The organism is Alteromonas sp. KUL17 (assembly GCF_006538305.1).
Lineage (GTDB): Bacteria > Pseudomonadota > Gammaproteobacteria > Enterobacterales > Alteromonadaceae > Alteromonas > Alteromonas macleodii.
Genome location: NZ_BJKJ01000007.1, coordinates 115,343 through 173,013, shown reverse-complemented (window position 1 = coordinate 173,013; position 57,671 = coordinate 115,343). Strand labels below are relative to the sequence as shown.

The 57,671-nt window shown below is 44.2% G+C and carries 42 protein-coding genes, 2 tRNA genes and 1 pseudogene (2 of these 45 running past the window's edge); 12 read left to right on the top strand and 33 right to left on the bottom strand.

The features are described from left to right. The 7 genes from KUL49_RS08800 to KUL49_RS08770 form a co-directional block, all read right to left on the bottom strand. Positions 1-843, bottom strand: the 5' portion of a protein-coding gene (locus KUL49_RS08800; RefSeq protein WP_131137046.1) for an RnfABCDGE type electron transport complex subunit G. 42 nt of this gene lie to the left of the window's left edge; the window shows 843 of its 885 coding nt (coding positions 1-843); it begins with the start codon at positions 841-843; its stop codon lies beyond the left edge, outside the window. Further along, on the bottom strand, positions 843-1,925 hold the full coding sequence (gene rsxD, locus KUL49_RS08795) for an electron transport complex subunit RsxD (RefSeq protein WP_131137045.1): 1,083 nt from the start codon (positions 1,923-1,925) through the stop codon (positions 843-845). Before rsxD ends, KUL49_RS08800 begins: the two co-directional genes overlap by 1 nt. Continuing rightward, complete coding sequence (gene rsxC, locus KUL49_RS08790) at positions 1,925-4,816, bottom strand: electron transport complex subunit RsxC (RefSeq protein ID WP_131137058.1); 2,892 nt, start codon at positions 4,814-4,816, stop codon at positions 1,925-1,927. The genes rsxD and rsxC overlap by 1 nt, the downstream gene beginning before the upstream one ends. A 5-nt stretch (positions 4,817-4,821) precedes the next feature. Further along, positions 4,822-5,403 carry an electron transport complex subunit RsxB gene (gene rsxB / locus KUL49_RS08785; protein ID WP_014975992.1) on the bottom strand — a complete coding sequence of 194 codons (582 nt, stop codon included), beginning with the start codon at positions 5,401-5,403 and terminating at the stop codon, positions 4,822-4,824. Continuing rightward, positions 5,403-5,984: an electron transport complex subunit RsxA gene (gene rsxA, locus KUL49_RS08780; RefSeq protein WP_014975993.1), complete on the bottom strand. Its 582-nt coding sequence runs from the start codon at positions 5,982-5,984 to the stop codon at positions 5,403-5,405. Before rsxA ends, rsxB begins: the two co-directional genes overlap by 1 nt. Before the next feature lie 193 nt (positions 5,985-6,177). Further along, a tRNA-Asn gene (locus KUL49_RS08775) sits at positions 6,178-6,254 on the bottom strand. Between the two features lie 27 nt (positions 6,255-6,281). Then, positions 6,282-6,358: transfer RNA gene (locus tag KUL49_RS08770), tRNA-Asn, on the bottom strand. A 998-nt stretch (positions 6,359-7,356) separates the two neighbouring features. Between KUL49_RS08770 and KUL49_RS08765 the strand changes: the two genes are divergently transcribed. The 3 genes from KUL49_RS08765 (at position 7,357) to KUL49_RS08755 (ending at position 12,050) form a co-directional block, all read left to right on the top strand. Next, positions 7,357-8,739 carry an MATE family efflux transporter gene (locus tag KUL49_RS08765; RefSeq protein WP_165477893.1) on the top strand — a complete coding sequence of 461 codons (1,383 nt, stop codon included), beginning with the start codon at positions 7,357-7,359 and terminating at the stop codon, positions 8,737-8,739. A 96-nt stretch (positions 8,740-8,835) separates the two neighbouring features. After that, positions 8,836-10,851: an excinuclease ABC subunit UvrB gene (gene uvrB, locus KUL49_RS08760; protein ID WP_131137044.1), complete on the top strand. Its 2,016-nt coding sequence runs from the start codon at positions 8,836-8,838 to the stop codon at positions 10,849-10,851. 272 nt (positions 10,852-11,123) lie between these two features. Further along, a complete protein-coding gene (locus tag KUL49_RS08755; RefSeq protein ID WP_014948786.1) occupies positions 11,124-12,050 on the top strand; it encodes a LysR family transcriptional regulator in 927 nt (308 codons plus the stop codon). 96 nt (positions 12,051-12,146) lie between these two features. Here KUL49_RS08755 and queC read toward each other — a convergent pair whose 3' ends face one another. Then, positions 12,147-12,803 carry a 7-cyano-7-deazaguanine synthase QueC gene (queC, locus tag KUL49_RS08750; protein WP_014975995.1) on the bottom strand — a complete coding sequence of 219 codons (657 nt, stop codon included), beginning with the start codon at positions 12,801-12,803 and terminating at the stop codon, positions 12,147-12,149. A gap of 95 nt (positions 12,804-12,898) precedes the next feature. Here queC and queE point away from each other — a divergent pair, with 95 nt between their 5' ends. Together queE and KUL49_RS08740 are read left to right on the top strand one after the other, a co-directional pair. After that, entirely contained in the window at positions 12,899-13,573 is a 675-nt protein-coding gene (queE, locus tag KUL49_RS08745; protein ID WP_131137056.1) for a 7-carboxy-7-deazaguanine synthase QueE, read from the top strand. A 76-nt stretch (positions 13,574-13,649) separates the two neighbouring features. Continuing rightward, positions 13,650-14,546 carry an amino acid ABC transporter substrate-binding protein gene (locus KUL49_RS08740; RefSeq protein WP_014975996.1) on the top strand — a complete coding sequence of 299 codons (897 nt, stop codon included), beginning with the start codon at positions 13,650-13,652 and terminating at the stop codon, positions 14,544-14,546. Positions 14,547-14,614: 68 nt separating this feature from the next. On the opposite strand, the gene asnB is transcribed toward KUL49_RS08740, so the two are convergent. After that, positions 14,615-16,285, bottom strand: a complete 1,671-nt coding sequence (gene asnB, locus KUL49_RS08735) for an asparagine synthase B (RefSeq protein WP_131137043.1) — start codon at positions 16,283-16,285, stop codon at positions 14,615-14,617. Positions 16,286-16,677: 392 nt separating this feature from the next. Continuing rightward, complete coding sequence (locus tag KUL49_RS08730) at positions 16,678-18,345, bottom strand: M28 family metallopeptidase (protein WP_131137042.1); 1,668 nt, start codon at positions 18,343-18,345, stop codon at positions 16,678-16,680. Positions 18,346-18,415: 70 nt separating this feature from the next. Here KUL49_RS08730 and KUL49_RS08725 point away from each other — a divergent pair. After that, positions 18,416-19,284: pseudogene (locus KUL49_RS08725) on the top strand (DUF3025 domain-containing protein). 477 nt (positions 19,285-19,761) lie between these two features. Here KUL49_RS08725 and KUL49_RS08720 read toward each other — a convergent pair. The 18 genes from KUL49_RS08720 to KUL49_RS08640 form a co-directional block, all read right to left on the bottom strand. After that, a complete protein-coding gene (locus KUL49_RS08720) occupies positions 19,762-20,466 on the bottom strand; it encodes a YIP1 family protein (protein WP_069943952.1) in 705 nt (234 codons plus the stop codon). A 276-nt stretch (positions 20,467-20,742) separates the two neighbouring features. Further along, complete coding sequence (locus KUL49_RS08715) at positions 20,743-22,467, bottom strand: SLC13 family permease (protein WP_131137040.1); 1,725 nt, start codon at positions 22,465-22,467, stop codon at positions 20,743-20,745. Between the two features lie 16 nt (positions 22,468-22,483). Next, positions 22,484-23,899, bottom strand: a complete 1,416-nt coding sequence (gene cysN, locus KUL49_RS08710) for a sulfate adenylyltransferase subunit CysN (protein ID WP_131137039.1) — start codon at positions 23,897-23,899, stop codon at positions 22,484-22,486. A gap of 1 nt (position 23,900) precedes the next feature. After that, positions 23,901-24,692 carry a 3'(2'),5'-bisphosphate nucleotidase CysQ gene (cysQ, locus tag KUL49_RS08705; RefSeq protein ID WP_014975999.1) on the bottom strand — a complete coding sequence of 264 codons (792 nt, stop codon included), beginning with the start codon at positions 24,690-24,692 and terminating at the stop codon, positions 23,901-23,903. Next, entirely contained in the window at positions 24,692-25,288 is a 597-nt protein-coding gene (gene cysC, locus KUL49_RS08700; RefSeq protein WP_131137038.1) for an adenylyl-sulfate kinase, read from the bottom strand. Before cysC ends, cysQ begins: the two co-directional genes overlap by 1 nt. Beyond that, complete coding sequence (gene cysD, locus KUL49_RS08695; RefSeq protein WP_014976001.1) at positions 25,288-26,202, bottom strand: sulfate adenylyltransferase subunit CysD; 915 nt, start codon at positions 26,200-26,202, stop codon at positions 25,288-25,290. Before cysD ends, cysC begins: the two co-directional genes overlap by 1 nt. Positions 26,203-26,467: 265 nt before the next feature. After that, positions 26,468-27,973, bottom strand: a complete 1,506-nt coding sequence (gene putP / locus KUL49_RS08690) for a sodium/proline symporter PutP (protein ID WP_039233331.1) — start codon at positions 27,971-27,973, stop codon at positions 26,468-26,470. 116 nt (positions 27,974-28,089) lie between these two features. Next, the gene (locus tag KUL49_RS21125; RefSeq protein WP_242633783.1) at positions 28,090-28,449 is read right to left on the bottom strand and encodes a GGDEF domain-containing protein; all 360 of its coding nucleotides are present in this window, start codon (positions 28,447-28,449) and stop codon (positions 28,090-28,092) included. A 43-nt stretch (positions 28,450-28,492) separates the two neighbouring features. After that, positions 28,493-29,851 carry a hypothetical protein gene (locus tag KUL49_RS08685; RefSeq protein WP_242633780.1) on the bottom strand — a complete coding sequence of 453 codons (1,359 nt, stop codon included), beginning with the start codon at positions 29,849-29,851 and terminating at the stop codon, positions 28,493-28,495. 411 nt (positions 29,852-30,262) lie between these two features. After that, complete coding sequence (locus KUL49_RS08680) at positions 30,263-30,967, bottom strand: DUF3379 family protein (protein WP_131137037.1); 705 nt, start codon at positions 30,965-30,967, stop codon at positions 30,263-30,265. Then, positions 30,960-31,517, bottom strand: a complete 558-nt coding sequence (locus tag KUL49_RS08675; protein ID WP_131137036.1) for a sigma-70 family RNA polymerase sigma factor — start codon at positions 31,515-31,517, stop codon at positions 30,960-30,962. The genes KUL49_RS08680 and KUL49_RS08675 overlap by 8 nt, the downstream gene beginning before the upstream one ends. 116 nt (positions 31,518-31,633) lie before the next feature. Then, positions 31,634-33,487, bottom strand: coding sequence for a DUF885 family protein (locus KUL49_RS08670; protein ID WP_131137035.1), 1,854 nt, complete (start codon positions 33,485-33,487; stop codon positions 31,634-31,636). Between the two features lie 205 nt (positions 33,488-33,692). After that, positions 33,693-35,519: a BatD family protein gene (locus KUL49_RS08665; protein WP_242633779.1), complete on the bottom strand. Its 1,827-nt coding sequence runs from the start codon at positions 35,517-35,519 to the stop codon at positions 33,693-33,695. Further along, positions 35,513-37,558 carry a VWA domain-containing protein gene (locus KUL49_RS08660; RefSeq protein WP_131137034.1) on the bottom strand — a complete coding sequence of 682 codons (2,046 nt, stop codon included), beginning with the start codon at positions 37,556-37,558 and terminating at the stop codon, positions 35,513-35,515. The genes KUL49_RS08665 and KUL49_RS08660 overlap by 7 nt, the downstream gene beginning before the upstream one ends. Next, positions 37,558-38,634: a VWA domain-containing protein gene (locus tag KUL49_RS08655; RefSeq protein ID WP_131137033.1), complete on the bottom strand. Its 1,077-nt coding sequence runs from the start codon at positions 38,632-38,634 to the stop codon at positions 37,558-37,560. Before KUL49_RS08655 ends, KUL49_RS08660 begins: the two co-directional genes overlap by 1 nt. Further along, complete coding sequence (locus tag KUL49_RS08650) at positions 38,627-39,289, bottom strand: DUF4381 domain-containing protein (RefSeq protein WP_131137032.1); 663 nt, start codon at positions 39,287-39,289, stop codon at positions 38,627-38,629. Before KUL49_RS08650 ends, KUL49_RS08655 begins: the two co-directional genes overlap by 8 nt. Further along, positions 39,289-40,263 (bottom strand): DUF58 domain-containing protein, encoded by a 975-nt coding sequence (locus KUL49_RS08645; protein ID WP_131137031.1) that lies wholly within the window; start codon positions 40,261-40,263, stop codon positions 39,289-39,291. The genes KUL49_RS08650 and KUL49_RS08645 overlap by 1 nt, the downstream gene beginning before the upstream one ends. A gap of 3 nt (positions 40,264-40,266) precedes the next feature. Continuing rightward, positions 40,267-41,223 carry a MoxR family ATPase gene (locus KUL49_RS08640; protein WP_014948808.1) on the bottom strand — a complete coding sequence of 319 codons (957 nt, stop codon included), beginning with the start codon at positions 41,221-41,223 and terminating at the stop codon, positions 40,267-40,269. A gap of 429 nt (positions 41,224-41,652) precedes the next feature. Between KUL49_RS08640 and fadI the strand changes: the two genes are divergently transcribed. The 3 genes from fadI (at position 41,653) to KUL49_RS08625 (ending at position 45,529) form a co-directional block, all read left to right on the top strand. Then, positions 41,653-42,963, top strand: a complete 1,311-nt coding sequence (gene fadI / locus KUL49_RS08635; RefSeq protein ID WP_131137030.1) for an acetyl-CoA C-acyltransferase FadI — start codon at positions 41,653-41,655, stop codon at positions 42,961-42,963. 19 nt (positions 42,964-42,982) lie between these two features. Beyond that, positions 42,983-45,124 (top strand): fatty acid oxidation complex subunit alpha FadJ, encoded by a 2,142-nt coding sequence (fadJ, locus tag KUL49_RS08630; RefSeq protein WP_131137029.1) that lies wholly within the window; start codon positions 42,983-42,985, stop codon positions 45,122-45,124. Between the two features lie 207 nt (positions 45,125-45,331). Beyond that, complete coding sequence (locus KUL49_RS08625; protein ID WP_014948811.1) at positions 45,332-45,529, top strand: hypothetical protein; 198 nt, start codon at positions 45,332-45,334, stop codon at positions 45,527-45,529. 98 nt (positions 45,530-45,627) lie between these two features. Here the strand turns inward: KUL49_RS08625 and KUL49_RS20785 are convergent, their stop codons facing one another. The 3 genes from KUL49_RS20785 to KUL49_RS08615 all read right to left on the bottom strand — a co-directional run bounded on the left by KUL49_RS20785 (position 45,628) and on the right by KUL49_RS08615 (position 53,621). Next, positions 45,628-45,792 (bottom strand): hypothetical protein, encoded by a 165-nt coding sequence (locus KUL49_RS20785; RefSeq protein WP_014948812.1) that lies wholly within the window; start codon positions 45,790-45,792, stop codon positions 45,628-45,630. 302 nt (positions 45,793-46,094) lie between these two features. Next, the gene (locus tag KUL49_RS08620) at positions 46,095-50,648 is read right to left on the bottom strand and encodes an EAL domain-containing protein (protein ID WP_131137028.1); all 4,554 of its coding nucleotides are present in this window, start codon (positions 50,646-50,648) and stop codon (positions 46,095-46,097) included. A gap of 225 nt (positions 50,649-50,873) precedes the next feature. Continuing rightward, positions 50,874-53,621 (bottom strand): insulinase family protein, encoded by a 2,748-nt coding sequence (locus KUL49_RS08615; protein ID WP_131137027.1) that lies wholly within the window; start codon positions 53,619-53,621, stop codon positions 50,874-50,876. Between the two features lie 171 nt (positions 53,622-53,792). On the opposite strand from KUL49_RS08615, the gene sixA reads away from it, so the two are divergent. Then, on the top strand, positions 53,793-54,308 hold the full coding sequence (gene sixA, locus KUL49_RS08610; RefSeq protein ID WP_014976012.1) for a phosphohistidine phosphatase SixA: 516 nt from the start codon (positions 53,793-53,795) through the stop codon (positions 54,306-54,308). A 121-nt stretch (positions 54,309-54,429) separates the two neighbouring features. Next, the gene (locus tag KUL49_RS08605) at positions 54,430-54,624 is read left to right on the top strand and encodes a hypothetical protein (protein WP_014978722.1); all 195 of its coding nucleotides are present in this window, start codon (positions 54,430-54,432) and stop codon (positions 54,622-54,624) included. Positions 54,625-54,661: 37 nt separating this feature from the next. On the opposite strand, the gene KUL49_RS08600 is transcribed toward KUL49_RS08605, so the two are convergent. Both KUL49_RS08600 and KUL49_RS08595 read right to left on the bottom strand, forming a co-directional pair. Next, positions 54,662-55,957 (bottom strand): HlyC/CorC family transporter, encoded by a 1,296-nt coding sequence (locus KUL49_RS08600; RefSeq protein WP_014948817.1) that lies wholly within the window; start codon positions 55,955-55,957, stop codon positions 54,662-54,664. Positions 55,958-56,132: 175 nt separating this feature from the next. After that, positions 56,133-56,924, bottom strand: coding sequence for an inner membrane protein YpjD (locus KUL49_RS08595; protein WP_131137026.1), 792 nt, complete (start codon positions 56,922-56,924; stop codon positions 56,133-56,135). Positions 56,925-57,222: 298 nt separating this feature from the next. Here KUL49_RS08595 and ffh point away from each other — a divergent pair, with 298 nt between their 5' ends. Further along, positions 57,223-57,671, top strand: the beginning of a protein-coding gene (gene ffh / locus KUL49_RS08590; RefSeq protein ID WP_131137025.1) for a signal recognition particle protein. Its footprint extends 991 nt past the window's final position; only the first 449 of its 1,440 coding nucleotides appear in the window; the start codon lies at positions 57,223-57,225; its stop codon lies off the right edge, out of view.

The window sequence follows — 57,671 nt, the reverse complement described above, 5'->3', positions numbered from 1 at the left end:
AATCGCATCAATTGTTTCAACGGAATCTGTAATTGCGCAGGTGTTAGGAGCGTTGAAAAGTGCAGATTGGTTGGCCTGTGCATAAAGCAAGGCTTCGCGTACTGCTCTTACTACTGCTCTCGGCGTGATGGTAGCGCCAGTGAACTGATCGAACTCACCACCGTCCTTTTTGACCTGCCAAGGCGCCAAATTGTCGGGTGAAAAAGGCTTGTCACTGAACGTCGTTATCCAATTGCTAACGGCAAGCTCTATTTTATCGCCAAGCCCAGGGGTTTCTTTGTGTTCGATAACGCGCACGCCAAGCACCCTCATACTGATTCTATTAGTGTTGGGCGCAGAAATATCGGACGAATTCTCGTCTTGCTCTGATGGGCTCTGAGGTGTTGAGTCAAGCTCGGCCAACTCCGAGAGCGCTAACGCGGTGATATTGAGATTTTCGCTCTCACCGTCGAGCGAGTCAGTACTCGAGCCGCCTTGTGTGTTTCCACCAACGTGTGCATCCACTTTTACACCAACAACGATATCGATATCTCCACTGTATCCGTCTGGAGCAGTGGCTTCTAATACTAATGCGCTAGGTTGGCCATTTAACGTCGCACGATATATTTTGTGGGCTTTTTTGTTGCCAAGTTCAGGTGCATTGACCTCTGTGCAGTTGGCGTAAAGGGCATTGTCGTGGAATTCGCTAGGCACGACTTCATTAAGTACGCTTAGCAGTTTTTGCTGCTTTTGTTGCTCAATTTTATCTTGGGTGCCAAAAAATGTGAGTGCTATTAATGCTGTGGTAACAACGGCAAACGCACCTAACATAAGGCCGTTTTTGGCCAGGCTTTCTTTCATCATTAGTGTTTACCTCGACCTTTAACGTTTTTGCCGTACACGCGAGGACGGGTATAGTAATCAATCAAAGGCACCGCCATATTCATAATAATAACCGCAAACGCTACAGCATCAGGGTAACCACCAAAAGTACGGATTATTACCACCCAAAAGCCAATCGCTGCACCAAATATAATGCGGCCTCTTGGTGTTGTTGACGCTGAAACCGGGTCGGTGGCGATAAAGAAGGCGCCTACCATAACTGCACCGTTAAACAGGTGAAATAGCGGTGAAGCGTAGTAATCGGCGTTTGCTAAATGAAGCAGTGATGCACAAACAAACACGCTTAGCAGCATACCTCCCGGGATATGCCAGCTGATAACGCGGGTCTTCCAAAGGTAGAGGCCACCAAGTAAATACGCAAGACTCACCATTCCCCACCCTGCTCCAGCAGCTTCGAATACCCCGCCATCGAAGATTGGCTTCGCCAATGACTCTGAGTATGTTACGCCTTGCGTTAGGTCGGTTTTCAATGTGTCTAACGGTGTAGCCATGGTTACACCATCGGCAATGGTTTTGAGTTGAGTGACATCGTATCCGCTTGTAGTAAAACCAGTAAATATGAGTGATACCGAATCAAAGAAACTTGGCGTAATGCCAGCGTGAGTCGCAGGAGGCAGCCATAGGCTCATAGCCGCAGGGAATGAAATAAGCAGCACCACATACGCTATCATGGCAGGGTTGAAAATATTAAAGCCAAGCCCGCCGTAAACCTGTTTAGCCACCGCAATAGCGAAGAAAACACCCGTTACCGTCATCCACCAAGGTAAGGTAGGAGGAATACTAATTGCGATGAGTAAGCCGGTTAATACTGCGCTGTAATCTGTTAATGTGCGCTCGATGGGGCGATTTCTTAAAAATAAAATCACGCCTTCAATGACCAGTGCACTCACTACTGCAATGATGGCTTGAATGAGCATTCCCCAGCCAAAAAAGAAGGATTGTGCAATCATGCCAGGGAGCATGGCATAAATAACCATGCGCATGACTTGGGCAGTATCGCGTTTAACCCGTTGGTGTGGTGAACTCGATAAACTTAACTTCATTATGATTCTTTCTCTTGTTCAGCTGCTGCTTTTTTTGCTTTAGCCTTTGCTACTGCAGCTGCAATGCGCGCTTTCTTTTCATGTTGTGCCGTCGGTTGAGAAGGAGCTTGCGTGCTTGTTGCTTGACCTACACGGCTAGACGATTCGCTCTGCTCATGTGCTTTACTACTTTCCTGTTCAGCAGTATTTGATGAGGTCGCTAAACTGCCATTACTGTCTTGAGCAAGTTTCTTTGCTTTAGCCTTTGCCACTGCTGCAGCAATGCGCGCCTTTTTCTCGTCAGCTTCATTTGTCGAGGCAGCGTCGTTAGCATCAGTTTGCTCGCTTCCTTGATGTTCTTCCTGCTTAGCCGCTTTTTTGGCTTTCGCTTTCGCCACCGCAGCAGCAATGCGCGCTTTTTTTTCATCCGCTTCGCTCAAGTTGTTAGCAGGATCTGATGCGCTATCACTCTGAGCACTACTGTTTTGTTCGCTGACGCTTTGAAAACTGGCTTCTTCTGGCGAGTTACCGTCTTGATTCTCAATACCAGCCTCGCCATCAGGGCCAGATGCTTGCGCTTTTTGCGAAGCGGCCTTTTTAGCTTTCGCTTTCGCTACTGCCGCTGCGATCCTAGCCTGCTTTTCATCTAGCTGTTCTTTGGAGTGACTGTCTGGTTGCTCATCTAATTGAGTTGGCGCACCTTGCTCTGAAACTGACTTATCAGGATGCCCGTCTTCGCTATTTTTAGCAGCTTTTTGCGCTTTAGCTTTAGCGATTGCCGCGGCAATACGCGCTTTTTTCTGCGCTTCAGCGTTTAGCTCTGAATTAGCTTCAGTATCGGAAAGTTCGGTATGCTTTTCGCCTTGAGAGCCCGCAGGTTTTTCTGCTGAAGATGCTTCAGACTGGCTGGCTTGCGCGGCCTTTTTGGCTTTTGCTCTAGCGATAGCGGCAGCAACTTTAGCTTTTTTCTCATCTTCTGGTGATGATGACTGGTTACTTGGCTGTTCTGTGGTTGATGGTTCGACAGCGCTTTCATCTTGCGTTTCGTTTTGAGCTTGCGCGGCTTTTTTCGCTTTTGCTCTGGCGATTGCTGCAGCAACCTTTGCCTTTTTATCATCTTCTGGCGATGACGCCTGTTCAACTTGCTTATCCGCGCTTTCAAGTTGAGCTTCATTCTGGGTTTGTGCGGCTTTTTTCGCCTTAGCTCTGGCAATAGCTGCTGCTACCTGTGCTTTTTTATCGTCTGCCGCAGTGCTTGATTCGTTGGTATTTGTTGTATTACTTTCATCCTTTGCGTTGGCCTGCATAGCCGCTTTCTTTGCTTTCGCACGCGCAAGCGCCGCCGCTACTTTGTCCTTGGCCTCAGTTGCGCCAGCATCAACAGCGCTATTCGCATTATCGGCTACTGCATTTTCTTCTTTGGCTTTGTTGGCGGCTAATCGTGCTTCTTTTGCTTTTCTATGTTTTTCTTCGCGCTCAAGTTTTTCGCGCTCTAAACGTTCTTTACGTGCTTCAAAACGCTGTTTAGCTTTTTCGGCCTTGTTCTTTTCATCACGCTGAATGCGTATTTCGGATTTAGCCTGGCGGTAGTAATGCACCAGTGGGATTTCACTGGGGCAAACGTAAGCACATGCGCCGCACTCTATACAGTCGAAAAGGTCGTATTCTTCGGCTTTATCGTATTCTTTTGCTTTAGCGTGCCAAAACATTTGTTGGGGAAGCAATGACGCAGGGCATGCGTCGGCGCATGCGCTACAGCGAATACAGGGGCGCTCTGCATTGTCGTCTACCAGCTCTTTTTTTGCAGGAACCAGCAAACAGTTTGTGGTTTTAACCACGGGGATCGTAGCGTCTGATAAGGTAAAGCCCATCATAGGCCCGCCCATAATCACTTTAGGTACTTTCTGTTTTTTCGGGTTGTAGTTTGCTTCATCCAATAGATGAGAGACGGGCGTACCCAACAACGCTCTAAAATTGCTTGGTGATTCAACGGCTTCACCAGTTACGGTAACAACCCGTTCAATCAGCGGCTTGCCGTGTAAAATAGCATCTGCAATGGCATAGCAGGTACCAACGTTGAACATCATCACGCCTACGTCGGCAGGCAATCCATTTCTTGGAACTTCTCGGCCAGTCAGTACCTGAATCAGCTGTTTTTCGCCGCCGGCAGGGTATTTAGTCTCAACGCTAACAACGCGATAGTCTTTCTTATCCTGACAGGCAATATTAAGTGCTTCGAAAGCCTCTGGCTTGTTGTCTTCAACCGCAACTACAATGGCCTTCGGCCCAATAAGGTGAGTAAGAATGTCTAGACCCTGGCGTATTTGCCAGGCGTGCTCACGCATCAATCGATCATCGGAAGTAATGTAAGGCTCGCACTCAATCCCATTTAAAATAAGAAACTCAACAGGTTTAGACGTTGAGGTTTTTATATGGGTAGGGAAGCCGGCACCACCCATTCCTGAAATTCCTGCTTGGCAAATAGCTTCTATAAGCTTGTTCTTATCTATGTCGCTATAATTTGCTATTGGAGATAGGTCGCACCATGTGTCTTTACCGTCAGGACGTATCGAAATGCACATTTCTGTTAGGCCGCTAGGGTGCGCTACAACATGCGGAGCAATCGCAACAACCTCGCCCGAGGTTGGCGCATGAACTGGCACAGAAAAAGGCGATGAGCTTTGCGAAAGAATTTGGCCTTTCAATACGGTATCGCCAACTTCTACGCAGCAGATACCGTCTGAGCCAATGTGCTGCCTTAAAGGAACAATCAATAATTCGGGTAGCGACGGTTTCTTTATTACTGATGTATTAGATAGAGATTTCTTATCGTCGGGATGTACGCCACCTGGAAATGAGTACATCTTTCCCGCTTCAAGGGTTTCTATAATTGAATCAAAACTTGGATACATCACAATTACGACACCATTTTGATGGGGATATCACCTTTAGGCGATGATTCAAAATCCCACTTCCATGTAGAAGTTGTTTGAGCAATTGGCACCATGTCGATACAGTCGACAGGGCAGGGATCTACACATAGGTCACACCCTGTACATTCATCAGTAATAACCGTGTGCATGTGTTTGGCGGCACCTAAAATGGCGTCGACAGGGCAGGCCTGAATACATTTGGTACAGCCGATACATTCGTCTTCGCGTATAAACGCGACTTTTTTAACGTCTTCTTCGCCATGAGCTGCATCAAGGGGTTTAGGTTCAACTCCCATCAAGTCTGCGAGTTTTTTAATCGTTGCCTCGCCACCAGGTGGGCACTTATTAATATCATCACCTTCAGCAATTGCCTCAGCATAAGGCTTGCAGCCCGGATATCCGCATTGGCCACACTGAGTTTGTGGTAGTACGGCATCTATTTGCTCAACAAGCGGGTCGCCCTCAACTTTAAAGCGAATGCTCGCGTAGCCCAGAACTAAGCCAAAAATAAGCGCAAGTACGCCAATGGCAACAACGGCGAATATAATAGCGGTAGATATCGTCATTACACTTTCACCAGTCCACTAAAGCCCATAAATGCTAGGGACATGAGACCAGCGGTTATCATAGCGATTGAGGCACCTTTAAAAGATACAGGTACATCAGCTGCAGCTAAACGCTCACGCATGGCCGCAAATAACACCAGTACAAGAGAGAACCCCACAGCAGCGCCGAAACCATAAATAAGACTCTGCATGAAATTATGCTGTTCGGTAAGGTTTAATAGCGCTACACCAAGCACTGCACAGTTGGTTGTGATAAGAGGAAGGAATATACCTAACAATCTATATAAGGTAGGGCTGGTTTTGTGCACGACCATTTCTGTGAACTGAACCACCACCGCGATAACAAGAATAAAAGCAAGCGTTCTAAGGTAACCGATGCCCAGTGGAGCAAGTAAATAGGTTTCCACTAGGTAGCTCGATGCAGAGGCAAGGGTGAGAACAAATGTGGTGGCCATAGACATGCCCATGGCAGTTTCAAGTTTGCCAGACACACCCATAAACGGGCATAAGCCGAGAAACTTAACCAACACAAAATTGTTAACCAGTACTGTACCAATCAATAGCAGTAAAAATTCAGTCATGAATAACGCAATTCCTTCGAGGAATTTTGACGGACAATGCCCGCGAATTAAAAAGAAAAACAGATTAGGTCTATTATCCCTTTTTAGAACGGGTTTAACAACTTGATTGAATTAGGGTTATTTAATGTCTAAACGCGTTGTTTTAGGAATTAAAATAGAATGAAGTGGGTGAGGCGATTAAGAGCCAACTAAGTGGCTCCCCCTCCCCGACTCGAACGGGGGACCTGCGGATTAACAGTCCGTCGCTCTAACCAACTGAGCTAAGGGGGAATCGACACCTAAGTTGTTTGCTGAAGTTGGCTCCCCCTCCCCGACTCGAACGGGGGACCTGCGGATTAACAGTCCGTCGCTCTAACCAACTGAGCTAAGGGGGACCTGTGCTTCAACGGAGGCGAATATTAAAGACGTACTTAGGAACTGTCAACAACATAAATGAAATATTTGTGCTGACTGCGCAAAAAATAGCTTTTTACGGCTTTTATGTTCATTTTGTCGTCAATGCTGAGAAAATGATGGTTAATAACTGCACATTATTCCCTCATTGCTTATGAACAAGAGGTTGTTTTAGTAATTGACAGTTTTACCCATCTCGTTTTCTTATATATCTCACTAAAGTTAAAGGGTATAACTAAATAGAATAAAAAAGCGCTTCCATACTGGTATTATGTACAGGTTTTCATAAATCTGTAACCTGTACCTGAGGATTAAAAGGTTAGTCACCACTTACGTGCTGAGAAATTAATCGAGCACGAAATCCCGCCGAATATGGTCTGGCGTTAGTTATCCACTAAATCTGTGGATAACTATGTTGATAGCTTAGAATCGCTGTTGTTATTTACGAGATCGCGTACGTATTGATCTAATCAGGTTATGGCGTTATTGAGTGGATAAGCTTTTTAATACAGAGGGTTAGGGTGTTTTTTTTGATCTTGTTTCTCGATCGAAATAGATCGGTTGAACAAAAAGTAGCTTGTGTGTTAATTCAACGAATGCCTAAATGCTATTCAATGAAATCCATCTTAATTCTCAATGCCTTACATTTTGTTAACATTTTTGTGTGTCTTTTAAACGCTCTATTTGGATAGCTAGACGCGCCCGAGACGTTTTTCCTGCATAGTAAAAGTGAAACAGGATAGAAATTAAACTGTAATGAACACATACGCACGTGTTTTGATTTATTTTTACAAAAAACTCGTAGTTTTGTGGCGTAGCCAGCGAAATGGTTCATCGCACGTACTTTTGTCAAAAACATCGCTTTTCATACAACCCTCTTATGCTTTGTTTTGTTTGTCGAATACGCATAGCTAAATAGTGTTCACTCTTTTACACTAACGCGCAATTGATGAGGGGATTTTAGTTTGCCGGAGCTCAAGTGATAAAAAGTAACGCTAAACAACGTACTTCCGACTTATTGGAAGGAGATATAGGTACTACGTTAAAGCGTATGACTATTCCTATGATATTGGGAATGGTAATGATGATGAGCTTTGGGCTTATCGATACTTTTTTTGTAAGCTTGTTGGGTACCGATCCTTTAGCTGCTATTAGTTTTACCTTTCCCGTTACCTTTACTGTAATAAGCTTGAATATTGGTCTAGGCATAGGTACGTCTGCAATTATAGGTAAGCTGCAAGGCAGCAAAGAAATAACTAAGTCTCAACACTACGCAACAGGCTCTTTAATGCTGTCTGTTTTGCTTGTGGGAGGATTAGCAATTATCGGCTTTTTCACCATAGAGCCTGTGTTTAAATTGCTTAACGCAACAGACAACCTAATGCCATACATCTCTGATTATATGGGCCTGTGGTATTTATCGAGCATTTTTCTCGCCATGCCAATGGTAGGCAATAGCGTACTGCGTGCATGTGGCGACACGCGCACACCCAGTATTGTTATGGCGGCAGGGGGCGGATTAAACGCGTTGCTTGACCCTATATTTATTTTCGGCCTTGGGCCCATTCCGGCAATGGGAATAAAAGGCGCGGCACTCGCTACCTTTATAGCGTGGATTGTTGGCGCGGTATGGATACTTTATATTCTAGCCGTTCGTAGAAAGTTGATGTTGCCTCGATTACTGACGCTTGCCGAGCTGCGTGATAGCAGCCGTGACATTCTCAAAATAGGGCTGCCTGCGGCGGGGGCGAATATGCTGACACCTGTTGCCGGTGGGGTGATGACTGCCGTAGTTGCTGGTTACGGCGCTGAAGCGGTTGCTGCGTGGGGAGTGGGTAACAGAATGGAGTCTATTGCAAGTATTGTTGTGCTAGCACTTTCTATGACGCTACCTCCATTTATTAGCCAAAACGTGGGAGCAGGCCAAGTAGAACGGGTAAAAACGGCATATTCGCTTACATTGAAATTTGTTCTGGTTTGGCAGTTCGCCATTTTTCTTGTCATGTGGGGACTATCTAGCTGGATAGCCGTCGCCTTTGCTAATGAAGCAGAGGTAAGCGTACTAATACAGCTGTTTCTTATGATTGTACCGCTGGGTTATGGCATGCAAGGCATTATCATTCTGACTAACTCATCGCTGAATGCCATGCATCGTCCAATGACGGCATTAACGTTAAGTGTCATCCGCTTATTTGTTTTCTTCGTACCTATCAGCGTCGCGGGTAGTTTTCTATTTGAACTGAAAGGGTTATTTGCTGGAACGGTCATTGCCAATATTGCAATGGCGTGTGTTTCATTTGTTGTTTTCAAACGTGCGATTACTCAGTTTGAATTAGATAAAGAAACGTCTGAGCACAGCTAATACCAGAGCGGCTATTTAAGGCTGTGCGTTTTTAATGTTGAGTAGTGTGACCGCAAGCAAGATGTTAAGCAGTAAGCTAAAGAAAAGGTTAAGTAAATGAGTAGAGGGTTTGAGCTTCATTCTAAATACAAGCCAGCAGGCGACCAGCCAAAAGCAATAGAAGCTTTGGTGGATGGCCTCGAAAGTGGCTTGGCCGGCCAAACACTGCTTGGTGTTACGGGGTCGGGTAAAACCTTTACCATGGCTAATGTCATTAAAGAAGTGCAGAGACCAACGCTTATTCTTGCACACAACAAAACATTAGCGGCTCAGCTTTACGGTGAGATGAAAGAATTCTTCCCCAATAACGCCGTAGAGTACTTCGTTTCATATTACGATTATTATCAGCCAGAAGCCTACGTTCCAAGTACCGATACCTTTATTGAGAAAGACGCGTCAATCAATGATCATATTGAACAAATGCGACTGTCCGCCACTAAAGCGTTGATGGAGCGCAGAGACGTAGTCATTGTAGCGAGTGTGTCGGCTATTTATGGTTTGGGTGACCCTGAATCCTACATGAAGATGCTATTGCACCTTCGCCAGGGCGACACCATGGACCAACGTGACATTTTACGTCGCCTTGCAGAACTGCAGTACAAGCGTAACGATTTAGCGTTTGAAAGGGGGACGTTCCGCGTGCGTGGCGATGTTATAGATATTTTCCCTGCGGACTCTGAAAAGCAAGCCGTAAGGGTCGAGCTTTTTGACGATGAGATAGATAAAATTAGTCTGTTCGACCCGCTAACCGGGGCTGTCGATAAGTCAGTTATTCGAGCAACGGTTTTTCCTAAAACGCACTATGTAACCCCTCGAGAAAAAATCCTCAATGCCATTGAGCATATTAAGGCAGAGCTAGGCGATCGCAAAAAGCAGCTTCAAGAGGCGAATAAGCTGATTGAAGAGCAGCGTATTTCACAGCGCACCCAGTTCGATATCGAAATGATGATGGAGCTTGGCTATTGTTCTGGGATCGAAAATTACTCTCGCTATCTTTCGGGAAGAGCGCCGGGCGAACCACCTCCAACACTCTTAGATTATTTCCCTGCAGATGGGTTGATGTTTATTGATGAGTCTCACGTTACCGTCTCTCAGGTAGGAGCTATGTATCGCGGTGATCGCTCTAGAAAAGAAACCTTGGTGGAATTTGGTTTTAGGCTGCCATCGGCTTTAGATAATCGACCGCTTAAATTCGAAGAGTTCGAACAAATTTGTCCGCAAACCATCTATGTTTCTGCAACACCCGGTGACTATGAGTTAAAGAAAACTGACGGTGAGATAGTTGAGCAGGTTGTGCGTCCAACAGGTTTGCTAGACCCTGTCATCGAAGTGCGCCCGGTTGCAACTCAGGTTGATGATGTCCTGTCTGAAATACAAAAGCGGGTAGAACTAGACGAACGCGTGCTTATTACTACCTTAACTAAGCGTATGGCCGAAGACTTAAGCGAGTATTTAAATGAGCACGGGGTTAAGGTGCGTTATCTGCATTCGGATATCGATACCGTAGAGCGAATTGAAATTATCCGTGATTTACGATTAGGTAAGTTCGACGTGTTAGTTGGTATTAACCTGTTGCGTGAAGGTTTAGATATGCCCGAAGTGTCGCTGGTAGCGATTTTAGATGCCGACAAAGAAGGCTTCTTGCGAGCCGAGCGTTCATTAATTCAGACTATTGGTAGAGCCGCGCGTCACGTGAATGGTAAAGCTATTTTGTACGCTGATAGTATTACCAAGTCGATGAAAAAAGCGATGGACGAGACTGAGCGCCGTCGTGAGAAGCAAATGGCGCATAATGAGGCAAATGGTATAACGCCGATGCGACTTAATAAGCCTATTACCGATATTATGGACTTAGGCGACAGCGCGCACCCTGCGTCTGGAAAAGTCAGATTGCGCAAAGTTGAAGAGAAGAAAAAACAGCAGAAAACAGCAAGTGCTACTGAATTAATGGACCAAATCACGGAGCTTGAAAAGCAGATGTTTGAATATGCGCGTGAGCTTGAGTTTGAAAAAGCAGCATCATTACGTGACGATATTGAAGCACTTCGAAAGCAAGTTGTTACACTCTCTTAAAAATGGCGATGCGTCTCGCTAGCAGAGGCTGTATGTGGGTTCGTTCCGTATGAAACCGGATAACTCACTACAGCACTTTTCCTTTTGTTGTTAGAAAATCCCCTTTTTTTTCCTGGACAATACGACATGACGCCAGTTTTTGGTTAGCACAAAACTCGAATTTTTAATTAAAAATGAGATGAAAAGCCGCAAAATGTCGTTGTAATAGCACAATTAGTTGAATATAGTTCGAAGTTGAGTATCGATAACTATACCTATAAACAGGTGCTAATATGCTTAATCGTCTTCAGGAGTCAGATATAAAGCTACTGCGTGTGTTTTACGCTGTAGCGAGCTGCAACGGATTTACTGCGGCAGAACCCGTGTTGCGAATGCAACGACCCAACATCAGTGCAGCCATCAAAAAACTGGAAGAACGGTTAGATTTGGTGTTATGTCATCGCGGTCGTGGTGGCTTCCAAATGACAAAAGAGGGTGAGGTGGTTTTCCAAGAAACCAAACGCATCTTTAATGCCTTCGACAACTTTGTCTTCAATCTGAAATCGCTGCATGATGACTACTCAGGCCATATCACTTTGGTCTTAATGGCTGGTCTTCCACTTTCTATGCACTTGGCCGTAAGTAAAGCGGTTAAAAGTACTATGAAGAAGTTTGACGATATTCACGTTAATATCCAAACTCGTTTATACAATGAAGTTGAGCATGTCGCTCTATCTGGAGAGTGCCACCTCGTTGTTTCAACCTATGACATGGTCAAACCGGAATCAGTAACTTTTCATCCTGTCGGCATCAAAACTGAAGGGCGATTGTACTGTGCGCCTACGCACCCTCTGGCAAAGTATCGCGATACTGATTTACCAGAAGGCGTAAAAATTGGTGATTACCCTGCCATCGGTATTTCTGGATTGTCGTCGGCAAACTACATTGAAGATGAAACCAGATTATCGATTCAAACTTTTTCAGACTCATTTGATGCAGCGATGTCTGCGATTATGACCGGCGAATATGTTGGTTTGCTGCCAGACTATATGGCGAAGGAGCAGGGCGCCGCACTTGGGCTTGTACCTATTGCAAAAGGGAGCTTATTTAAATTTAGTCACGAACTGTTTGTGATGAATGGAAAAAATACGCGATTAAACCCAGTATTACGCCACTGTATTAAAGAATTGAGCTACTTCATTTCAGAGAGTCAAAAGTAGTAGCAACAAGCACCTGCGATCACACCTCTTATTGTTTATAAACGCTTGGGTTAAAGCGCTTATAAACAATAAGAGGTGTTTTTATTTCAGATTACGCTATTCGTATTCTAGAGGATCGACGGCGTTATTTTCCTTGAACGCCTCTAAGCGCTCTTCGCACGCACCGCATTTTCCGCATGCTTTTTCTCTGCCGTTGTAACAGGTCCACGTTTGGCCGTAATCCAGTCCCATTGACAGACCATCGGTCAAGATAGCGGTTTTGCTGTCGTCGATATAAGGCGTCATGATCGTAACCGGTGTATAATTCGCAATGCCGCACACATCATTCATTTTATGAACAAACTCAGGGCGGCAGTCTGGGTAAATGGCATGATCGCCAGAGTGAGCGCCATAGTATACTTCGTTAGCGTCTAAACTGACCGCGTAGCCAACGGCCAGCGATAACAAAATCATGTTGCGATTGGGCACCACAGTTTGTTTCATGCTTGGCTCTTCATAATGGCCTTCTGGCACTTCGATATCTGAGGTTAACGCTGAACCCCCTATGAGCGTATTTATGGCGCTAATATCTACAATTTTGTGAGGAACGTTAAGCGAGTTACACACGTTGGCAGCATAATCGAGTTCTTTCTTGTGGCGTTGTCCGTAGTTAAAGCTCAGTGCATGAACTTTTTTGCCTGCTTTAAGCGCTTTATGCAGCACTGTGAAGGAGTCCATGCCTCCTGAATAGATAACAACAACGTTTTCTGACATAGTTTTTCGAAGATTTAAGAAATTATGCCCGAATTTTATGTGATCCTTGGTAAAATCCCAACATACAATCGTTAAAGGGTGTCAAATTGTCTGTAATGTCCACATTAAACATCAATGAGATGTTTGAAACTATCCAGGGTGAAGGCGCTCACACTGGTATTCCTTCTATCTTTGTTCGTTTACAAGGCTGTCCTGTGGGCTGTCCATGGTGTGATACAAAACATACGTGGGAAATTAAGCCAGACCTCAGTGTGTCGCCCCAAGCTGTGATCACAAAAGGCGAAGAGTCTGAAACCTATTTCATCTCCAGTGAGGAGGCTTTGCTGGCTGAGTTTGGGAAACAAGGCTATGTGGCAAAGCATGTGGTAATTACCGGCGGTGAGCCATGTATGTACGACCTACGTCCTCTGACGAGCCTACTTCACGACAACGGATACACAACACAAATAGAGACCAGCGGTACTTTTGAAGTACTTTGTGACACGCGTACGTATGTGACGGTTTCTCCTAAAATAAACATGAAAGGCGGATATGACGTCTTAGTAAGTGCGCTTGAAAGAGCGAATGAAATCAAGCACCCCATCGCAATGCAAAAGCATATTGACGAGCTTGATGCTCTGCTTGCTAATGTATCGTCATTAGACGGAAAACAGGTTTGTTTACAACCAATTAGCCAGAAAAAGAGAGCTACAGAACTTGCAGTGCGTACTTGTATTGAACGTAACTGGCGGCTATCTTTACAAACACATAAATACATTGGTATTGAATAAGTGTTTGAAACGCACCGGCTTTGTGGCAAACACGTCTTGGGCTTAAGTAATCAAATTAACAAAGGACATAAAGAAGATGCATAGCTTTAATCTGCTAAAAAAAGCCGTAATAGCGGCCGTCGCTTTGTGTTCTTTTACTGCTGCATCAATGGTTGAGGCCGCTACTTGGACAATCACTTATCCGCGTCCTATTGACGACTCAGATGCCCGTGCTCAATATCCGATAGCACTGCTTAAACTTGCGCTCGATAAAACCGGCGTAAATTATGAGCTACGCCCTTCTGATCGTATATTGCTGACGGGCAAAGCGATGCGTCAGCTACGTGAAAACAGAGAAGTTAACGTAGTATGGAGTATGACGGACAGCCAGCGCGAAAAGGAATTGACCCCCATTCGTATTCCAATCGCAAAAGGGCTTATAGGTCTTCGTGTTTTCGTTATTAACGAAAATAAAAAGACGAAGTTCGATGATGTATTATCGCTGACCGACATGCGTAAACTTATACCCATTCAGGGTGAAGAATGGCCGGACACCAAAATTCTTCAAGCCAACGGGTTTAACGTGTTTACTGTGCCTGAGTTTCGCGAAGCGTATGACATGATTAAACAAGGTAAAGGAGACTTCTTTCCTCGTTCTGTTATGGAAGTGGATGCAGAGCTAGAGGTGGAAGGTCGTCGTAACAACCTTTATCTTGAGCCTTCAATGGCGCTGTATTACCCCACCGCTATGTATTACTTTGTAAGTTCAAGTAACAAGACGTTAGCGAATCTTATTGAAACAGGCCTTAACAGAGCCATTGAAGATGGGTCTTTTGATGCGTTATTTGAATCTACGTACGCCCCAATCTTAGCGTCTTTAGGGGTTAATGAGCGTAAAATTTTCACTCTCGAAAATCCGTTATTACCCATTGAGACCCCTCTTACTAATTCTGCTTTATGGTATAAACCAAAAACAGAAGCTTCAAAAGAATAAATAGACAATAAAAAACGCGGCTTAGGCCGCGTTTTTTTAAATGTTAGCTCTGCTTGTACGATTGTCTATTAAGATTCGCCAGCGTGGACGCCTTTCATCGAACGGCCAGAAGGGTCTGCGTTGTTTTTAAAGCTCTCATCCCACTCAAGTGCTTCTGCTGTACTACACGCAATAGATTTACCGCCTGGCACACAGCGCGCCGCACTTTCTTGAGGAAAGTAGCTCTCGAAAATAGTGCGGTAGTAGTAGCCTTCTTTGGTGTCTGGTGTGTTAACTGGGAAGCGGAATTCCGCTGTTGCAAGTTGCTGATCAGTCACTTCGTTTTCAACGAAATCGCGAATTGAATCAATCCACGAATAACCTACACCATCACCAAACTGCTCTTTTTGACGCCACAGTACTTCTGCTGGAAGGGTTTCGCCGTTATCAAACGCTTTACGAAGGATCCACTTCTCCATTTTTCCATCTAGACACATTTTGTCTTGTGGGTTTAAACGCATAGCTACGTCAATGAAGTTCTTATCTAAGAATGGTACACGAGCTTCTACACCCCATGCTGATGTGGCTTTGTTAGCACGCGCACAGTCAAACATATGTAGACGATCAAGTTTACGTACCGTTTCTTCGTGGAATTCTTTGGCGTTTGGCGCTTTATGGAAATATAGGTAACCACCAAAAATTTCGTCAGAACCTTCACCCGATAACACCATTTTAATGCCCATCGCTTTAATCTTGCGTGTCATTAAGTACATTGGAGTAGCGGCGCGGATCGTTGTTGTATCGTAGGTTTCCAAGTGATAGATAACATCACGGATGGCATCTAAACCTTCTTGAATGGTAAAGTGAATTTCATGGTGTACGGTGCCAATCATGTCGGCCACTTTCTTCGCTGCCTTAAGGTCAGGTGCTCCTTCAAGACCTACAGCAAAACTGTGCAGGCGAGGCCACCATGCATCTGTCTTGTCTTCGTCTTCTACGCGCTTTGCAACGTACTGCGCAGCGACAGCTGAAACCAGTGAAGAGTCCAAACCGCCCGATAGAAGTACAGCGTATGGAACGTCAGACATCATGTGTGACTTCACAGCTTTCTCGAATGCTAAACGTAGCTCTTCTAAGTTGCTGGTGTTGTCCTTTACGTTGTCGTATTCCATCCAGTCGCGTTTGTAGTACTTGGTGATTTTACCTTCTTTGCTCCACAGGTAGTGGCCAGGAGGGAACTCACTGATTGTCTTACATACGCCTGCTAACGCTTTCATTTCAGATGAAACATAGAAGTTACCGTGTTCATCGTAACCGGTATAAAGCGGAATAATACCAATATGGTCGCGGGCAATAAGGTAAGCGTCTTGTTCTTCATCGTATAGAATGAACGCAAACATACCCTCTAGTTCATCGATAAAGTCGATGCCTTTTTGCTGAAAAAGCGGAAGAATAACTTCGCAATCAGAACGGGTTTTAAATGGGTACGGCTCATCTAGATTAGCAGCAAGTTGCTTGTGGTTGTATATCTCGCCGTTAACGGCAAGAATTTGTTTATCGTTTTGGCTGATAAGAGGCTGCGCCCCTGTATCAACGTCGACAATCGCCAATCTTTCGTGACAAAGAATGGTATTGTCATTATTCCAGATACCCGACCAGTCAGGGCCACGGTGGCGCAAAAGTTTTGATAAATCGAGGGCTTGGGTTCTGAGTTCAGACACATCGGTTTTGATATCAAGGATACCGAAAATACCACACATATAACGGATTCTCTCTGTTCACTTGTTGAAAAAAATAATAGAAGTTTTTCCTGTCGGTACTCGCGTACGAGTGGGCGATGATTTGTTGTTATTCTTATTCGCGTGCCCCTGAATGTGCCAGTCTGACAGGAAATTGCAAGTACATTATGATGAGAAAATGGAAATTCTTATTCCATTTATCCCAAAATAGCCGTTTATTAACATTTTTATCCTAATTCCATGCAAAGGTAAGCTTATGAATGCGGTAAGCAGTGCTTAATATAGAGGGAAGTGAGTTCAAATGTAGAGGGTAGTAAATTAATGCGGGTCAAATAAAAAAGGGTTTCACGAAGAAACCCTTTATTAACGATAAAGAAGACGCGGCCTTCTTTGCGTTTTTACGTCAAAGTGTTTTAGTTTTGGCGCTGGAACTCGCTTGCTTCATTCCACTTCGGCCAAGCCTCTGCATTTGCAACACCTACACCCACATCAAACAGCATTTGTGTGTCTTGCACGATACCGCTTAAATCCCAATCGTCACGATACTGATCGCACACTTGGTGATAGCAGCCAGTAACAATGACATTCATACGTTTTCTGTATTTGGCTGTCTCTTCATCTGCTGGTTCATTTCCGCCTTCAGCGTACAGTGCTGGAACACCTTGCTTGGCAAAGCTGAAGTGATCTGAGCGGTAGTAGTACCCAGCTTCTGGTCTGTCTTCTTGAGTCAGTGTACGACCTTGCTTAGCTGCAGCGGCTTCAAGATAATCTTCCATTTCTGACTTACCCATGCCTACAACGGCAACGTTTTTGGTCTTGCCTAATACGTTCATTGCGTCCATGTTGATATTAGCAACCGTATTTTCAATCGGAATAACAGGATTGCTTGCATAATATTTACTGCCTAACAGTCCTTGCTCTTCAGCAGTTACTACTAAAAATGATACCGAGCGTTTTGGTGCAGGCGTCAACTCTGAGTATGCTTTGGCCATTGCTAGAATAGCCGCAGTGCCCGTGGCATTATCATGAGCGCCATTATAGATTTGGTCGCCTTCTTTGCTCTCATCTTTACCTAAATGATCCCAATGTGCCGTGTAGATAATATGCTCATCAGGAAACTCTGCGCCCGGCAGAGTCGCGATAACGTTGTTGCTCTCTGACTTTTTGAAGGTGTTATTAACCGTAACCGATGCTTTAATATCCATTGCTTTGTTGTAAGGACCTTGCATGGCGTTGGCTTTTTCTGCTTCAAAATCAAGCCCAGCATCAGCAAATACTTTTTTTGCTGCGTCTAACGTAAGCCAACCTTCAACAGCGACACGGCTTGCACCTTTGTCTGCACTTACAAGGCCGTACTGCGGACCGCTCCAGCTGTTAGCAACAACTGACCAGCCGTAAGAGGCAGGGGCTGTTTCGTGAACAATAATGGCGCCAGCAGCGCCCTGACGGCTCGCTTCTTCATATTTGTAGCTCCAACGACCGTAGTAGGTCATCGTTGTGCCTTGAAACTTACCACTTTCTGGATTTTCAAATCCCGGGTCATTAATTAGCATGACGACGGTTTTGCCTTCAACATCTAACCCTTCGTAGTCGTTCCAGTCATACTCTGGTGCATTCACACCATAGCCAACGAAGACTAATTCTGAATCTTCAAGGGAAACTGAGCTCTGTTCTCGCTTAGAAGAGGCAACCATTTGCTCTTTATACGCGAAGTTATTGTCGCCAATAGTCATGGTCATATCTGGGTCAGCAGTAATTTCCATAAGGGCTACTTTTTGTAAAAAGCTATCCCCGTTACCCGGTTTAAGCCCCGCTTTGGTAAATTCACTAACCAAGTATTCAATGGTTTTCTTTTCGCCTTCAGTCGTCGGTAAACGGCCCTCAAACTCATCTGAAGACAGTACCTTTAATGGCTCGCGAATATCGGCGTCTGAAATATTGTTGTAAACACTGTCAAAGTTAGACGCCACAGGCATCTCTTTTTTCGCAGACTGATCTTGTGACGCGCTGTCGCTGTTAGGTGTGCAAGCACTTACGCCCAGAAGGGTAGGTACAAGCAATGGCAAAAACATTTTTTTCATTGTTAGTCTCTGTTTGCTCTACAATACTTGCTCAGTATAGAGAAAACCCCAGAGCGAACCAATAGTTGATATGCAATCAGACTCAATCCCTTTCTGTAAAGACTACTTAAAAAACACGCAAGTTATCCTGTAACCATTCTTTTAGATGAACTCGGTTTAATGAGTCATAGTAAGTTTCCATCTCCTGATGTGCTTAATGAACTTACATCTAGATATCACAAGCAATGGACGGGGCCTGTATTTAAAGGACAGAGTCAGTTTTCAGAAGATGAACAGCGTTACTATGAAACGATTATTAGTGAAGATGGGGTTGTCCCTACCAGAGAGCAAAGCTGGCACGATTTGTTTAATGCACTAATCTGGCTGCAGTTTCCCAAAACAAAATCCTTATTAAATGAACTGCATATAAGCGATATCGAGGCGTACGGCGTAAACCCTCGCACCGCACGTCGCAATCGGATTACCCACTTTGATGAGTGTGGCGTGGTGCTGGCGATAGAAGAGCCCAGACCAAGTGGCGTTGAATCGCTAGAAGTTTTCCTACAGCAACTGGCCACCCATGAATGGGAACAGGTATTTCTAGCAAATCGAGGGCGTTGGCATGCTGAAGTAACGCCCTATGTATTTGGGCATGCGAATTTAGAAATGATGCTGAACCCGTTTATTGGGCTTACTGGAAAGTGGCTCGCGGTTTCAGTGCCTCAAGGATTTAATGAGCTCGATAAATGGCAACAACGTGCCGTACTCGACGATGCAATGTCAGCCCGAATTTCAGCACTCGATGCTTTTCAGGTCACACCGCTCTTAAAGCCCCTTCCTTTGTTAGGCGTGCCTTTATGGCATTCACCGCAGGATGCGAAGTTTTATCAAAATAAAGATTATTTCAGGCCGTTACGACAAGGGTCTAAGCCAACTAAACAGCTGCCGCTGTGGGTGTAATACCAATCCGCATAGATCATTGCCCACTCAGAAGGCGCTGGCAAGTTTCCTAGCAAAGCGTGGGAATGCAGGAATGGCTGTTCCCTTTCAAATTCCCAGAATGAAGCTAGGAAGCTTGCCAGACCTTCCCGAAGGGCGAGTTTAAAATGTCCGTACTCTTTGTTGTGTCACCTTGATGTAGACCACTATACCTGCGGTAACACGCCGCGATTACGAACATTTTAACACTCGCTGAGTGGGTAATGATCTATGCGGATTGGTATAATGATACTTCGTGTGATGACATAAGCGGCAATGATGCTATTCATGGGTAGTGAAAGAAATGAAAGGGTGTGTCTTTTTAAAGTAAGGCTGCGCGGCCAGTTTATAGAAACGCTGTACTAAAACACTGTAATCACAAACATTATATTCATAACTACTGTATTAATAGCACAGCGCACTTTTCGTATAGTGGGCGCGTTACATTCGCAAGATTAATTAGAACAAGGCGAGGGCAATCAACCAGATGCCGTAGATAACAATATAAGGTGCACTTGCAATTAATGCCGCCTTTTTAAGAGAAAAGGCGGTCCATTGAGTAATACCTACGGTGGCTAGATAAATGCCCCAGAATAGCTCTACCCTTAACGCCTGGCCGAAAGCGTACCAAGGCGAGTCCATTGGGATATTCGCAATATACCCAAGGGACGCTGGCGATAAAATTGATGGTGCGACTTGATGGTCGCCTGCGAACAACAGCAAAGCAACGCCCACTAAACCAGTAAGCACATAAGGCATTGAAAGCCACCAAGCGAAACCATACCAGTCAGTAAAGCCATACACATGGCTGTCGTCAGACCGGGTCATTAAATTCACGTACACGGCGTAAATGGCGTTTACGATAATAGGAACAAAAAAGGCACCTATAACCGATGACCAAAGCAAAGCATCCCTGGTGAAGAATGCCTTCATTTGCTCTTCTTCTGCCGGGCTCATATCCCCTTGCGCGGCAATATTCATCTGAGCGAACCATTCAATGTCAACGAAGTTTACATACAAGTACTGGGAAACAAGTGAAATAGCCATGATCAAAATAAATGGCATCCAGCTCCAATTGTTGTTTTCACCTACTGCTTTAAATACACCATTAGGCTTGAAAAAAATATCGTTACACGCTTGAAAGGGGTTCGTTACATTATGCATCCCTTGCTCCTATTTCGTTTTTTTTATTACTCTGACTCTGTGTAAAGCCATGAGTCATTGTTAGCTTGCCAACAGGCAGGCAATAAATTGAGGTATAGATTACTGTTGGCTACAGGTGTTGTACAGCACAACATTTTGATATTTGTAAGAGAAAATGAATGTATTGAAAGGTTATAAATAAAAAAGGGAAGCGCTTGCTTCCCTTTACGTAATACTGCTGATTGCTGCTCTATCTTTGGCGATTTTCTATGTCCTCTCAAAACGCGCCGCAAGAACTTACAAATAAGTAATATTAAGCAGTGTCAAAACTATGGTGCTGTACAACAGCGAAATAGGCAGTCCAATTTTTATAAAATGCGAAAACTTATAATTCGCCGCATTATAAACAAGCAAGTTGGTTTGATAGCCGAACGGTGAAATAAAACTGGCACTTGCTGCAAATGCTACCGCTAACGCAAATGGCATTAGCGGTGCGCCAATGATTTGCACTAACCCGTAGGCAAACGGGAACATTAGTGCCGCAGCAGCGTTGTTGGTAACGAACTCGGTCAAAACCAAAGTTAGCAAATAAATGACTAACAAAGCTATAAACCAGTCGGTGTCCGATAATACCGGCATAAGTACTTCAGTGGTTGTACTTATCACGCCTGAATTTTCTAGTGCGGTAGCCAAACTTAAAGCGCCCACAATAACAACAATCAAATTCAACGGTAAATTTCGCTTCATTTCCCCGTTTGACGTCACTTTAACGCCAATGAGTACAGCGGCTAAGAACAGCAAACCGATAGCCAGTGAAATGACATTAGTTGCAGCCAATAACACCGTGGAAAGGAAGCCGCCAAGGGTAATCCATTCTTGCTTGTTGGTTAGTGGGCGGGCGATTTTTTGCTCTGACAAAATAAAAAAGTTTTTATTTAAATTTTGACGAGTCGCAAAGTCTGGGCCTGTAGCTAAAAGTAAGAAGTCACCTGCTTGAAGCTTTATTTCTCCTAACTTGCCTGACAGCTGCTCTCCATCGCGGCGAATGGCTACAACAGCTGCATCAAATAGTGCTCTAAAGCCAAGTTTTTTAATGGTTTGCCCAATAACTTGAGCGCGATTGGCAACAACTACCTCGGTTAAGCTTTCACGCAATACCCCATCGGTCTCGGCAAACATGCTTAACCCTTTTATATGGCTAAGGTTATCAAGCTTTTGAACGTTGCCAGAGAAGATAAGCTTGTCGTTTTCCAAAATGACTAGGTCAGGCCCGACAGGAGAGATAAGGTTCCCATTGCGTACCACTTCTACCAAAAAGAGCTCTGGTAAATTACGCAGATGGTTTTGCTCTACGGTTTTGCCTATGAGTTCTGAACCATGCTCTACTTCAGCTTCAACCATATACTCGTGATAGTTGTTACTCTTATTGCCAATATGAGGTAGCAAAGGAAGTAACAAAAACATAAGCAGACCACAGCTTAAACCCGCTGCGGTGCCATAAAGTGTGAAGTCGAAAAAGTTAAAGCCCGGATGTCCGTGTTCCTGCAAAAAGCTGTCTACGATCAGGTTGGTAGATGTTCCGATTAAGGTGACCGTACCGCCTAGAATAGCAGCGTATGAAAGGGGAATTAGCAATCGAGAGGCAGGGTGATATTGGTTTTGCTTAATAGGACCAATAAGACTTGCCACAATAGCTGTATTGTTTAACAGCGCAGACGATAAAAAAGTTAGCGAAAACAAACGCCAGTAGGATTGAGTAAAGTTAGCACTTACCAATTTCCTTCCTAGGCGTTTTATCAGCGCTGTTTTATCAATTGCACTGCTTACCAAAAGCAACAAAACAAGGGTGATAAGACCCTTGTTTGTTAAATTTAGCAAGATGTCATCAAGAGATAACTGCTGGGTAACCAGTAATGCTAACACTGCACCAGAAAACACAGTGGAAGGGCGCAGATTGGTAAAGATCAGCGCGCATATCGTACCGGCAAATACTGCCAGTACGATGAACTGGGTCACATCCATATTGCTCCAGTCCTGCTTAAAGTTTACTGATATCCACAGAGTTCCAATGCGGGAAGTGCTTGCGTACTAGTGCATTGAATTCAAGCTCGAACTCAGAGAAGTTAGGCGATGCATGCTGTGCGTCACCTGCAATTTCATCAATAATCATACCTGCACCAACCGTACCATTGGTAAGGCGATCAATAACGATGAATGAACCCGTAGGGCGATTGCGCTTATACGGGTCGCAAGCAACAGGCTGAGTAAATTTAACGTCTACTACACCAATCTCGTTAAGATTTAAGTGCATAGCATCGGTTTCTTCTAGCGTGTTCACATCAATTTGATTATCGATATGTGCAACTACCCCTGGCGTTGATTTAGTCGCGAATTTAAACAAATATTGCTTGTTTGGCATTAGCGGCTCTTCAGACATCCACACAAGGTGAGTTTTAAATTGTGTGCTTAGCAACGGCAAGTTATCTGATTTTACAATCATATCGCCACGAGAGATGTCAATTTCATCTTCTAGCGTTAGCGTTACCGCTTGAGGTACATAAGCGCGCTCTTGGTCGCCTTCAAACGTAACAACTTGCTTCACCTTTGATTTCTTACCAGAAGGAAGTGCCGTTACTTCATCACCTGGTGCAACTTGGCCAGATACCACGGTACCCGCAAAGCCACGGAAATCTAGGTTAGGGCGGTTAACATATTGTACAGGGAAGCGAAAATCTTCTAGGTTGTCGTCTTCACCAATTTCAATGTTTTCCAACATTTCCATGAGTGGCGTGCCGTCAAACCAAGGGGTCTTTTCGCTCTTGCCTACTACGTTGTCGCCTTCAAGTGCTGAAATAGGTACGAACTGAATGTCAGGAATATCAAGCTGCTCAGCAAACTTCAGGTAGTCTTCCTGAATTTGCTTGTACACTTCTTCTGAATAGTCCATCAAGTCCATTTTGTTGATAGCAACAATAACGTGTTTTATACCTAAAAGAGAAACCAGGAACGAGTGACGTTTCGTTTGAACCTTAACGCCGCCGCGAGCATCAACAAGAATAATAGCAAGGTCGCACGTTGACGCACCGGTTACCATGTTACGAGTGTACTGCTCGTGCCCCGGAGTATCAGCGATAATAAACTTACGCTTGTCAGTAGAGAAGTAGCGGTATGCTACGTCGATAGTAATCCCTTGCTCACGCTCAGACTGAAGACCGTCCACAAGAAGGGCAAGGTCAACTTTCTCGCCTGTAGTGCCCACTTTTTTGCTGTCTTTAGTGATAGCAGCAAGTTGGTCTTCATAAATCATTTTTGAGTCGTGAAGCAGGCGACCAATTAGGGTACTTTTACCATCGTCTACGCTACCGCAGGTAAGGAAACGTAGCATGTCTTTCTTTTCGTGTTGTTCTAGGTAAGACAGAATGTCCTGTCTCAGTAATTCGTTTTCATTGTTCATGTTATGCGCTCACAAGGAAAAAGGGGTTTAACACAGACTCTTTTTGGTTGTACGTAAGAGCGTCAGCGTTGTCATCTAATGGGTTTTCAGGGTCAAGTACGGTTACGTTTGCGCCTGCTGCTAGTGCGACGGCGTGCGCTGCTCCTGTATCCCATTCAGATGTTGGGCCTAAACGAGGGTAAAGATGTGCTTCGCCCTCAGCCACCAAGCAAAGCTTCAGTGAGCTACCCATCGCCACAAGCTCGGTTTCACCTTTAAGCTGTGCCAATAAATTCTGTATTTCTGGGCTTTGGTGAGAACGACTACCTACCACTTTCCACACTTCGGCACCATCGTGCTTGCGCGCAGAAATAGCGGTAAATTCGCCATTTACTTCAGTCCACGCACCTTCACCAACAATACCTACATAGCTTTTGTTTAGTGCTGGCGCGTAAACCACGCCCATGGTCGGTTTACCGTTTTCGATAAGTGCAATATTTACCGTAAACTCACCGTTTTTCTTAATAAACTCTTTAGTGCCGTCTAGCGGGTCTACCAGCCAGTATGACGACCACGTTTTGCGCTCTTCCCATGAAATATCTGCTGACTCTTCAGAAAGAATCGGCAGGTCAGATTCAGCTTCAAGAGCGTTAACGATTACGTTATGTGCGGCAAGGTCAGCTTCTGTTAGCGGGCTAGTATCCTGCTTTTCATAAATGGCGAAGTCTTTCTCGTAAATGGCCATTATCTTATCGCCGGCTTCTTTGGCGATAGCTAGCACTTTTTGTGCAAGACTATTTAAAGGCTGTGTCATTACACCAATCCCTTTTCTTGAAGCAAAGCATACAATCGCTCAGCGGTTTGCTCTGCGGGTTCATCCTGATAGGTTAAGTGTACTTCTGGCGCTTCAGGTGCTTCATAGGCTGAATCAATACCTGTGAAGTCCTTAATTTCACCGCTACGCGCTTTCTTGTATAGCCCTTTCGGGTCGCGTTTTTCACACACTTCAAGAGGTGTATCGATAAACACTTCTACAAACTCTCCGTCTTCCATTAAGCTGCGGCAATAATCGCGGTCGGCTTTGAAAGGCGAGATAAAAGCGGTAAGCACAATGGTACCGGCATCGACAAAAAGTTTAGCGACTTCGCTAATGCGGCGAATGTTTTCAACGCGATCTTTATCGCTGAAACCTAAATCGCCACACAGACCGTGGCGCACGTTGTCGCCGTCAAGCAGATAAGTGTGCTTGTTCTGCTCGTGAAGCTTTTTCTCAAGCAGGTTTGCTAAAGTCGATTTACCAGAGCCGCTTAAACCCGTTAGCCAAAATACACGAGGCGTTTGACTAAGCTTTTCAGAGCGGGTGGTCTTGTTTACTTCGTGTTTATGCCAAACAACGTTGTCGGTGGCCATTAGAAGTACCCTTCCATTTTCTTCTTCTCCATAGAGCCTGCGCTGTCATGGTCGATAACTCGGCCCTGACGTTCAGACGTCTTGGTAAGCAGCATTTCTTGGATAACTTCAGGTAGGGTAGCTGCTTCTGACTCTACCGCACCGGTAAGTGGGTAACAGCCAAGAGTACGGAAACGCACAGAGCGCATCTCTGGTACTTCACCTTCTTCTAGCGGCATACGGTCGTCGTCAACCATAATAAGAATGCCGTCGCGCTCAACGACAGGGCGAGGCTTAGAAAGGTAAAGTTGCGGAATATCGATGTTTTCTAGGTAGATGTATTGCCAGATATCTAGCTCAGTCCAGTTAGACATTGGGAATACACGAATGCTTTCGCCTTTATTAACCTGAGAGTTATAAATATTCCAAAGCTCTGGACGCTGGTTTTTTGGGTCCCAGCGGTGGTTGCTGTCGCGGAATGAGTAAACACGTTCTTTGGCACGTGATTTTTCCTCGTCGCGTCGAGCGCCACCAAACGCCGCATCGAACTTATATTTGTTAAGCGCTTGCTTAAGTGCTTGGGTTTTCATAATGTCAGTATGTTTTGCTGAACCGTGGCTAAATGGGCCAACACCAGCTTCAACACCTTCTTCATTGATGTGAACAAGCAAATCAAAACCGTGCTTCTTAGCTTGTTCGTCACGGAACTTAATCATTTCACCAAACTTCCACGTGGTATCTACGTGTAATAGTGGGAAAGGAATTTTGCCGGGCGCGAACGCTTTACGGGCAAGGTGAAGCAGTACAGAAGAGTCTTTTCCTACAGAGTAAAGCATAACTGGGTTTTCAAACTCAGCAGCAACCTCACGGAAAATCTGGATACTCTCGGCTTCGAGTTGTTTCAAATGCGTTACAGACGGGATACTAGCAGTCATTTTGAAGTCCGAATTTTATGTTATATACAAAAAAGTTATATATGGGTTATTTTTCTGCATAGAACGATAACATATTTAATTTCAAAAGTAGTATGCGATTTTGCTATTTAAAATAGCTATCTTATTCCATTAAATAAAACTGTCATGCAATTGAAGCATAAGCCACTTTTTTCAAGGCCTATGAAAAGAAAAAAGCCCTGTTTAGTAACCTAAACAGGGCTTGTTATTCATTTTCGTTGCGAATGACTTATTTCGTATCGTTCGCTTACCTTTCACTCAATTTGGTCTGGAAAGCGTCGAACGTATCAACCACACCTTCTCTTGGCGAGCCAGATTTACTTAAAATCATGATGGTTAAGCTAGATAAAATAAACCCAGGGACAATTTCGTACATCCAGTCACCAAGCTTTTGGCCGCCGATTTCAATAGGAAGATAAATCCACAGTAACACCGTCACTGCACCAACGATCATACCACCTAATGCAGCACGGCGAGTCATTTCACGCTTAAACAGGCTAAATAGTACAAGCGGTCCGAAGGCTGCACCAAAGCCAGCCCAAGCATTACTTACAAGCGTTAAAATGGTGCTGTCTCTATCATAAGCTAGATAGATTGCTACGAGCGCGACAACTACTACGCTGACTCGACCAGCAATAACGAGCTCGCCATCTGACGCATCACGTCTTAGGAAGGCTTGATAAAAGTCACTGGTTAGTGAACTTGAGGTTACCAACAGCTGAGAAGAAATAGTACTCATGATCGCCGCTAAAATCGCAGCGAGCAGGAAGCCACCGATAAGCGGGTGGAATAGAATTTGAGATAAGTAGATGAAGACGGTTTCTGGATCGATTTCGTTTCCGTTACCTGTTACATAGGCAAGGCCGAAAAGCCCCGTCATTAACGCACCAATAATCGACACAATCATCCAACTCATACCGATATTGCGCGCAGTTGGTATATCTTTAACAGAACGTATCGCCATAAAACGCACAATGATATGAGGCTGACCAAAATAACCTAGGCCCCATGACATCAGTGAAACAATACCTATTACGCTTAGTGCTTCATTGGTAGACGCATCCATAAACGCATCGAAAAGCGCCGGATTAATGGTATCTAATGCGTCAATTGACGCGCCGATTCCACCCAACTCGCTAATAACAACGGCAGGTACCATAATGAGAGATACAAACATGATACACCCCTGAACAAAGTCGGTCATGCTTACTGCCATGAAACCGCCTACGAGGGTATAAGCTACGACGACACCCGCGGTAACGTATAAGCCGGTCTCATAAGTTAATCCAAATGATGTCTCAAAGAGCTTTCCGCCAGCTACCACACCAGAAGAGGTGTAAAGCGTAAAGAAGACAACGATAACCACAGAGGCTATAACGCGCAATAAACGCGTGTTGTCAGCGAAGCGATTTTCAAAATAGTCGGGGAGGGTAATGGAGTTGTTGGCTACTTCAGTGTAAACGCGAAGGCGTGGAGCAACTAACATATAATTTGCCAGAGCACCGAGTGTCAAACCAACGGCAATCCAGCCAGCAGATAAGCCTGATACATACATTGCACCGGGTAAGCCCATGAGCATCCATCCGCTCATATCCGATGCACCTGCTGAAAGCGCGGTTACCGCGGGGCCTAGTTGGCGGCCGCCAAGCATATAGCCTTCTACGTTGGTGTCTGTCTGCCGATAAGCGAAAAGGCCTATCCCTAACATTACAACAAAATACAAACCCAACGAGATTATCGTGCCAGTAGCCATATAAATTCCCTATGTTTTTTCTTTCATGCTAACACCTATGACATAGAGTCTCTATGTCAGTCAGCGACCTTGCATGTTTTCTATACGGTAATTCGTAAATAAAGTTTGGCGAAAGGTTAAATTGGAAAAGATGCAACGCGCGCTCGACCTTCTCTTTTGGCTCTGTAGAGAAGCTCATCGCACATCTTGATAATGGTGTCTAGGTTGGTTTCTCCGTTGACGTCTAACAGACCCGAAGAAAAGCTCACGGAAAACATTTCTTTTGTATTGCGCCAGTGTTTCTGGCGAGAAAGCGTGAAATTCAGCTCGTCCAGAATTCGCTTAGCAGACCTTTGGTCGGAGTCGGAAAAGTAAATCAAAAACTCTTCGCCGCCGTATCGGCAGAGCTTGTCTGACTTACGAATTCGGTTTTTGATAATCTGCGTAAAGGTAGTCAACACTTCATCACCGACAACGTGGCCGTATTTGTCATTAATCTTTTTAAAGTTGTCGACATCAAGTAGAGCAATACAGGACGCTTTATTGCACTTTCAGTGCTTTTTTCAAACTGTTTAGCATAGCTCGTCGCGTGAGAGCACCGGTAAGTGAGTCACGCTCAGCTAGCAAGTCGCTCTGTCGTTTTGAAATCCATAGCCAAAGTGCAAGAATGATGAGAATTGTGATAATCAACGCAAAAATGGTGGTTTTCATTGCTTCTTTGTCGGTAGAAAGGCCATCTTTTTCACTTCTGAGCACAGTGAGTTCTTTTTGTCGATATCGCGCTAACTCGATATCTTTCGCAATACCGTCGGTAAACGAAGAATTTGACAACTTGAATTGCTCAGTGTTTTTTTCAACAAGAAGCCTATTGTAGGTTTTCGAATGCTCATATGCTTTTTCGTAGTCACCAATAAAATCGTAAAGTCTGGAAAGTTCAAGTTCTCCCCGTATCATTCGCTCTAATTTGAATTCGGACGATTGTGAAGAGTCGTTTAACGATCGCTTATAATTGCTAATGGCGGTTTCTAAAACACTCTGTCTATTTTGCAATGCTGCTACATAGGATTGAAATAGGTAGGAGAGCTCTTTGGATTTAGATTCAATTACGTCAATATCTATTGAATTCAATTGATCTAATGTCGAATTTATTTCACTCTCTTGCGCTCCTCGAAAGCCTTGAAGCAAGACCTTAAGCTTTTGAAATAGAATTATGAATTTTTCATGTTCTGAATTCCGGTTTTGAGCGGTAATCAGCGCTTTGTTCGCAAGCTCTAATGCTCTTGAGTATTCGGACTGAAACATCAGCGCGTCTACAGCAGCGAAGTAAGCTAGCGTTAAGGCTTGATCGTTTTTGTTACTTTCCTCAATGATACTCATAGCGTGAAAATACGCCCTGCTAGGCACCGATAACTCTATGTACGCTGCTCTAAGCCATTGATGAGCAGTAGCCCGGTCAAGCGCGTTCTCCAATGAAAGCGTTGATGAACGCGTTGGTAAATAGAGCAATGAATATTCAAATTCATTAATTGCCTGTATTGGGCTTGCTAGAGTGAGTTCCATTGAAAGCCAAATACTAGCTATAGCTGTAGCGACTCGGTTTCCTGTATCTAGCGCTTCTAACTTCAATCTTCTTAGTGCTGGAACAGTTGAATTTATGCGCAGTGGTGAACCGTCAAAGTCATTAACGGCTCTAGCATATATGTAATACGCTTTCGCAGCTGAGAATAACTCAGGGTTGAGCGCCTTTAACTCTTGCCAGTGAGAATCCAATAGGGGGGATTTTACAAAAATTTGTACTCGTGGTTCGAGAGTTTCGTTTGCCGTGGCGGTAGCCAATATGTGTCTAAAAATTATCCCTTCGCTACTGATATCGTCTTGTATGTTCAGATTCTCAATCATAGTTGAAATCTGCTTGTTATCTATTTCCGAGCTTCTGTTCCAATGATAAATTGTTACGGCGGCAAGGTGGCTATATGAATGTAACTTTTTTGCCTAATGTTGGTCGGATATTTATCTTGTAAGGCGTTAGTAGAGGGACTGAAACACGCGATAAAAAGTGTGCAAACCATCAGACTTGTAAAACGAAACCAAGCGCTCATTGTGATGGAGACCTCTTTACTGCGGGTAAGTGAATGAAGTGATTAACTGAAATTAAAACGGACGTTTTAACCTTTAAGTCGGAGTATAAGTTTTATTGAACAGGGTTTCATCATAATTTTGGGCAAAAAAATCGGCCCATAGGGGGGCCGACGAAGGGAAGTGCTAAAGATACGCACTTTTTTGGAACACTTTACAGTCACTTAACGTGTGTTAAGCAGAGAATTGAATCCTTTCTGACACCGCCTTTTTCATATCGCTTAAATCAGCATCTTTATCGCCAACAATCATTACATTGGCATGCTTCATTTTAATGCTCTCTCCGTGGTACTGACCATCGGCAAACTCGCTTGGTACGGAGACATCTCCACGTTCAGGTACTACGAATACCGACATCTTGCCTTGCGGCGTATTCACAATCAGGTGAAGGCTTCTAACTGTGCTCAAATGGCAATAGTTTGCGACCTCTACACCGTCGAGCATTTCGCTAAAGCTGCCACCAAAGCTTGCTAGCTTTGCGTTAACCATGTTCAAATCAACAGGAAGCAACGAATGAGCGTGTTCCATTTCTGCGTACTGCATATGGGCAAGTGCTTGCCCGCCAATACTAAGCGGCTGGTGATACCACATAGTAAGGCCAATGCCTACTGTAAAGGCAACTGATGCAGCCATGGCTAAATACCAGCGACTTCTGCGTTTATAACGGGTGAATTCGTCTGCAGACTGCTGCCATATTAGTTTGCTTGCGAAATCCTCTGGTACATCGACTTTCAATGCTTGCTTTAATTGCTTATCTAACTGCTTTTGTTCATTCCAGAAACTGCGTTTACTTTCATCCGCTTTTGCCGCTTCTACAACATCACTGTCAGTCGTTTCTGGATCGGCGTAGATACGACGCCTAAATTCTAACTCATCCATTTACACGACCTCTCTGTTCATTTTGCTTCTCTAATGCCTCTTTTAGTTGATTCCTCGCTCTGAAAAGGCGAGTCATTACCGTGTTTTTGTTAAGCCCTAACTGGTTGGCGATCTCTTCACCACTAAAACCGAAAATCAATTGGAGTATTAAGGGTTCACGATACTCCACACTCAATCCACCTAATAGTCGCTGAAGCTCTCTATCTTTCAAGTCCCCATCTGCATGTTGTGTGTCATCTTGAATATGGCAATCATCAATATCTACTGTGTCGAACTGTTTGCGTTCAAATCGACGGGCGTTTTCGCGGCGAAGAATGGTAATTAACCATGACTTTGCTGCTTTTTCATCATTTAGGGCGTCTAATGAGCGCCAAGCACGTAAAAAGGTTTCCTGAACAACATCTTCAGCAATGCTCTGGTCTTTAATAAGCCAAAATGCATAGCGGTAGATGTCGGCGTGAAATGCCTTTACTAATGCTTCATATCTTTGGTGTTTTGCTTTCATACCCGATAAGACCTGAGCATTATCGGATTTATTTCGCTCAAACATAAAAAAATCCAAAAACTTAATTTTTTCTCACTATGACATAAAAAACGCGCCATTTCGTTAGCCGAAAGGCGCGTTTTCATTTTATTTTCAGTGATCAGAGCACCTAGTTCGAAAAACTAGGCACTTTTTTGGGAAGTAATCCAAGCATTAATGTTTTCTTCTAAAATAAACAGTGGGACTGGACCGTACTTCAACACCTCGTCATGGAAGTCTTTCCAATCAAACTTTTCACCAAGTTCAGCTTGGGCATGCTCTCTAAGTTCCATGATTTTCAGTTTACCTATCATATAGGCCGTAGCCTGACCTGGCATAGCAATGTAGCGCTCAATGGCTTTTTGCGCATCGTATTCTGGGTTTGGCGTATTTTCAACAAGGTAATCTACGGCTTCTTCACGCGTCCACTTTTTCGCATGAATACCCGTATCAACCACAAGTCTGCAAGCGCGCCAAAGCTCCATGGCTAGACGACCGAAATCAGAATAAGGGTCTTCATAAAAGCCCATATCTTTTGCAAGTTCTTCGGTATATAGGCCCCAACCTTCTGTGTATGCGGTAAAGCTCAAGAATTTCTGGAATTGAGGCACACCTTCTAGCTCTTGTGCAATAGCGCGCTGCATGTGGTGACCTGGGATGCCTTCGTGATACGCCAGCGCCTCTAACTGATAAGTAGGCATTGCTTTCATGTCATAAAGGTTTGCGTAATAAATACCTGGGCGGCTGCCATCTTGCGCCGGGCTTTGATAAAACGCCTTGCCCGCAGATTGTTCGCGGAATGCTTCAACCCGTTTAACAATCATGGGCGCCTCTGGAAGAATACCGAAGTATTCAGGGATAGCTTCTCGCATGTCGTCTATGGCGGTTTCCGCCATATCAAGGTATTGCTGTCTACCTTCATCTGTTGAAGGTAGATAGAATTGCTCGTCTTCACGCATGAAAACGAAAAACTCTTGAAGGGTGCCTTCAAATTTTACTTGTTTCATAATGTCGCGCATTGCATCGTGTATGCGCTCTACATTGTCTAAGCCAATTTGATGGACTTCTTCAGCGGTTAGGTCTGTAGTGGTAAACCAGTTTAGACGATTCTGATACCATTGATCACCATTGGGTAAGCGCCACACACCATCGCCTTCGGGCGTGATTTCCCTTTGATGAGCGAGTTCTTCAATAAACTTCTCGTATGACGGCATGACTGACGTTACCAAAGCGGCTTTCGCTTCACCTAATAACGTCGTTTTTTCCGCCTCTGTAACATCCAGGCTATTTACTTTATTTTGAAAATCTTCCCAGATAGTTGAAGGTATTTCGCTAGAATCAAATGGTGCGCCGGTGATCACGTTTTTTGACGCATCAATCATTTGATCGTAGGCCCATGCTGGGGGGAATACGCCGGCTTTTTCGCGAACTTTCATTTGTTCGATAACTTGATCAAAGTACGTACGTACATTGTCTAGTCGTCCAATGTATGCCTTAGCGTCCTCTTTACTCTTTACGCTGTGAATGTTGATAAGGAAGCTAGGCACTTGTGTATGTGCGGCGCGGAACTGATGTACAATGTAACGGTGATGTCGAAATTCGTCGTTAGCTAAATCGCGCTCAATACCTAGTTTGTACAGGCGCAAGCTTAGCTGTTCCTGTTCACTTAACTGACTGGTGTCAAAACTATTAAGCTTTTCTAGTCGGTTTTTGGCGATGGCAATGCGAGCGTCAGCTTCTTCGTCACTGATGTCATCCCATTTGTCATAGTCCCATTTTTTACCCAAGTAACTTTGAAATAATGGCGAACGCTTAAGATCTTCTTCAAAAGTACGTTCGAAGAACGCATTAAGGCGCTCTGATTCAGACTGCCCGGCTGGCTGTTCTGTTTTAATAGGTTCTGGCGCTGTTTTAGCGGTTTCACTTGCAGGAGAGCAAGCCGTAAGCGTGGTAATGGCCAACGCAATTGGCGTTAGCTTTATTAGTGCTTTCTTCATTATATTCCCCGTCGCGTTTAATTGATTATTTTTATGAGCTAAAGCTTCAAAGATTAATAAGCCTTAAAGAGGACAATAAGGCTCAAAGGCTCGACTGTTTCTCAAACGCAAACATTTCTGTTACGAAGCCCTTGCCACTGAGATTTAGCTAGTTGCAAGGGCTTTCATTACGCAAATTCTAGTGTATTGGCAAATGAAATGCGTTTTATGAAGCAGGATATAAGTTAGATAACGTGTGTTTGCTTCCAGTGCTTTTCTGCTTCCATTCGTTGCGAGCAAGCTTTATTTCCGATGAAAGTTTTTCTAAAGCCTCCGTCATTTGCCTAGATTGGTCGTGCGCATCAGTTTTTCTGGCTGAGAACCGCAGTGCATAGAGTTCATTAACACTGCCGTTGATTCCTTCAAACTGCGAAAGTTGCGCTTTACCCGAAGTTAGTGCGGTTATCCACTGTTTAAGCACGGGCGTAAGTGAGCTTGTGTCTTTTGCCTTTATTACTGACATTAGGTTTTGGAATTGTGCTTTTTCATCCCACTGAGCATAAGAGTGGAAGCGCTGTGCAGAACCGGTTTTGTTAGTGGTCCCAGGCCCCATCATCTGAAACTGCTTAAGCTTTCTGTAAGTAAATACCCACCCCGCAAGCGCAACAACGAACAACGCTAATAGTGCACCAGTAACCATCCAATTAAGCTGGGTATTTTCGTCAGTATCGACTTCACCTGAAGCGCTGTCTAAAGGTTTATTCCCATTGCTAGCACTAGCGTTAGGCTGTGTTGTAGCTGACGTTATATCATTTTTAATATCTTCATTGCTTGCACTACTGGCTGATGGAGTGTTTAGCATATTCGGAGTATTGGCATTATTTGCGCCAGATACTGGCGTTACCGTAATTGAACGAGCGGGTATAGTGGCATACTCAGTTTGCTGAGTAAGCGTATTAAACCAAGGGATAGTAATTTCAGGTAAGACAAAGTTACCCGGCTGCGTAGGAATAATTGCCAGCGACGTTTGGCGCTGTGAAATTAAGCTCCGGTCTTTTTCGACTGTCGTAGTATTAGATTGATCAGGATACAGCTTAAAGTTTGGCGGATAAAACTCAGGAATATCAGGAAGCTGCTCTTCTACTACGCCCAATGCGGTTAGCGTAACAATACGGGTGACTGGTTCACCTGCTACAAAACTATCACCTTGTGGCCATTCTTCATCCACTCGCACCATTTCAGAAGGCAACCAAGGGTAATCTATCCCTTGAGGAATGGGCTTAATGTTTACCATAATGTCGGGCCCAACCCGATTGATTTGCTGGGTACGGTTGAAGAAGCCAAAACGTTGGTTAGTATTGGCTGCCATTACTTCGCCAGTAAAGATAGGGCCTCTTAGTGTGAATTCACCGGATGCTTGAGGTACAACGGCAAATTGACGCTCAATAATTTGATACCGTTTACCGTTTACTATATCGGTATACTGTTTGTCTTCACCTAACTGGGTAATTTCCGCATTTTGCATTTCTGGCGCTTGTAGACTGCCGCGCTCAATATTGCTAGAAAGAAACAGCTTAACCGTATAAAGCAGCTGTTGATTCAAATAGGCCTCTTTCAAGTCGATATCCGTGGTAACAAAATAGTCTCTTGCCACGTTACTTTGTTCTTGAACTGGTATTACTTTAACTTGAATAGGCTTGGTTGATTTTCCTTCAATGGTTAATGGAGGAATGGTGAACGAGCCTTCCTTTCGGGGAAATAACGTAGTGGTCCAAACGGTGGTGCGCTTGGTGTCGAAATTGACGATTGAGGTTTGGCTACTTACCGATGTTCTGCCGACAACAAAATCTTTAAGCAGGGGAGAGCTGTCGAATGCATCTCTGTCCGCGCTGCCGTCTGCGGTAACCGTTAAGCGAATCGCTTCATCCAACATGACAGGGTTTCTATCAATGGTGGCTTCCAGCGAATTTACATCGGCATAAGCCACCGCATTTACAAGTAGGGTAAATAAAAAACTATACGTGTAGATTGTAATAAGGCTCTCATCTACCAATCACTCCGGTTTGAAGGCATACGTTGACGCTGACGTTTTTGTGCTTCTAATTGCATTTTTCGTTTTAGTAAGAATGCAGGATCGTCTGGCACGCGGCGCATTAAACTCTCCATTCGCTGCAACTCTTCTTTTTCTGCGTCGGTAAGCTCGGTTTCTTGACCTTGCATAGCCTGTGCTTCCTGCTCTGCTTGTTGTTCGTTTTCTTGTGCTTGCGCGCTGTGACCTTGATCAGACTCTTCCTGTTCTGCATTTTGCTGCTGAGAGCCTGATGACTCGTTCTGACTGTTCATCTCGGAATCATCAGGCTGTTGCGAGTTATCTCCGCCATTTTGCTGTTCATCGTTAGCTTGGCTTTGGTCAGACTGTTGACCCTCATTATCGTCTTGCTGATCATTCTGCTCGTTTGAACCTTCCTGATTGTTCTGGTCCCCTGATTGCTGTTTGCTATTAGGGCTATCAGAGTTATCAGAGCTATCTTGGCCATTATCCTGCGAGTCACTCTGTTCGCCGTCATCGCCATTTTCGTTCTGGTTTTGCTCCTGATTCTGCTGTTGCTGCTGTTTCAGCAAATCCTCGACAATCTTTTTGTTGGCTCTTGCATCGTCGAAATCGGGTGCTTCGCTTAACGCCTGATCATATTTCTTAATAGCGTCTTCAAGTTTACCGAGTTTTGCCAGTGCATTGCCTTGATTGTAAAGACTCTCGGGGCCAGGAATGTTCTTGAAGGCATTTAATGCACCTTCGTAGTCACCTGATTTATAAAGTGATGATGCTTTCCAGGTGTCGTCATTAAACTGATTAACTGCGTCTTTGTACTTGCCTCTTTGGTAACTGTTCAATGCTTCCTGGTTGTCATTCATAAATGGCGTTTGCCACCATGAAAGTGAATCAGGTTTATTTGTCATCTCTAGAGTATCTTCTGGTGCGTCTATGCCTTGCGACGTGCCAGCAATTTCTGAGGCTTGGGCGCGTTGCAGAGCATGGGCGTTTTTAATCATAGAGGGGCTAAGTAAACCCACCAACACGATGAAAACTAACCCGCGTTTGAATGCAAAGGCGGCAAACGGTAGAAGTATAAGCAGCAAGTAAGGGCCAACTTCTTTCCATTGGTCTCCTTGCAAATTACTCTCTTCTTCGTTCTCTTCGCTGTCGCTTTTATCTAGTAGAGATACCGAGGCGAGGGCATCAATGTCGGTGTCGTTTGATGTAAAAGATTCAAAGCGTCCGCCGCTCGTTTTAACCACGCCTTTCACTGCGCCTTCGTTTAACTTGGATATAACGATGCTGCCGGTGAAGTCTTTTAATAGCTCGCCGCTTTGCTGGCGGATAGGCGCGCCTTCAGATGTCCCAACAGTAAGTGCATTTACTGTAAAAGGAATAGAAGCCACATACTCCTGAAGCTCTTGTTGTTGTTCTAATTCTATTCCGTCAGTAATCCAGTAGATCATGCCTGAGTTATATCCGGCATTTGTGAGAAGCTCTGACGCACTCTCTATGCCTAGGAGTGGGTCGCTGCCAGGCACGGGCATAATTTCCGGTGACAGGCTTGGGATAAGGGTTGTGATATTTCCTGCGTCTTCGGTTAAGGGGCTAATGACAAACGCATCGCCAGCGTAAGCAACCAAGCCCATTTCTCCTTCACCAATAGCGTTGACTAGGTCTATCGCTTTATATTTAGCGCGAGTTAGCCTGTCTGGCGTCATATCGGTAGCGCGCATTGAAAGCGACATATCTATGACTATAACGTGTCCCATTTTCAACTGGTAAACCGGCTGCGGCAGGCGCTCCCACGTTGGGCCAGCGAGTGCTATCACACTTATAATCCACACAAGAGCAAGCATCCACATTGGAGGTTTTGCGCCCATTTCGTTTTTTCCAATCACCATGTATTGATATAGGTGAGAAGGGATCACAGATTGCCAGCCAGATTGCTTAGCCGTGGTTTTTCTAATTAAAAACACAAGCAGCATCAAGGGAGCGAGCGCGATAAACCATTCGGGGCGTAAAAAATGAAATTGGTTTAAGAAGTCGAATTCCATTACTTCGTCTCCCTATTTGTTTGAGCTGCTTGTATTGAATCAACTGAATTCGGGTGTTGCTTTGACGAGTTAATTCGTCTTTGTGCGAACCAACGAAATGTTGATAAAAGAACCGTCAAGAATGCCCATAGTGCTGACAGTAATATCGCAGCACCAAGGGGATAGTAAAACAGTGCGCTCAATGGACGCATCTTGCGCGTTTCACCTTCAATAGGCTCAAGCGCGTCAAGTTGTTGATAAATAGCCTGAAGTTCCTGGGCATTTCGAGCCCTAAAATATTGGCCGCCAGTGCTAGTCGCAATGTCGGTTAACATGCCTTCATCAAGTTCTTGCGATGGGTTTATTTGTCGGCTACCGAAAAAGCTTTGGATCAGCATTTTATCTGCACCCACACCAATAGTGTAAACCTTCACACCCTTACTAATCGCCAACTCTTTCGCCTGCTCGGGGGTAATATTTCCTGCAGTATTTTGCCCATCGGTAAGAAGAATTAATACGTTATTAGACTCTTCCCGTTCGTCAAAGCGCTTCACCGCTAAACCTATCGCATCGCCTATGGCCGTTTGTTCGCCAACCAACCCAATGACAGCTTCACTCAGAAGTGTAGAAACCGTACCTCTGTCATAGGTAAGCGGCGCTTGAACGTACGCGGTATCGGCAAATAAGATAAGGCCAATTCTGTCGCCAACGCGACGCTGAATAAAGTCATAAACCACCGACTTAGTAATGGTTAAACGGTTAACTTGTCGGCCATTTAGCTGCATATCATCTATCTTCATACTGCCCGATAAGTCTACTGCTAACATCATTTCTCGACCTTCGTTTGGTATGCTAACAGGCTCTCCTAACCACTGAGGACGCGCGGCAGCCGTCACTAGCAGCAGCCATATCAAGCTACTTACCAACAGCGGTATTTTGGTTTGTTTCAACTGGGTTTGCTCTGACACATCGCCAGGTCGTAAACTTGGAACCCGCAGTGCAGCCATGGGCATGTCTTGTGCTTTTTTAGAAAGCAGGCGAATGATAATAGGTAAGGGGAGTACGAAAAAGACCCACCACCAAGCAAAATTAAGCATGATGCGGCTCCTTGGCTTGTTTATCATGAGGGCTGCCATCGTTTAGACCGCCATCATTCACACCGCTGTAAGCCCCCTTGTTTTTTGGCAGTTTGGCTTTTGAAAGCCAGTTTTTTACTGCCCCTTTGCAGGTTTCAAAATCACTAGGGTTGGGGGTGGCTTGATAAACATTGCTTACTAATAAACCTAAATCACTTTCAAGTTTTCTATCACTACTTTTCAATGCAGAGGTTAAGAACGCTTGCCACTGTTTACCGTATAACCCAGCTACTTGCTGAGTTGGGTAATAGCTCATAGCCGTGCGTTTTAGAATTGAGTTTAACGCCACGGGCCAATTGCTTTGTTGTGCCGAAATCGATTCAAGTAAGGCTAAAGCTTGCTTACGCGCCTTGTTGTGACGTAGGTGGGCAGTGATAGCTTTATATAGGCAAAATAGAGCAATTAAGACTACTGCGATAGCGACCCACCAACCCCAATCTAATGGCCAAATGTTGACCTCTGTAGGTACGTGTATATCGCGCAGTTGAGCTAGTGGGTCTTGCTGCTGAGGGGGCACTGGCATTTGATTTGCCGGCGGCATCGATTGAGCAGCTGATTTTGTGTAACTAGATAGAAAGTTTGATAAAAAATGGGTTGAAAAAATACTGCTTTGCATTAATTAAGCTCCAACCTCTGTTCTTGCTGCATACTCTGAAGCTGTTCGTCTAAAGGAAGGCCCGCTGAAACACTGAATCGAGCGATATTGTTTTTACGCAAGGCGCTATAAATTGCGCTGTTGTGTTCACTGCGCCATTTTTGATATTGCTGTTGCTCGGTATTGTCGCCTAACACCCAGCGTTGTTGGTTTTGGCCATCAGAAACGCTGACGGTTTGTAATGAAGTGGTTTGTGGTAAGGCGTGTTCTATAGGATCGTTAATTACGATAGCCCTTACTTCACAGTGTCGTGTTAAGTGACTTAAGTGTTGAATAGCTTGGGTACTTAAATGCTGAAAGTCTGACACGAGATAAACCAAGCTCCCAGGTCTTGCTAAACGTCTTGCCCTAGCGCACGCATCGGCAAAAGCTTGTTCGTCTTTGTCTTTGTCCGGCTCAGATTGCGCGCTCTGTTCGTGCAATGCCATAAGTTCATGACACACGTGCAACACGGCTTTTTTGCGGGTAAGCGGTTTAATTTCTTTGTGCTGTTGCTGGTTAAATACCAGTGCGCCGACCTTATCGCCACGAGCGGCAGCAGACCAGCTTATTAATGAAGATACATGCGCGGCTTGCACCGCTTTAGTAAGCAGCTGCGTGCCAAATGCCATTGAAGGTAGATAGTCGCAGAATAGAAAAACCGGGCGCTCTCGCTCTTCCCGATACACTTTAGTGTGAGTTTTACCCGTGCGCGCAGTAACGCGCCAATCGATAGCGCGAATATCATCACCGGGCTGATAATGCCGGGCCTCATCAAACTCCATGCCTCGGCCTTTGTGCTTGGTGAGATAACTTCCAGCAAGTTTAGCTTGTGGCATACGTTTAGGCGCCAAACTAAACAGCTTAGCTAACTGCTGGTAGCGTAATAATTCTGCGGTAGACAACGAGACGCCATTGCTTTGCAGCTTGTTTAGCTGCGCTTGTACATTCACCATAGCTTAAGGGACTGCGACAGTTGCAACAATCTTATCAAGTACGTCGTTAATCGTTACGCCTTCAGCCTCGGCTTGATATGACAGAATAATACGGTGGCGAAGCACGTTGTGAACCACAGCTTGAATATCATCAGGACCAACAAAGTCTCTGCCGCTAAGCCATGCGTGAGCGCGTGCACAGCGATCTAGACTGATGGTTGCTCGAGGGCTTGTTCCCATCGCTATCCACTGGCCTAATTCCGCGTCAAAATTTGCAGGCTGACGTGTGGCCATAATCAATTGAACTAAATACTGTTCTAACTCAGGCGCCATATACAAAGACAATGCTTCTTTACGCGACGTAAAAATATCGTCTTGAGTTAGCGTTGGTGGCGTAACAGGCGGTTCTGAGAGGGCTTCACCTCGCGTTAAGCGCAATATCTCTAATTCTGTCTCGGCGCCAGGATAATCGATGTCCACGTGCATTAAGAATCGGTCTAGCTGTGCTTCAGGTAGTGGATAAGTTCCTTCCTGTTCTAGCGGGTTTTGCGTTGCCATTACTAAAAATAGCGGAGGAAGAGGGTAGGTTTTGCTGCCTACCGTAATTTGACGTTCCGCCATGGCCTCAAGCAAAGCCGATTGCACTTTTGCTGGTGCGCGGTTGATTTCGTCGGCTAGCACTAAGTTATGAAAAAGCGGCCCTTTTTGAAAAACAAACTCACCGGTTTCGGGACGATATATGTCTGTACCGGTTAAGTCGGCAGGCAAAAGGTCTGGGGTAAATTGTACGCGGTGAAAGTCGCCGTCAATACCATTAGCAAGTGCATTGATTGCGCGTGTTTTTGCAAGCCCTGGAGGACCTTCTACCAGAAGGTGGCCGTCGGCCAAAAGAGCGATTAGAAGGCTTTTGGTTAACGCATGCTGACCGATAATCTGTTGGTCTAAATAAGCGTGTAACTGTTGAAATTGCGCTGCTGCCATAATGCAAAATTTCCGTTTGAGTTCTCGTTATCAGGAAGTGTCATTTGAACGATAGATTTATTAAATATCTTATAAAGTGATCGCTTAGCTAAAAAGTAAATTACAAATTAATTTAGATAGCTCTAGCCCGTCACAATGACACAAAACAGACTTTCATTTCCATATAAGGTTCATTCTATCTTTCTTCAAGTCGTCAAACAGTAATAAAAATGCGATATGCGGTTGGGTGCAAAGCAAGCTTTTTAAATTTCGATAGCATAAAACGGTCAAAATTTGTAAACAGGGCAAACTTTAGTTTCATTTATATTGCCCTTAACCCTGCATTATTTGCTATTTTGTTCATTGTTTGTAAAAATCGGGTTTATTACAGGTCAGACCACTTTGGGGCGATAAGCTCAAACGGAAGTCGGTCATTAATTTAGGTGCATTATGGCAACAAAACAATCAGTTACTACCCGAGAGGGTGATCGCATCGCCATTGTCGCGGGGTTGCGTACTCCGTTTGCGAAAATGGCTACATATTTCCACGGTGTTCCGGCTGTTGATCTAGGTAAAATGGTCGTAAACGAACTTCTCGTTCGCCATGGTGTTCAAAAAGAATGGGTTGACCAGGTTGTCTACGGTCAAGTAGTACAAATGCCTGAAGCGCCAAACATTGCGCGCGAAATCGTGCTTGGCACGGGCATGAATATTCATACCGACGCTTACAGCGTATCTCGAGCATGTGCGACGAGCTTCCAGTCAACGGTAAACATCGCAGAAAGCATGATGGCTGGTACAGTACAGGTAGGTATTGCTGGCGGTGCTGATTCAACGTCGGTATCACCTATTGGGGTTTCTAAGAATCTTGCGCGTGCGCTGGTTGATTTACAGAAAACCAAGACCCTTGGCCAAAAGCTAAACATCTTCAAGCGTTTAAGCTTAAAAGACCTAGCGCCTGTTCCTCCTGCGGTAGCAGAGTACTCAACAGGTCTGTCGATGGGACAAACGGCAGAGCAAATGGCGAAAACGCATCAAATTTCTCGTGAAGAGCAAGACAAGCTTGCACATCGCTCGCACAGCCTAGCCGCTGAAAGCTGGGAAGCAGGCAAGCTCTCTAGCGAAGTGATGACCGCTTATGCTGAACCTTATAAAGGTGCTCTTGAGCGCGATAACAACGTACGTTTCGATTCTAAGCTTGAAGGCTACGCGAAACTTCGCCCAGTATTCGATAAAAAGTACGGCTCGGTAACCGCTGCAAACGCTACACCGCTTACCGATGGCGCTTCTGCAGTGCTTATGATGACAGAAAGCCGAGCGAAAGAACTAGGTTATACGCCGCTTGGTTACATTAAGAGCTACGCGTTTTCGGCAATCGACGTTTGGGAAGACATGCTAATGGGGCCGTCGTACGCGACACCTATTGCGCTAGATCGCGCAGGCATGACCCTAAACGACTTAACGCTAATTGAAATGCACGAAGCGTTCGCAGCTCAAACCTTGGCAAACGTTAAAATGTTTGCAAGTGACAAGTTCGCCAAAGCGAAACTAGGCCGCGACAAAGCGACGGGCGAAATTGACATGGACAAGTTCAACGTGATGGGTAGTTCAATTGCTTATGGTCACCCGTTTGCCGCAACCGGTACACGTATGATTACGCAAATGCTTAACGAACTAAATCGCCGTGGCGGTGGTACAGGCCTTCTTACTGCATGTGCTGCGGGTGGTCTTGGTGCCGCAATGATTGTGGAGACAGAATAATATGAGTCAGGAACAAGAAATGACAAATGAAGTTCAGCCAACATCAGGCGCATTTACGTTAACCAAGCAAGATAATGGCGTTGCTATTCTTAGCATGGACGTACTTGGCGAGAGCATGAATACGCTTAAAGCTGAGTTTGGCGATGAGATATCTGCCATGCTTGATGATATTGAACGCGACAGCAGCATCAAAGGTGTGGTGTTAACAAGCGGCAAGCCAAGCTCATTCGTAGCAGGTGCCGATATCACCATGCTAGCAGCGTGTAAAACCGCTGAAGACGCCACAACTATCGCCGCTGGCGGTCAAGCCATTTTCGATAGAATTGAGAACATGAAGGCTACCTTCGTTGCGGCTATTCACGGCCCAGCGTTAGGCGGTGGTTTAGAGCTAGCATTAGCGTGTCACTACCGTGTATGTACGGATTCACCTAGTACTCAGGTAGGTCTACCGGAAGTGCAGCTTGGCTTGTTGCCAGGCAGTGGTGGTACTCAGCGCCTTCCTCGCCTAATTGGCATTCAGCAAGCGATGAAAATGATGCTTACTGGGTCTCCAGCACGCGCTAAGCAAGCTAAAAAGTACGGTATTGTAGATGATGTGGTACCTCACAGTGTTTTGCTAAAGGTAGCTGAACAGTTTGCGCTTAAACGCAAACCAGAAAGGGAAGCGCCGCAAAAGAGTGTGATGGACAAAGTGTTAGAGAAAACCGGCCCGGGCCGTAACATGATGTTCAAAAAAGCGCGCGAAGCGACATTTGCCAAAACCAAAGGTAATTATCCAGCGCCAGGTTTCATTATTGATGTAATTGAAACGGGCATGAACGAAGGGATGAAAGCGGGGCTTAAAGCCGAAGCTGAAGCCTTTGGTAAGCTTGTTATGACGCCGGAATCTTTCCAGTTACGTCAGATTTTCTTCGCTACGACAGAAATGAAGAAAGAAAACGGCGTTGAAGGTGTTAAACCTGAAAAAATGAAGAAAGTCGGTGTGCTTGGCGGTGGTTTAATGGGTGGTGGTATCGCCTATGTAACGTCGACCAAAGCCGGTGTACCTGTCCGTATTAAAGACGTGCGTGCTGAAGGCATAGCCAATGCAATGAAATATAGTTATGACATCTTAAACAAAAAGGTGAAGAAGCGTTTCATGCGCAATAGTGAAATGCAGAAACAGTTGGCGCTTCTTACCGGTACGCTAGATTATAGTGGCTACCAAGATGCTGATATCGTGGTTGAGGCGGTTTTTGAAGATTTAGATCTTAAGCAAAAAATGGTGGCGGATATTGAAGAGAACTGCAAAGAAAGCACGATCTTCGCGTCTAATACATCGTCTATTCCTATTACACAAATTGCAGCTAAGGCAGCACGTCCTCAAAACGTGATTGGTCTGCATTACTTCTCGCCAGTAGACAAAATGCCATTGGCCGAAGTTATTGCTCACGATAAAACGTCTGACCAAGTTATTTCGTCTACGGTAGAGTTTGCTAAAAAGCAAGGTAAAACGCCGGTTGTTGTTAAAGACGGTGCGGGTTTCTACGTAAACCGTATTTTGGCACCTTACATGAATGAAGCGGCAAACCTTATTCTTGACGGTGAGCCTATTGAGCATATCGATAAATCGTTGGTTAAGTTCGGTTTCCCTGTAGGTCCTGTGAAACTACTTGATGAAGTGGGCATTGATGTTGGTACTAAGATTATCCCATTCCTTGTAGAGGCGTTCGGCGAGCGCTTCACTGCGCCAAGTGCTTTCGATAAAGTACTTGCAGACGGCAGAAAGGGTAAGAAAAACCAAAAAGGGTTTTATTCTTATGAAGGCAAAAAACCAGGTAAAGAAGTGGATGAATCAATCTACGAATTACTTGGGCTATCGCCTTCTGCCAAACTAAGCGAAAAAGAAGTTGCTGAACGCTGTGTATTAATGATGCTTAATGAAGCAGCGCGCTGTTTAGACGAAGGCGTTATCCGTAATGCGCGCGACGGCGATATCGGTGCTATCTTCGGTATTGGTTTCCCTCCATTCTTAGGCGGCCCGTTCCGCTATATGGATACACTGGGAATTAAACACGTTGTTGCTCGTTTAAACCATTATGCTACTGCTGTAGGTGATAAATTTGCACCTGCTGAAGTGTTAGTAAAAATGGCAGAAAACGATCAAAAGTTTTACAGCTAAGTTTATTAAATGTTAAAAGCCGGGCGTTGCCCGGTTTTTTTATGTCTAATGGGTATTTTTGCTGGTTTATTGTTCTATTTTGGGTAGAATTCCTGCGGTTAAAAAATGAACGTGTCAAATTGTTGGCGTCCATTATCAGTAAGTTAAATTGAATAATTGATGGGGACAAGTAACCCCACGTAACTAGGTCAAACAGGCGGAGGCAGTGTGATTTCACTCGTAGTATTAAGCGTTATCTTTTCTCTATATTTTTATGTAGAAGCGTTTAAATGGGGAATGAGCGCGAAAAAGTGGGCGATAGCGGGTTTTGTGTTAGGTCCAATCTTACTACCCATGTTTTCCATCTCTCGCCATATACACTGGCGAAATGCAGTAGGGTTTAATAACCTTTATATTTCTGCGTAGTCTTTCCTAGCGGTCTGCTGAAATAAGTAAGTGTGGCGTAAAATACAGGTATAAAAAAAGAGAGCGTTGCTCTCTTTTTTTGAAATCTGTGCTTCAGATTAGAAGCCAACGCCGTAGCCACCACCAGATTGTGGCTTAACATACTCTGGTTGAGAGATGGTTTCTTTTTGCGACTCAGGAGCTTGTTTAGCGCCTTCTTGCTTGTCGGCAGCAACTGGGGTAGCGGTAGAAAGTACTAGTGCAACTGCGTACTCTTTTAACATGTTAATTTCCTCTGATTATTTTGAACGAACAAACAAAACCGATTTTTTATATTTGTCATCGGTACTTAATACTTAGCTAAATGCGTGCCAGAAATAGCATTTATTTGAAAAGTTCAATATACTCAATGGCTTAAGTGTTAATTTGAACGCTTTGGATTCGTCGAGGTCAACCAGCGCCATTTTAATGGCACTAAAGTCTAATAAACTAAGGTTGAATAGGCATGACTTTGCCTAAAGCTGCAATGAGTGGCATTAGGCAGGGGAAAGTACGCGCCCTATACGCGAGTAAAAGGTAAGGGCGGTTAAAAATTCGATTGGCCAAGCAGCGTGTGAAGCTTTTGATTCTCGGTGAGAAGTTTCTCGAAGCGCTCCGCATTTAATGGGCGGCTGTAAAGGAATCCTTGCAACATTTCACAATCGTAGCGACGTAAAATATCTAGCTGTGCTTCTTCTTCTACGCCCTCCGCTACAACTTTCAAGCCTAGATTGTGGGCGATATTTATAATGGCAGCCGCCATATGACGGTCCACATTACTCTTCGCAATATCGTCAATAAAAGCTTTGTCAATTTTTAGCGTGTTTAGCGGGAAACGCTTTAAGTAGGCTAGGGACGAATAACCTGTACCGAAATCGTCTAGCGCTAGGTGAATACCCCTTTCGCGAAGGCGAGTCATCATTTGAAGGCCGTTTTCAGGACTTTCCATTAGTGTACCTTCAGTTATTTCGCACTCTAAATGTAGTGGCGACAAACCGATATCGCTTAATATTTTGTTTATTCTGTCGTCTAAGTCGGGTAGCTCGAACTGCTTTGCAGAGATATTCACGGCAACACGACCACTAAACAAACCTTGGTTTACCCAGCGTTTGGTATCTGCACAAGCCTTTCTTAGCACTTGTTCACCAATTTCTATAATTTGGCCCGTTTGTTCTGCCAGAGGGATAAATTGCCCAGGGCTTACTATGCCCTTTTGTGGGTGCTCAAAACGCACTAAAGCTTCCATGCTGACTAGCTTACCTGAGGCTATATCAACTTTCGGCTGGTAGTAAACCGTAAACAAGTCATCTTTAATACCTTGTCTTATAAGGTTTTCAATTTGCAGTTGCCTAACGGCGTTTTGATTCATCTCTCCGCTAAAGAACTGGTAGCTGTTACCGCCATTGTTTTTAGCGAAATACATGGCTGTGTCGGCGTTTTTCAGCATTTCTTGGGGAGAAGTGCCGTCGTCAGGGAAGAACGCGATACCAATACTGGCACCCAATACAAACTCTTGCTTATTAATGATAAAGGGGCGAGATAAAGTGTCTAATAGGTTCTGTGCGTAATGCGTTACCGTGTGGATATCGGCATTGTCTTCCATTAACACGCTAAATTCATCACCACCTAAACGATAGCAAGTCGCACTCTTACCCGTAATTCTCTGTAAGCGCTTTGCTATTTGTTTAATTAATATATCGCCCGTTTGGTGACCTAAAGAATCGTTTATTTTCTTAAAGTTATCCATATCCAAACAGAGCAGAGTATGTTGTGCTCCTTTCCGCACCAAGTTCTGGTGGCTAGCTTGGAAGAACGAACGATTCGGAAGCTCTGTGAGCGGGTCAGTATTAGCTAGTTTCAATAGTTCTTTTTCAGTACTTTTTCTTGACGTGATATCACTAAATACGCCTACAAAATGGCTTATTTTTCCGTCATCGTCATGGACGGCGTCTATATTTAATTCCATTTCATAGCGCTCGCCGTTCACTCGCACACTTTCTACTTCACCTGACCAGTTACCTTTCGCTTTTAGCGTTTTCTTAATTTCTTCGGTAAACGCGTCTGGATATAGATGGAAATGCATATAGCTTGCTAATGCTTGATCACGGGTTTCGCCGGTGTAACCGCAATATGCATTGTTTACACTTATGAATTTAAATTGGGTATTAGTTATGAATACACCTTCAGAAATATTCTCAATTGAACGCTTAAATAGATTCAGCTGCTCTTCAGCTTCTTTTAAGTGATGAATATTCTTAAGCGTACCAGTCATTCTTACCGGCTGAGAATTGTGGTCTCTTTCAACCACTTTTCCGCGGTCAAGTATCCAAATCCACTGGTTCTTAAATGTCTTTGCGCGGTATGCGAGCTCGTAGAAGTCGCTATTACCTTCAAGATGGTCTCTTAGAGCAGTTTTAACACGGCTTACGTCGTTAGGGTGTATGTTTGCATCGTAAGCGCCTGTAGTGCGTATATCATCTTGAGGAAAATCAAGAGTACCCCACGTATTTGCACGGTAAACTTGGCCTCTGTATACGTCCCAGTCCCACAACTCATCACCTGAACTCCATAGCGTCAGTTTAAGGCGTTCTTCCGACTCTTTGATGGCAAGCTGATTGGCTTTTCTTATTTGATATTGGCGAACGATGAACGCAAATATCGCGAAAGCTATTAAACAATAAAATACCAAAGCGACGGTATGGAGCCATGGAGGACGTTCGATAATTATCTGCAAGTTTTTACTTTCAGACCATGATTTCCCGGGCTCTTTTGCTTGAACTGAAAAAGTGTAGCTTCCAAAGGATATATTGTTGAATTGTGCAGACCTTTCATCGTCAACATATATCCAATCATTTTCAAAATTAGAGAGCTTATAACGGTAAGTAACTTGATTAGGATAAACAGGGTTTACTGAGCCGAATGAAATACTGAACCTGGTTTCATCGTGCTTAAGCGTTAACTGACTTAAGTAGGTTATTATTTCCTTGGAAGAGAACGAATGAGTTGAATCATCTCCTTCCATTGAGTTTCTTTTGGATTTAGCGACTGAACCAAAGATGTTGATCTGATATAACTGAGGAGCTAGGGTTTGTAGGATGCCTTCAGCATCAGAGTTTGCGTTTTTGGATATTCTTATAAAGCCTTTGTTGCCACCAAAGTAAATAATGTTGTTTCTAGTAGCAATTACAGCGCCTTCACCCAGTGAGTTAAAGTCTAGTTGCTGATTTGGTATACTCTCAGCTTCTCTGAGTGAAGGAAGAAGCACTTTGTGGACACCCTTAGCGTCAGAGTACCAAATATTGTTGTTTATAGATGTTGTAGACGTGATAAATCCACTTTGGTTATCTCGCTTTTGTTTTTTGACCAAAACAAGGCTTTCTTCGTCTAGTTGGATGACACCGTCGGAACGAGTAGTTAGCCAAAGCCCATCACTTGTTTGGTGAATTCCATATACAAGAGAGTTAATGCCATTGGTTGAATCCAATACCTTTGTGATTTGCTGCTTTTCAACTGAATAAACAATTAGTTTTTCTCCAGCTCTAAACCAAACTCTCTTTTTGTCATCGGCATAGATAGCAAACATTTTTCCGTATTCTTGAGAAAGGTTTTTTTGAGGAGTTGCCGGCTCACTCTCATTAGGAACATCATCAAAATCTATTGAATGAACATCTTCATTAGGAAGTTGGAACCATATTGCAGATTCACTTTTAAAGATGTGATCAATGAATGAACCTTCGAAGTATTTTCGTAGTGTTACTAGTCCATTATCTGTTTCCGCAAGTACAATCAATCCTACCGACGAAGCAAGCCAAATATTGTTGTTGTTATCTATCTCAATGTCCCAGAATGAGCTATTGACATCTATATCTTGGGGCAAATTGAAAAACGATACATTACCGGTATCTTTCGAAATTTTCCCCACGCCTTTTTGCTGAGAAACAAGAAACAGTTCGTTTGAGCTGTTTTCTGCGAAGCCCCAAATAGTTGAATAATTGTCTTCAGTATGCCGTTCCGAATTAAACACGGGTTGGAAGTGAACACTGGCAAAATCGGGGTGATATTTAAAAGCTCCCCGATGAAAGGTTGCAGCCCAAACAACACCCGTTCTATCTTCTATAACCTTAATTATGATTTCTGGTGGGATTCCTGTTGTGTTGTACGTTTCGGCGTTTAAATGTATAACTTCAGGATTATAAGCTTCAGTTACTGGAACTGCTGCGCCGTCAGAAAGCAAAAACAACCCTATAAAAGTACCAATCCAAATATCGTCATCAACAACCGATATTGAAAATGAATTTACCTCTTCTTCAACACCTAAATCTTTACTTTCAATTTTCTTTAGAATTTTCCCATTTGACGCAATTACTATAAGTCCATTATTAGTCGCCAACCAATAGTTGCCGTTAATCACTGATATGTCATGGAGCGCTCGAATATCAAGTGAAACACCCCAAGGATTCACTTTTTTTACGTCATGAACCTCTAAGGTCTCCGTATCTATAAGTTTTGCGCCAAACTTATTTGAGCCCACCCAGATACGATTGGCTTCTTCGAAGATAACTTTAATGAAGCTTTCTTCATTGAAAACCTGAGTCAGAACACTTATTTGCGATCGTTCTTTGGAGTATCTATACAAGAATTTGCGATCCGCGAAGAGAATATCGCCATTTTTGGACTCTGTAATTGCTGTTATTAAATCAGTTTTTATTACCGAGTTTTCTTTATTGAAAACTTTGAAACTGTCGGTTTCAGGCTGATAAAGCGCTAGTCCAGAGTGTGTGCCTACCCATAATTGCCCCTCCGAATCCACAAACAAGGATTGAATGTACCCTGAAGGTAACGAATTCGGGTCTACATCTGAGGGATGGTATTGTTTTACATCATAACCAGAGTATCGGTTGAGGCCGTTTGACGTTGCAAGCCAAATGAACCCCATGTCGTCTTCCACAATGTCTAATACTGCGGTATCCGATAGACCATGCTGCTTATTTAGCTCTGTAAAATGAAGATCAGAAACCTCTATCGCCCTTGCAGAAGAAAAAAGAATTTCTGACAAAGCCAACAATAGAAGAGAAATTGAATAAATTAGGGTTGAGCGCACCTACACACCTTTGGCATACGCCATTTATTATTTTTTTAATTCACTGGCGGCATCCCTAACAGCCAGAATAATAAATATGCCGAATTAACTAAGCCTCTACAAGGACTTTTTAGTAATAACAAGAATGATGGTTTACTTATTAACCAACCTTGTCTGCGAATACCACTGGGTATCGGCAGATTGATTAAAATCTTAACGACCGTGGCACGTGTCTATCATGCAGCTTTAGTAGTAAGGAATTTCTTTTTTGAATTCAGAAATACTGTTAATCGTTCGTTTTTCTTGCGTGGGAATACTCTCAAATTTTCCACGAGAGAACAGCACCAATTCCCCGCAGCGCTCTCGTTTAGCGAGTTGATGCGCGAAGTCTTGAATCTCTTCGAAACTCAAGCCTTTGATCCTTTCAGCAAGCTTTGCATTTCTATTAAACTCTAAATCTTGCGTACCCAAACTTACCCATAAACGCTGTGACTTCATCGAAAGAGTAAGGTCTCTCTCTTCTAACTGCTTAATAAGGTTTTGTTGGATAGTCGGCCAATAAAAACGATAGAACTCTATTTCATTGAGTTGCTGGAACAAAAAGGCGGTCATTGCATCTAGCAACTGCTTTGGACTACATTGCGGGCTTTGTATATAAAATGCCATTCCGGGGTGTTGATTATGTGGCACATAGCCTGTACCGACTATGTATCCCAATTGCTGTTCTGTTCTTAACGAATTGAAGAACGGTGCTGCCAGCATCTGTTCAAGAACCATACATAATGCGGTGTCGGTGAGGCTAGGAGAAGGTGCTTGTAAATAAAGTACGACCGCTGAGTCATCGTGATTACACAACACTTCATGATAAAGAGTTCCGCCTACAGGCAGCTTAGATACAGCACGAGAAAGGGGAGCTCCCCCTGCATTTTTGCAATGGCTATGAAGCGACGTCGAAAATGCCTTTGCTTCTTCGCTTGCCCAGTTGCCATGCATAAATGCCTCTACAAAATAATGCTCAAAGGCTGCACTGCGACAGCCTAGCATCTCGTTATAAGAGATGTTTTCTATCACGTCTAACAATTCAACTGGCGCTTGCGTGTTGCGTTGAATAAGAACACTTAAGCGAGAGAATAAACGGTTAGTCGGCTTATTTAACAGTGAATTATGAAGGCTTTGAATTTGAAGTTCTTTGTGATGTTCAAAGGCTCTTTCGTCAGGAATAAAACTGAGAACGGCGTCAAGAAGTTGACTTGCTAACAATGTCTGCTGATTCGTAAAACCACGGGTGTGTAGTGTGAACCCAGCTTGATGTCCATAAATCCGATAGTGAAGTCCTGCTATTTCAGCTCGGTAGTATTTAGCTTGGAGATGATCGTTAAGTGCGCCGAGCCAAATTCGCTTGGCCGCAACAGAGGTCAAAGAGTCTGAAAACTGAGCGGCGTCGAAAGAGATATAAATATCGCCTTTGGGGCTATGGAATTGCTGGTCCTGAGCGAACCAAAATCGATAGCCACCATTATCTACCAACCTATTTGGAACATTAAACCCCGTTTCAGGGAGGATAAGCGTGTATTCGCTCGCCAAATAAGGGTTGGGTGGGGGAAGGCACAATTCTGGAATTTTCTTTGCGCTTTCAAGTGAATGTATTAGCGCATCGTTGATGTCTTCAACGCTATATTCAGCCTCATAAAATGCGCAAACCTGAGTGGTTTTAACATCTTTTGATATAACCTTTAAACGAAGGTTCTTGGGCGTGAAAAAAGATAGTGCATGCTCAATTATGCTTCTGTCATAACTACCAATAGTAGAGCGAAGTCTATTTAATTCGTCAGGTTCGAATATAAATTGATGCTGTGCATACTCAGTTATGATCCCAAGCGGCTTCACATTTTCTTCGTACTCTAAAGCCAGCGCATTTAGCTGCGACTTTTCGTGAAAGCGCCACTCTTCAGTCGATGCTTCTCTAATTAATTCGATGTAGCTAAATAGTGCCTCTAACACCTGCGCTTTGTGTTTAAGGCCTTCCTGGGTAAGCTGAAAGCTCACGTTAAAATCTTTAAACTTATCGCCTTCTATGCCAGAGCCCGCTATCAGGTTTAACGCCCAATCTTTTTCTTTTAAATAGGCAAGTAGGCTTCCTTCACCTTCGTCACCAATCAAATGGCTGATGTAGTTCAGCGGTTTGGTTTTGTAGTCGTTCTGTAAAGCGGGGAGGGCAAATGTCACTATCATTCGTCTAGCAGATTGCAGCGGATGAATGTTGATTTGAATGCCCAGTTCATTTTCTGTGTAAAGCGAAGGCCAGTCGTCAGAGGCTAACTGTCCACTAGGCAATGTCCCAAAACACTGATTCACTAACGCCTCGAGTTGACGTATTGGCATAGGACTGGCTATGCACAAGCGCATATTAAGCGCACAGTAATACGATTGGTGCAGTGCCTTCAAGCGACGTTTAAGCTCTGTACATTCGTGTTGAGAAAAGGTATCGCAATTGCCTACAGAAAATTTTGCAAAAGGATGCTCTGGATTACATGTCTCTTTATGAATTTGATAAAGGCGGCGAAGGTCGTCTTTTTTCTTAAACTCAAATTCAGCATGAATGTTCTTTATTTCGTTGGTTAGCGCGTCTTCTTCAAATAAGGGTTGCCTAAGCATATCTGTAAATGCAGGCAATGTTTGCGCAATAGCGTCACCGCTGCAATTAAAATGGTAATTTGTGTACTCGGTACCTGTCCACGCATTGATTGTGCCGCCGTGTTGCTCAATGAATCCATTTATAGCATTGGGTTTGGGCAAATGACGGCTACCCATAAAAAGCATGTGTTCAAGAAGATGGGCTAACCCTTGGCAATCGTTTGGGTCATAAAAGTGTCCGGCTCTTACCGCCATTGAAACAAAAGATTCACTCGCTTCTGGCGTGTGACATAACATGGCACGCAACCCATTAGGTAAAGTAACGTGATGTGCGTTTTCTAAATTTATGGTGTTGTTCACATTGTCTCGTTTTTGGTCAAGAGCACCTTACTGCTGGAGCGTCTATAAAGAGAAACTTCACAAAACGTTAAATAATGTACGAAAATTCTCACTATTCGCGGTTTAGCGCTAGGCGTAGTATCAGCTCTCTGATATCGTTAGCATACTTTCATTAATACTATGCGCAATGTTATGTCAGGTCAAAGTAGCAACGACGACATTTATCTTTTCATTATGCGTCACGGTGAAGCAGAAGCGCCCAGACTCGATGATAAAAGCAGGCAACTTACACCATTAGGTAGAGAGCAAGCCAAAACAGCAGCTTTATGGTTAAAAGATCAGTATTGCCAGAAAGGCATTGTGGACTTAGCGCTTGTGAGCCCTTATCGTCGAGCCAAACAGACCCATGATATGGTATCGCTTGATATCATTGCGAACAAAGTTGAAAATAATGAAGATATTGTTCCGGAAGGCTCGCCAAGACTGGTGAGTGATTATATTGATGGACTTCTTCACGCCGCGGTCAATTCCAAAAAACCAATCAAAAAACTTCTTGTTGTTAGTCACATGCCGCTAGTTAGCTATCTCGTTGATGAACTGTGCCAGTCTTACACCACAAGTTTGTTTTCTACGGCCTCAATTGCTGTTATCAAGTACTCTTTAAAAGAGCACAAAGGCACGCTGGTAACGCATTATCAAGGACTGTAAACGCCTTGCTCCTTCTTAGCGATTAATTTCGGAAATTGAACAATTAATCGTTAAGTATATTCCCACATGGTCGATAGACTCTTTGAGAGTGTCAAAGTTTATTCTATTGAAGGGTTGGGAAATGGACAGCAAATCTATTCCTGAGCTCCTTAAACGTTCATTGCAATCGCATATGGCGGAGGCAGATTTACGTGAAGATAAGGAGACGCAGGATATTATTGCCAAATTATCTGAATTGTCAGATAAGGTCGCTGCTGCGAAAGCTAGAGCGCTGGCAAATAGAGCACAGCGTCTAGCTGACGAATCAAAAGGTTAGCTGATAAGGCCGAAAGGCAGGTTAACCACCAAAACGTTTAGTGGTCGTTATTCGACTCTTTAGGTGCAACATAGTATTCCGGCATGATTCTGACGGTTTTTATCATGCTTTCTGAAATGTCTACAATTTCTAACGGATAACCCGCCAAACGCACGCTTACTTTGTTCTCAGGAATATCTTCAAGATACTCAAGTAATAAACCATTAAGGGTTTTAGGGCCTTCCGTAGGCAGGTTCCAATCCATTTCTCTGTTTAATTCCCGGACGTTGGCACTACCATCAACCAATACTGAACCATCCTGTTGTACGTGTGCTTCCTTACTGTGGTCTGGAACCATACTGGTGGTAAAGTCACCGATAATCTCTTCAAGAATATCTTCAAGAGTGACTAGACCCATAATGTCGCCATACTCATCAACAACCAGAGCAATGCGCTCTTTTTCGGCTTGAAACTTATACATCAGCGTGTGCAGCGGGGTAGATTCAGGCGTGTAGTAAATCTCACGAACAGCGCGAAGCAAGCTTGATTTAGTAAACTGGTCTTTTGATAGTAGGCGCAGAGCGTCACGCACATGCACAAAGCCTACCGCATCGTCGACACTGTCTCGGTATAATAAAACACGGGTATGTTGAGCATGGGTTAACGCTTTTTGAATTTTCTTCCAATCGTCGTTAATGTCGATAGCAAAAATTTCAGCACGTGGCACCATGATATCTTCGGCCGTTACGCTTTCTAAGTCCAAAATACTCACCAACATATCTTGGTGTCGCTTAGGGATCATGGCACCAGCTTCAAAAACCACGGTTCTTAACTCTTCTCGACTTAACGAGTCGTCACTTCCACTTGCAGGACTAATTCTTAGCAAAGCTAGAATGCCGTTTGTGATACCGTTAATCGCTGCCACAAAAGGGTACAGCAAGGTAAGTAGTGGAAGCAGAATAATGGAGCTCGGAAATGCCACTTTTTCTGGATACAGCGCAGCTAGTGTTTTCGGCGTTACTTCTGCAAAAATAAGTAGGACCAGCGTTAAGCCAAAGGTAGCAGCAAACAGCCCCCAATAGTCACCGAATAAACGAATACAAAGTATGGTTGCAAGCGAGGATGCTGCAATATTAACTAAGTTGTTTCCGATGAGAATAAGGCCGATAAGGCGATCAGGTCGTTCTAGAAGTTTAGCAACACGTATAGCTGAGCGGTTGCCTTCTCCTTGCAAATGCTTGAGTCGATAACGATTAATCGACATCATGCCAGTTTCTGAACTAGAGAAATACGCAGATAGTAATATGAGTACGCCGAGCGCGATAAACAGCGTACTCGTTGATATGTCGTCCAATTAATGGGTTCCTGTCTTAACTTAGGCTTCAAATGTATTGATTTGAGGTGCGAGTTTCAAGGGAAAATTGCTGATATGCCCCTAATTAACTAGATAACACCAAAAAGTGACAAGCGCCGCCGAGCCGCCTAAAAAGCCAGCCCGGCAGCGAGCTCAGCAATAAATACAGGGAGTTTTAAAGAAGAAATTCGCGTACTAATTTGCTACCAAAATAGGCAAGGGACAGTAGCGTCACACCCAAGACTGTCATCACAATAACTTGTCGCCCGCGCCAACCTCGAAGTTTCTGGCCTATTAAAAGAATGAGAAAAACAACGAGAGCGGCCGCTGATAGCACCGTTTTATGCGCGTAAGTTTTGTTAAACATATCTTCTAAGAAAACAAACCCGCTAATTAGTGAGACGGTTAGTAAACAAGTTCCCGCAAGCAACAGCTTGAACAAAATGTTTTCTACAAGCATTAAAGGCGGTAGTGATGAATGTAGTAGCGCAGCACCTTTTTGCTTTAACCGGTAGGTAATGAAGGACATTTGCAGTGCATATAAGAATGCAATGACCAAAGTGCAGTAAGCAAACAATGACAAACTAATATGGATAACTAAGCCCGGCTGCAGCTCTATGTGCATGATGTACGATACGGGAATAAACTGCGAGGCGAGTACCGTAAGACTTGCAAAGCCGAAGACAACAGGAAGTAAAATAAGATTAGGAATGGCGCGGGCAAATATAAGCATGGATACTGTGATTATCCACGACACTAATGAAAGCACGTTGGTTACACTCATGTCTTGCCCAGGCGCGACAATAATAACGTTGGTGAGAAAAGCGATATGTGCAATTGCCCCAACACTAGCGATGGATAGCCCTAATCGCTTATTCGGGCCGTCTTGGTGTACGAATTTGCCAATAAGTACTGCCGCAGCTAATGCGTAGAGTAAAGCAGCAGAAATGGCGAAAAGGGTGTTCATGATGCGTCCTGTAATAGGTAGGTGACGTCTTCACCGACTGAGTCGGTATTGATACTGCAACTTGCAAGTAAATTCAACCATCTCCTTGATTTTGTTTGTTTCACACCCACTTTTAGTGTGGGTATAGGATCATGGAAGAACAATTTTTACTCCATATCGACTTCGAAATTCGTACATCAAATTTCGATAACCCTTAACGCAAAAGTTTAAAAATTTAACCGCAATTGTGGGTACGTTACCGTTCGCTTTTACGTTACAATGCGGGCATTACGTCTGAAATAAAAAGAAGTTTCATACTATGTTTGAGAATTTATCAGAACGCTTAGGCCAGACATTACGAAATGTCAGCGGTAAAGGGCGTCTTACTGAAGACAATATTAAAGAAACGCTACGCGAAGTGCGTATGGCGCTACTTGAAGCCGACGTTGCGCTACCCGTAGTAAAAGCGTTTGTTGCACAGGTAAAAGAGCGTGCAGTTGGTACCGAAGTAACCAAAAGCCTCAAGCCTGGCCAAGTATTTATTAAAATCGTTCAGTCTGAACTAGAGTCGGTGATGGGGGAGGCGAACGAAAAGCTTAACCTCGCAACTCAACCTCCGGCTGTTGTGCTTATGGCGGGCTTACAAGGTGCGGGTAAAACTACGTCTGTAGGTAAACTTGCGAAATACCTAACTGAGCGCGAGAAAAAGAAAGTGATGGTAGTGAGTGCCGACGTTTATCGTCCGGCCGCTATCAAGCAGCTTGAAAC

Coding starts and splice junctions, on each gene's coding strand:
- rsxD (WP_131137045.1), bottom strand. CDS start 1,925: ATGAAGTTAAGTTTATCGAGTTCACCACACCAACGGGTTAAACGCGAT.
- rsxC (WP_131137058.1), bottom strand. CDS start 4,816: ATGTATCCAAGTTTTGATTCAATTATAGAAACCCTTGAAGCGGGAAAG.
- rsxB (WP_014975992.1), bottom strand. CDS start 5,403: ATGACGATATCTACCGCTATTATATTCGCCGTTGTTGCCATTGGCGTA.
- rsxA (WP_014975993.1), bottom strand. CDS start 5,984: ATGACTGAATTTTTACTGCTATTGATTGGTACAGTACTGGTTAACAAT.
- uvrB (WP_131137044.1), top strand. CDS start 8,836: ATGAGTAGAGGGTTTGAGCTTCATTCTAAATACAAGCCAGCAGGCGAC.
- KUL49_RS08755 (WP_014948786.1), top strand. CDS start 11,124: ATGCTTAATCGTCTTCAGGAGTCAGATATAAAGCTACTGCGTGTGTTT.
- queC (WP_014975995.1), bottom strand. CDS start 12,803: ATGTCAGAAAACGTTGTTGTTATCTATTCAGGAGGCATGGACTCCTTC.
- queE (WP_131137056.1), top strand. CDS start 12,899: ATGTCCACATTAAACATCAATGAGATGTTTGAAACTATCCAGGGTGAA.
- KUL49_RS08740 (WP_014975996.1), top strand. CDS start 13,650: ATGCATAGCTTTAATCTGCTAAAAAAAGCCGTAATAGCGGCCGTCGCT.
- asnB (WP_131137043.1), bottom strand. CDS start 16,285: ATGTGTGGTATTTTCGGTATCCTTGATATCAAAACCGATGTGTCTGAA.
- KUL49_RS08730 (WP_131137042.1), bottom strand. CDS start 18,345: ATGAAAAAAATGTTTTTGCCATTGCTTGTACCTACCCTTCTGGGCGTA.
- KUL49_RS08720 (WP_069943952.1), bottom strand. CDS start 20,466: ATGCATAATGTAACGAACCCCTTTCAAGCGTGTAACGATATTTTTTTC.
- KUL49_RS08715 (WP_131137040.1), bottom strand. CDS start 22,467: ATGGATGTGACCCAGTTCATCGTACTGGCAGTATTTGCCGGTACGATA.
- cysN (WP_131137039.1), bottom strand. CDS start 23,899: ATGAACAATGAAAACGAATTACTGAGACAGGACATTCTGTCTTACCTA.
- cysQ (WP_014975999.1), bottom strand. CDS start 24,692: ATGACACAGCCTTTAAATAGTCTTGCACAAAAAGTGCTAGCTATCGCC.
- cysC (WP_131137038.1), bottom strand. CDS start 25,288: ATGGCCACCGACAACGTTGTTTGGCATAAACACGAAGTAAACAAGACC.
- cysD (WP_014976001.1), bottom strand. CDS start 26,202: ATGACTGCTAGTATCCCGTCTGTAACGCATTTGAAACAACTCGAAGCC.
- putP (WP_039233331.1), bottom strand. CDS start 27,973: ATGGCTACTGGCACGATAATCTCGTTGGGTTTGTATTTTGTTGTAATG.
- KUL49_RS08685 (WP_242633780.1), bottom strand. CDS start 29,851: ATGATTGAGAATCTGAACATACAAGACGATATCAGTAGCGAAGGGATA.
- KUL49_RS08680 (WP_131137037.1), bottom strand. CDS start 30,967: ATGGATGAGTTAGAATTTAGGCGTCGTATCTACGCCGATCCAGAAACG.
- KUL49_RS08675 (WP_131137036.1), bottom strand. CDS start 31,517: ATGTTTGAGCGAAATAAATCCGATAATGCTCAGGTCTTATCGGGTATG.
- KUL49_RS08670 (WP_131137035.1), bottom strand. CDS start 33,487: ATGAAGAAAGCACTAATAAAGCTAACGCCAATTGCGTTGGCCATTACC.
- KUL49_RS08660 (WP_131137034.1), bottom strand. CDS start 37,558: ATGGAATTCGACTTCTTAAACCAATTTCATTTTTTACGCCCCGAATGG.
- KUL49_RS08655 (WP_131137033.1), bottom strand. CDS start 38,634: ATGCTTAATTTTGCTTGGTGGTGGGTCTTTTTCGTACTCCCCTTACCT.
- KUL49_RS08650 (WP_131137032.1), bottom strand. CDS start 39,289: ATGCAAAGCAGTATTTTTTCAACCCATTTTTTATCAAACTTTCTATCT.
- KUL49_RS08645 (WP_131137031.1), bottom strand. CDS start 40,263: ATGGTGAATGTACAAGCGCAGCTAAACAAGCTGCAAAGCAATGGCGTC.
- KUL49_RS08640 (WP_014948808.1), bottom strand. CDS start 41,223: ATGGCAGCAGCGCAATTTCAACAGTTACACGCTTATTTAGACCAACAG.
- fadI (WP_131137030.1), top strand. CDS start 41,653: ATGGCAACAAAACAATCAGTTACTACCCGAGAGGGTGATCGCATCGCC.
- fadJ (WP_131137029.1), top strand. CDS start 42,983: ATGACAAATGAAGTTCAGCCAACATCAGGCGCATTTACGTTAACCAAG.
- KUL49_RS20785 (WP_014948812.1), bottom strand. CDS start 45,792: ATGTTAAAAGAGTACGCAGTTGCACTAGTACTTTCTACCGCTACCCCA.
- sixA (WP_014976012.1), top strand. CDS start 53,793: ATGTCAGGTCAAAGTAGCAACGACGACATTTATCTTTTCATTATGCGT.
- KUL49_RS08605 (WP_014978722.1), top strand. CDS start 54,430: ATGGACAGCAAATCTATTCCTGAGCTCCTTAAACGTTCATTGCAATCG.
- KUL49_RS08595 (WP_131137026.1), bottom strand. CDS start 56,924: ATGAACACCCTTTTCGCCATTTCTGCTGCTTTACTCTACGCATTAGCT.